Consider the following 57,671-nt stretch of genomic DNA (forward strand, 5'->3'; position numbering starts at 1 on the left):
GAGGGGCTAGCCCTTCCCTTCTCCCTTCGGGAGAAGGTGCCCCGCAGGGGCGGATGAGGGTACGGCAGCTAGAGATCCAAACTCCCCAAACCCAAAACCAAACCAAACCCAAGCAAAAGCCTCACCCACGCCGCAGCAACATCTGCGTCATCAGCGCGCGCAGGGCTGGCGCGCGGACCGGTTTGGCCAGGAAGCCCCAGCCGCGGTCCTGTGCCAAGGTGCGCAGCGCCGGATCGGCTTCGGCGGTGACCAGGATCACCCGTGGCTCGGCCTGCCAGCGTGCGCACAGCTGCGCGAACAGGGTCGGGCCGTGGCAGTCGCCCATGCGCACGTCCAGCAATACCAGTTCCGGCGCCTGTGCCGGCTGCGCCGCGGCCAGCGCCTGGTCCGGGCCGGCGGCCAGTTCCACCTGGCAGGCCCAGCGCGTCAGCAGCGTCCGGCTGGCCTCGCAGACGCGCGGGTCGTCGTCGATGCACCAGACCCGGCAGCCATGCAGGATCGGGTCGTCGCCGTTGTCGCTGGCCATCGCCGCCGGCAGCTGGCGTTGCGCCGCAGCGGCATCGCCCAGCGGCACGGTCACGGAGAACACGCTGCCGCGGCCCAACTGCGAGCGCAGGCCGATACGGTGGCCGAGCAGGCGGCCGATGCGCTCCACGATCGCCAGGCCGAGGCCGGCGCCGCGGTCGTTGGCGACGCCGTCGCCAAGTCGGCGGAATTCTTCGAAGATCTCCTGCTGCAGGGCGTCGGGAATACCCGGTCCCTGGTCGTGCACTTCGATGCGCAGCTGCGCGCCGTCGCGCCGGCAACCCAGCAGCACCCGCCCGCGCGGGGTGTAGCGCACCGCGTTGGAGAGGAAGTTCTGCAGGATGCGCCGCAGCAGGGTCGCGTCGCTGCGCACGGTGGCGCGGGTCGGTACATAGTCCAGGCGCAGCCCACGGCCTTCGGCGACGATGCCGAACTCGCGTGCCAGGGTCTGCAGCAGCGGGTCCAGTGCCAGGTCCTGCACCTGCGTCTTCAACGTGCCCGCTTCCAGTCGCGAGATGTCCAGCAGGCTGTTGAGGATCGCGTCCTGCGCCGCCAGCGCGTTGTCGACATGGTCGGCGATCTGCCGCGCATCGGCCTCGTGCAGCTTGCCGCGCAGCGCCGAGACGAACATGCGCGCGGCGTTGAGCGGCTGCAGCAGGTCGTGCACCGCCGAGGCCACGAAGCGGGTCTTGTAGCGGTTGGCGCTCTCGGCCTCGCGCTTGGCCTCGGCCAGGTCGTGGGTGCGTTCGGCGACGCGATGCTCCAGCGCGTCGGCCAGCGAGCGCAGTTCGCGCGCGGCGTTCTTGTAGCTGGTGATGTCGGCGTAGCTGGTCACGAAGCCGCCGTCGGGCAGCGGATTGCCGCGGATCTCCAGCACCGTGCCGTCGTCCTTCTCGCTCTCGCGCATGTGCGGACGGCCGCTGCGCAGGTGGTCCAGGCGGCGCTGGATCGCCGCTTCCACCGGGCCGGGGCCGAGCAGGCCGCGGCGTGCGTTGTAGCGGAACACATCCTCGATCGGGCGCCCCACCCGGATCAGTTCTGGCGGGAAGCGGAAGATCTCCAGATAGCGTGAATTCCACGCCACCAGGCGCAGTTGCGCATCGATGATCACCACGCCCTGCGGCAGGTGCTCCAGGCTGCGGCTGAGGCCGGTGTCGGCCTGCTGCGCGGCCTGCACGATGCCGTCCTGGGCGGTGCGCAGCTCCTGCGCATGCTGCTGCAGCAACGCCTCCAGTTCGCGCCGGCTGCGCTGGCGCAGCCGTGCCAGGCGCTGGCGCTGCTGGAACAGCAGGCCCAGGAACGACAGCGCCAGCCAGATCCCGGCCGCGGCCAGTGCGGCGGCGCGGCCGGCCGCACGGCTGCCGCCGACGTCGTGCAGCAGGTGCAGGCGCCAGCCGCCCTCCGGCAGCGCCATGCTCTGCCACAGCAGCGGCGCCGGCTGCGCAGGCATGTCGATGCGCATCACCTGGCCGCCGTCGTCCAGCGTCTCCAGCACCCGCCGTCGCGCCGGCAGCAGCGTCTGCTGCGCGTACTGGCGGGTGGCCAGCAGTTCGTCGCGCTCGCGCGCGCTGAGCGGTTGCAGCTGGCGATAGCGCCAGACGTCGCGGCTGGACAGGAACACCACGCCGTGGCCGTCGCTGACCAGCACCACGTCGGGCACGCGCAGCCATTCGTGCTCCAGCGCAGCCAGTTCGATCTTGATCACGATCACTCCGAGCGGGCGTCCATGCGCGTCGAGGATCGCCTGCGAGAGGAAGTAGCCGGGCACGCCGGTGGTCATGCCGATGCCGTAGAAGCGGCCCTTGCCCTGCGCCAGGGCCTGTTTCACGTAGGGGCGGAAGCTGTAGTCGGCGCCGACGTTGCTGCTGGCCAGGCGCCAGTTGCTGGCGGCCAGGGCCACGCCGTTGGCATCGATCAGGGTCAGGGTCGAGGAGCGGGTGACGTCGTTGGCGCGCTCCAGCTTCAGGTTCAACTGCTGCTGGGTGGCTGCGTCCAGCGGATGGGTGAGGGCGTCGCGCAGTTCCGGATCCAGCGCCAGCACCTGCGGCAGGGTGCGGTAGCGGTCGATGCGCTGCTGCAGGGTCTGCGCATACAGCTCCAGCTGTTGCCGCAGTTGCACGCTCTCGGCGCGCAGCGCGCGCTGTTCGGCGACGTGCTGCGCCGACAGCATCGCCAGCACCATGCCGCCGACGATGACGACCAGCAGCAGGATCAGGCGACGATGGCGCAGGAGCGAGGGCATGCGGAAGAACGCGGCGACCGGGACCGCATCAGCTTAGAGGGTGCGCTGCCGTTTGCGGCATGCGGCGGAGATGGCTGGCGTCGCGGAGCGCCACCGAGCCGAAACCGCCGGCAGGTGCAACGGCGATCGCATCAGGGAACGTCGCCGGTGTCGTCTTGCGGATGTGCCGCGAACACGCTGTGGGCGCCGAGGCCGCATCACCCAAGGGTCCTTGGCGTCGCCGAGGCCCCCCCCCCTGCGGTTCGCTGCGCAGCCTTCGCGGCTGGCGCAGCGGGGTGCACGCCGGCCGATCGCCTCGGATCGGCCGGCGTGCGTTTGCTCAGAACTGGACCTGGGCGCGGACGTCCAGCGAGTTCGGCTTGACGTGCACGCCGGCGCGTTCGGCATCGGCGCGCACGTAGTTGACCTGGAACTTGAAGTGGCTGGTCAGGTACCAGTTGGCGCCGAAGGTCCAGTCGTGCTGGCGGCCGCCGAGCACCGTGCCGTCGTCCAGGTCCAGGCGGCTGTAGCGCGCCAGCAGCTCGACCGCGCCGTACGCGTTGGCCGGCTTGATGTTGCCGACGTTGCCGGCGCTGTACGGCCGCGATTCGCCGGTCAGCACGTAGCTGGCGAACACGTACTGGCCGTCGGCGGTGTAGTCGGGGCGGCCGTTGTCGCGGGTCACGTCGGCGCGCAGCGCCTCGCCCTGCATCGAGAACGGTCCCTTGATCCAGATCGCCTCCAGGCCGGTGCGGCGCACCTGGTCGACGTCGACCAGCGTGCCCGAATCGATCAGGCGCACGTCGGTCAGGCCGGCTTCCGGACGCGCACGGAAGCGCGCGCGCGGGCTGAAGCTCACGTCCAGGCCGTTGTGGTAGCCGCGCGGATTCTCCTGCGAGTACGCCAGGCCCAGGTGCAGCACGTCGCCGTCGGCCTTGAACGGGGTCCACACGCCGCGCACCGCCTGGGTGGTGCCGGGGTTGTCGCCCTGCAGGTCCTTGCCGCCGTAGGCGCCGGCCTGCAGCAGGTATTGCGGACGCTCGAAGGTCCACTCCACGCCGGTGCGACGGCCCTGGTAGATGGCCTGCACCGGCAGCGCCACTTCCATGAAGCTGTCCGCGCGCGAGCTGGTCACGCCTTCCAGGCCCACCGGCACCTTGATGTAGCCCAGGCGCACCTTGCCGTAGTCGGCGCCGAACAGGGCCTTGGTCTCGAAGCGGAAGAACACGTCCAGCCACAGCTTGGACTGGAAGTCGAAGTACACCATCGCGTCGTACACGCCCTTCTTCTTCAACGTGGCGCCGAACTCCTTGCGCCGGAACGCGTTGTCGTCCTCCAGGCGACCGTCGTCGTTGGAGAAGTTGTTCCAGTCGTAGGCGTAGTTGCCGGTCACGGCCAGTTCGGTGCCGTCGTTGAAGGCGACCTTGGTCGGCCAGTCGTCGAAACCGTTGGCGGCGACGGCGGGAGCGGCGGCGGTCAGGCCCAGCGCAGCGAAGAGGAGAGTGTGGCGCATGATGGAGTCGTCTCGGTAAGGAATGAAGGCGCGGCAGTCCCCGGCCGGGCTGGTGGTGCCATGGATGGCGCGGGCAGTGCGGCGGTGGACCGCACGCGAACGGTGAGGCCGCTGCGACGCGGACACGGTGCCGGACGTGATGCCCCCTGCATGCAATAGCGGACGCGCCCGGCCGTTCTTTACGGCGATGTTGCAGTCCTGCGGCGCCGTCTCCCCCTGAAGACGTGCGCTGCGATGGCGGCCACGCCGCCATCGGCCGCGAGGGGCGGCGTCTGCGTGCGGCGTTGCGTCAGCCCTTCCGTGAGCCTGCCGCGCCACTGTAACCGCGTCGACACGGCGCGGCGCCGGGCCTAGTACCAATAGGTTATCTGCTTAGACGCTGGCGACGCGTACAAAGGCAGCATTCCGCGACCCGCGTCGGGTGGGCGGACCGTCCCGGAGCGCCTTCGATGCATATCTCAACTTCCCCGGCCAGCCCTGCGCCGCGGCCGGTGCCGTTCTACCGGCATACCTACGTCCAGGTGCTGGTGGCCATCGTCATCGGTGCCGTGCTCGGCCATCTGGAGCCGCAGTTCGCCACGCAGCTCAAGCCGCTGGCCGATGCCTTCATCAAGCTGGTGAAGATGATCATCGCGCCGGTGATCTTCCTGACCATCGTCACCGGCATCGCCGGCATGACGCACCTGAAGACGGTGGGCCGGGTGTTCGGCAAGGCGATGGTGTACTTCCTGTTCTTCTCCACCCTGGCGCTGGTGGTGGGGATGATCGTCGCGCACGTGGTGCAGCCCGGCGCGGGCATGGACGTCAACCTGGCCAAGCTGGACCAGAGCAAGGTCGCCAGCTACGTGCAGAAGTCGCACGACCTGACCCTGGTCGGCTTCCTGATGGACATCATCCCCAACTCGCTGCTCGGCGCGTTCACCGGCGACCAGGTGGTCAACGGCAAGCTGGTCGGGACCAACGTGCTGCAGGTGCTGTTCGTCGCCGTGCTGTTCGGCGTGTCGCTGGCCATGGTCGGCGAGCGCGGCAAGCCGGTCCTGAACTTCCTGGAGGCCTTGATCGCGCCGGTGTTCAAGCTGGTGCACATCCTGATGAAGGCCGCGCCGATCGGCGCGCTGGGCGCGATCGCCTACACCATCGGCGAGCACGGCCTGCACTCGCTGGTGCAGTTGGCCTGGCTGGTCGGTTCGTTCTACGTCACCTCGCTGCTGTTCGTGGTGGTGATCCTCGGCGCCGTCGCCTATCTGTGCGGCTTCTCGATCTTCAAGCTGATCCGCTACCTCAAGACGGAACTGTTGCTGGTGCTGGGCACGTCCTCGTCCGAATCGGCGCTGCCGTCGCTGATGGAGAAGATGGAGCGCGCCGGGTGCGAGAAGTCGGTGGTCGGCCTGGTGGTGCCCACCGGTTACTCGTTCAACCTCGACGGCACCAACATCTACATGACGCTCGCGGCGCTGTTCATCGCGCAGGCCACCAACACCGAACTCACTCTGGGCCATCAGATCACGCTGCTGCTGGTGGCGATGCTCAGCTCCAAGGGCGCGGCCGGCGTGACCGGCGCCGGCTTCATCACCCTGGCGGCGACGCTGGCGGTGGTGCCGGAAGTGCCGGTCGCCGGCATGGCGTTGATCCTGGGCGTGGACCGCTTCATGAGCGAGTGCCGCTCGCTGACCAACTTCATGGGCAATGCGGTGGCCACCGTGGTGGTCTCGCGCTGGGAGAATGCGCTGGATCGCGACCGCCTGCGCCTGGCGCTGGATGGCGAGGCCGTGCCGCTGCCGGCGGTGGCGGCCGAACCGCTCGCCACGCGCTGATCCCTTGCATCACACGACGCGCCGGCCTTGCCGGCGCGTTGCTTTTTTCCTGCCCCCAAGGCCGTGGCGACAGCCGCCAGACAGGACCGCTCCTGCGGCTGGGGGTAGAATTCCGGGCCTCCGCGCCTTTCGACAAAAGAAGCCCTCGATGTCAAACGACGATTTCAAACAGGCCGCCCTCGACTATCACCGCCAACAGCCGCCGGGCAAGATCAAGGTCTCCGCGACCAAGCCCATGCTGACCCAGCGCGATCTCTCGCTGGCCTATTCGCCGGGCGTCGCCTTCGCCTGCGAGGCCATCGTCGCCGATCCGAAACAGGCCAGCGAACTGACCGCGCGCGGCAACCTGGTGGCGGTGATCAGCAACGGCACCGCGGTGCTGGGCCTGGGCAACATCGGCCCGCTGGCATCCAAGCCGGTGATGGAAGGCAAGGGCGTGCTGTTCCAGAAGTTCGCCGGCATCGACGTATTCGATATCGAGATCAACGAGAACGATCCGGACAAGCTGGTCGACATCATCGCCAGCCTCGAGCCGACCTTCGGCGGCATCAACCTGGAAGACATCAAGGCACCGGAGTGCTTCATCGTCGAGCGCAAGCTGCGCGAGCGCATGAACATCCCGGTGTTCCACGACGACCAGCACGGCACCGCGATCATCGTCGGCGCGGCCGTGCTCAATGCGCTGGTGGTCACCGGCAAGAAGATCGAAGAGGTCAAGCTGGCCACCACCGGCATGGGCGCGGCCGGCATCTCCTGCGTCAACATGCTGGTCTCGCTGGGCCTGAAGCCGGAGAACATCCTGGCACTGGACCGCGACGGGGTGATCCACACCGGCCGCACCGACCTGGACCCGGACAAGGCGCGCTACGCCCGCGATACCGACAAGCGCACCCTGGCCGAGATCGTCGAGGGCGCGGACATCTTCCTCGGCCTGTCGGCCGCCGGCATCCTCAAGCCGGAGATGGTGGCGACGATGGCGCCGCAGCCGGTGATCTTCGCCCTGGCCAATCCGAATCCGGAGATCACGCCGGAGGCCGCCAAGGCGGTGCGTCCGGACGCGATCATCGGCACCGGCCGTTCGGACTATCCGAACCAGATCAACAACGTGCTGTGCTTCCCCTACCTGTTCCGTGGCGCCATCGACGTCGGCGCCACCGGCATCAACGAGGAAATGAAGATCGCCTGCGTCAAGGCGATCGCGGCGATGGCACGGCGCGAGGCCTCCGACCTCGGCGCGGCCTACGGCGGCGAGACGCCGAGCTTCGGCCCCGACTACCTGATTCCGCGGCCGCTGGATCCACGCCTGCTGGTCGAGCTGTCCTCGGCGGTGGCGCAGGCGGCGATGGATTCGGGCGTGGCCACGCGGCCGATCGCCGACATGGCCGCCTACCGCGACAAGCTCAGCCAGTTCGTCTACCGCACCAGCCTGATGATGAAGCCGGTGTACGACCGCGCCCGCGCCGACAAGCAGCGCGTGGTCTATGCCGAGGGCGAAGAGGAAGTGGTGCTGCGCGCGGTGCAGAGCGTGATCGACGAGGGCCTGGCGTTCCCGATCCTGATCGGCCGTCCCGACGTGATCGAGGCGCGCATCCAGCGCCTGGGCCTGCGCATCACCGCCGGCGTGGATTTCGAGATCACCAACATCCACGACGATCCGCGCTTCAACGACTACTGGCAGTACTACCACGCGCTCACCGAGCGCCGCGGCGTCACCGTCACCGCGGCCAAGGAACTGATGCGCTCGCGGCCGACGCTGATCGCTGCGGTGATGGTCGCGCGCGGCGAAGCCGATGCGCTGCTCACCGGCGTGGTCGGCCGCTTCCACAAGAAACTCGGCTACGCGCGCAGCGTGATTCCGCTGGAGCCGCGGGTCAGCTCGACCTCGGCGATGACCGGCGTGATCAACCAGCAGGGCGCGTTCTTCTTCGTCGACACCCACGTGCAGGAAGACCCGAGCGTGGAACAGATCGTCGAGGCCACGCTGCAGGCCGCCTATCGCCTGAAGCTGTTCGGCATCGAGCCGAACATCGCGCTGCTGTCGCATTCCAATTTCGGCAGCCACGATTCGCGCGACGCGCTGAAGATGCGGCAGGTGCGCGAGGCGCTGCTCAAGCGCAAGCCCGAGCTCAACATCGACGGCGAGATGCAGGGCGATACCGCGTGGGACGAGGCGCTGCGCAAGCAGATCATGCCCAACAGCACGCTGAAGGGCCGCGCCAACCTGTTCGTGCTGCCGAACCTGGAAGCGGCCAACATCGCCTACAACCTGGTGCGCGTGTTCACCGACGGCGTGGCGATCGGCCCGATCCTGATGGGCATTTCCAAGGCGGTGCACATCCTCACCACCAGCGCCACTTCGCGCCGGGTGATGAACATGACCGCGATCGCCGCGGTCGACGCGCAGATCCGCAAGCAGCTCGACGCGGAAAAATAAGCCGCCACGCGGCTTCCAGCCCGCACCGGCCCGCATGACTGCGGTGCCGGTGCGGCTGCATGTGCTCAAACGGCGCTTCGGGCGTGCGCACACGGCACGGCTGGCAGCACGGCTGCCACCCTCATGTCTTCAGGAGATCCGCTCGCGCGCTGCGCGCGCCTCACGTGCGAGTCGTGCGCGAGGCCGTGCCTGAGCGCGCGATGTCGCCGCAGACGGAATGAGTGGCAGGGGAGGCGGCCGCGGTTGCGCCAGGGGCAGTGAGGGAGTGGCGCTGAAGCGGCAAGAGTGCCGCAACCGCTGCGCCGGGTTGCGGCGAGATCAGCGAAAGGACTGGGCTGGAAGCGGTTTCATATCGGGGCGACAGCGAGTGTCGCAGTGCGAGTCGCGTCTTCACGCGCAGCCGGCACCTGGGCTGCGCGGGGTCGAGCCGGGCACGGGGACGGCGCCAGTGGCGCCGCGCCGCGCTCAGGCCATGCGCTTGCCCACCGGCAACGGCAGGCTGTCGCTGTCGGTCTGGTTCAGCTTGGACGGCTTGCCGGTCAGCAGCACATACGCATCGACGCCGGTAAGTTCGGCGATCTTCAGCAAATGCCGGGCATTGGGGACCGAACGGTTGTTCTCCCAATGACCCAGGGTGCTATGCGCCACGCCCAGCAAGGCGGCAAGCTCGCGCAGTGTGAAACCGGCATTTCGCCGCGCCTGCATCAAACGCACACCTATATCCACGAGACACCTCATAGCGGCATGTCGGCGCCGCGTGATGCCAGCATAGTGGCGCGTTGGTTCCGTATCAAGCGAACCGGAAAGGCGCGTGAAAGGACCGCCTGGGGCCGCCGCCGCGCACCGCGCCCGTGGCGGGACGGGCTGCTAGAATCGCCTGTCCCTTTTTGCCGTGTCCCCACCGCCATGAGCCATACCGCCACCGCGCCCGCCAATGCCCAGACGCGCTACGAGGTGCGCCGCGCCGACCTGCCGCTGAGCTGCCCGACCCCGGAGATGGCGCTGTGGAACTCGCATCCGCGGGTCTACCTGCCGATCGAGGACGAGCCGGGCCTGGAAGCCAAGTGCCCGTACTGCGGCGCGGTCTTCGTGCTGGTCGACTGATCCGGATTCGATGCACCGCCTGACCGTGGTGCAGTTGCTGCCGGCGCTGGAGTCCGGCGGCGTCGAGCGGTCCACCCTGGAAATCGCCCAGGCCCTGGTCGAGGCCGGGCATCGCGCCGTGGTCGTGTCGGCCGGCGGCCGGCTGCTGCCGGCGCTGGCCGCCACTGGCGCCGAACACATCGCCCTGGACATCGGCCGCAAGTCCTTGCTGACCCTGCGCCACGTGCCGGCGCTGCGGCGCCTGTTCGCGCGCGAGCGCGCGGACATCGTGCACGCGCGCTCGCGGCTGCCGGCCTGGCTGGGCTGGCGCGCGCTGCAGGGCATGCCGGCGGCACAGCGTCCGCGCCTGGTCACCACCGTGCACGGGCTCAACTCGCCGAGCCGCTACAGCGCGGTGATGACCCGCGGCGAGCGGGTCATCTGCGTGTCCGAGACCGTGCGCGACTACGTGCTGCAGCACTATCCGCAGACCGATCCGGCGCGCCTGCGGGTGGTGCCGCGCGGTATCGATCCGACGCAGTTCCCGCGCCGTCCCTGGCCCGATGCGCAGGCGCGGGCCTGGGCCGTCAGCCAGGCGCCGGCGTTGGCCGGGGATGGGCCGCTGCTGTTGCTACCGGGGCGCGGCACCCGCCTGAAGGGCCACGCCGACGCGCTGCGCCTGCTGGCGGCGCTGCGCGGCGAGGGACGCGACGCGCGGCTGTGGCTGCCGGGCGCGCGCGAGGCCGGGCGCGAGGCCTACATCCGCGAACTGGAAGCCGAGGCGGCGACCCTCGGCGTGGCCGACGCGGTGGCGTTCACGCCGCCGACCGCGCGCATCGCCGACGCCTACGCCGCCAGCGACCTGGTGCTGCAGCTGTCGCGCAAGCCCGAGGCGTTCGGTCGCACGGTGGTCGAGGCGCTGGCGGTCGGGCGGCCGGTGCTGGGCTGGGCGCATGGCGGGGTCGGCGAATTGCTGGCGCAGCTGCAGCCAGCCGGCGCAGTGGCGACCTTCGACGCCGTGGCCCTGCTGGCGGCCGCGCGCGCGCTGCTGGCACAACCGCCGGCGCCGCCGGCCACGCTTCCCTATACGCTGCAGGCGATGCAGCGCAGCACTCTGGCGATCTATGACGAACTCCGGCCCTGACGGTTCCCTGTCCGCTTCTGCCTTGCCCGAAGTCCGCGAACGCTGGGCGCCGGTCTGGGTGCTGGTGTTCGTCGCGCTGTGGCCGGCGCCCGGCCTGGCCGCCGGGGTGCTGGCGCTGGGCGCCCTGGTCACCCTGGCGCGTCTGCTGCACAGCCGCTTCCGCGGCGGCGCGCGCCGGCTCAGCGGCCCGGCCTGGGCGCTGACCACGCTGCTGTTCCTCACCTACTGGCTGCCGCAGCCGCTGTCGGCGCTGGGCGCGGTGGACGTGCCGCTGGCGCTGCGCGAATCGGCGGTGGACCTGCGCTTCCTGCCGTTCCTGTGGCTGGTGGCGATGGCGGTGGCGACGCCGCGCGGTCGCCGCACCACCTTCAACGGCCTGGCGGTGATCGCCGCGATCTGGACCCTGGATGCGCTGGCGCAGGCGCTGTGCGGCACCAGCCCGCTGTTCTGGTCGCTTGACCAGCTGAAGTGGGCGATCAGCCACCACGGCCTGTGCACGCCGCAGGAGATCGCCCTGGCCGATCGCCTCAGCGGCGTGTTCGGCCCGTGCAACCTGAAGTTCGGCCAGGTGCTGGCCAGTGTGTCGCCGTTCCTGCTGTGGCTGGCCGCGCGCCGCGGCGGTGCCTGGGGCTGGCTGATCGCGGCAGGGGCGGTCGGCGTGGTGCTGGTGCTGGCGGGATCGCGCGCGTCGTGGATCACCTTCGCGGTGCTGCTGGTGCTGTCGGGCTGGCGCCTGCTCGGTGCGCGCAAGCTGCTGGCACTGGGCGTGGCCGCACTGCTGGTGGCGGGGGTGCTGGGTGTGGTGTCGCCGCAGGTGCACGACCGCTTCGAGCGCACCGCGCGCGCGCTCAGCGGGCATCCGGCCGACCTCAACGCGGCGCTGACCGGGCGTGCGCAGATCTGGAGCGCGGCCTGGTGCATGATCCGCCAGCACCCGATCAACGGCGTCGGCGTGCGCGGCTTCCGCGAGGCCTACGTCGGGTGTGACCCGGATCCGACCCATGCCGGGGAATGGGGGCGCGAGCCGGCGTTCCATGCCCACCAGATCGTGCTCGAGGTGCTCGCCGAGACCGGCGTGATCGGCCTGCTGCTGTGGCTGGCCGGTGCCGCGCAGGCGTGGCGCGCCTGGCGCTACGCCTCGGCGCAGGCGCGCGAGCGGGCGCGTCCGGCGATGCAGGCGCTGCTGATCACGGTGTTCCCGTTCAACACCCACCTGGCGTTCTATTCGTCGTTCTGGGGCGGGCTGACCATGCTGCTGATCGGCCTGTACGCCGGCGCCCTGCTGGCGAACGACACTGAACCGGGCGAGCGCGCCGACGCCGCGACGCCGGGGTGAGCGCTCAGCCGCGCTCGTAGAAGTCGCTGCGGCCGCCGGGCTGGCGCTTGAAGCGGCGGTGGATCCACAGATACTGCGCCGGCGCTTCGCGCACCATCGCCTCGATGGCGGCGTTGACCCGCGCGGTGTCGGCGACCATGTCCTCCGACGGGAAGTCCTGCAGCGGCGGCGCGATGCGCAGCACGTAGTCGGCGCCTTCGCGGCGGTGGAAGTACGGCACCACCGCGCAGCCGGTCAGCCGCGCCAGCTGGTGGGTGGCGGTGATGGTGGCCGCAGGCATGCCGAAGAACGGCACGAACACCGTGTCCTTGCCGCGCATGTCCTGGTCCGGCGCGTACCACAGGAAACCGCCGCGCTTGAGATGGCGCACGCTGCCGCGCAGGTCCTCGTTGGCGAACATGGCGGTGGCGTAGCGCAGACGGCCGCGCTTGACCGCCCATTCGAACACCGGGTTGCGGTGGCGCCGGTACATGCCGGCCAGCGGCACGTACTGACACAGCAGTCGGCCGCAGATCTCCAGGGTCATGAAGTGGCCCGACACCAGCAGCACGCCGCGGCCCTGCGCCTGCAAGGCCTGCAGGTGTTCCAGCCCCTCGATGCGGGTGCGCCGGCGGATCGCGCCGATGCCGCCCCACCAGGCGCGGGCGAACTCGAACACGCCCACGCCCAGCGCATCGAAGCTGTCGCGCAGCAGGCGTTCGCGCCAGGCCTCGCTCTGCTCCGGGAAGCACAGCTTCAGGTTCACCTCGGCGGCGTGGCGGCGGGTGCCGGCCAGGCGCAGCGCCAGCCAGCCGATGCCGCGACCCAGGGCGCGCTGCAACAGCCAGGGCAGGCGCGCGGCGATCACCGCCAGGCCGAGCAGCAGCCAGGTGGGCCAGTGGCGGGGCGAGCGTGGCGGCGGTGCGGCCTGGGTGGCGGACGCGGGCGGAGTGGGGGCGGCAGACATGCGCCAAGTTTAGCCGGGCGCGCGCATCACCGCGTCGGCGTGCGCTGCGGCGCGCATGGCGATCGTCTGCCGCCGCCTGCTTGCAACCGGCTATGCTGTCCGGATGCGCAACGATTTCATCGAGCGGCTGCTGCGCGGCCTGTACTCGGCCGTGCTCTATCTGCTGCTGCCGGTCACCGTCTATCACCTGGTCTGGCGCGGTTTCCGCGTGCGCCAGTACTTCCAGCGCTGGGACGAGCGCTACGCCTCGTATTCGCAGGCGCGCGGGCGGCCGCGTGTGTGGCTGCATTCGGTCTCGGTGGGCGAGGTCAACGTCGCCGCGCCGGTGGTCAATGCGCTGCGCGCGCAGCGCCCGGACATCCGCTGGGTGATCACCACCATCACCCCGACCGGTTCGGAGCGGGTGCGCGCGCTGTGGGGCGACGCGCTCGATCATGTGTATCTGCCCTACGACGTGCCCGGCAGCGTCGGCCGTTTCCTGCAGCACTTCCGCCCCAGCCTGGCGCTGATCCTGGAAACCGAGCTGTGGCCGAACATGCTGTTCGGCTGCCGCGACCGCGGCATTCCCGTGTACGTGCTCAATGCGCGGCTGTCGGCGCGTTCGTTGCGCGGCTACCGGCTGCTGCGGCCGTTGATCGGGCGCGCGCTGCGCACCGTCACCTGCGTGGCGGCGCAGTCGCAGGAGGATGCCGAGCGCTTCGTCGCGCTGGGCGCGCGTGCCGAGCAGGTGCGCGCGTTGGGCAACCTGAAGTTCGACATCGCCGCGCCTGCGCACTTGCCGGAGGTCGTCGCCGCGTTCCGCGAGCGCGTGCCGGCGACGCGTCCGGTGTGGATCGCCGCCAGTACCCACGACGGCGAGGAAGCGGCGGTGATCGAGATGCACCGGCAGCTGCGCCGGCAGTGGCCGGACCTGCTGCTGCTGTGGGCGCCGCGGCATCCGGAGCGCTTCGCCAAGGTCGAGGCGCTGGCGCGCGACCAGGGCTGGCGCGTGGCCACGCGCCGCCAGCAGCAGTGGCCGGGCGCCGAGGATGCGGTGTTCGTGATCGATACGCTGGGCGAGCTGATGGGGTTCTATGCGTGTGCCCAAGTGGCTTTCGTCGGCGGCAGCCTGCAACCGATCGGCGGGCACAACCTGCTGGAGCCGGCGGCGGTCGGCACGCCGTCGGTGACCGGCCCGCACCTGCACAACTTCTCCGAAATCTCGCGGCGCATGCGCGAGGCCGGCGCGGTGGCCATCTGCGAGGATGCCGGCGCCGTGTGCGCGGCGCTGCAGACCCTGCTGGGCGACGCGGAGGCGCGCAAGCAGATGGCCGAGGCCGGCTGCGCGCTGGTCGCCAACGGCCGCGGCGCGCTGCAGCGGACCCTGCAGTTGATCGCGCCGCACCTGCCGCCGTTGGCGGGCGATGCGGGCGTGGAGGACTGACGCGTCGTAGAGGTGCGCGGGCATATCCGTCGCAGCGGGTATCGCCATGACGGGCTGTTCATGGGAAGGCTCGTCGCGGCTGAAGCCGCTCCTGCGGCTCCTGCGCATGACATGCGTCGTGACTCGAGGTGCCCTGCAAGTCGCGACGCATGGCACTCGCCGTCCCTCTCCTCCCATCGCGCAGCGCGTCGGGGCTGAAGTCCCTCCCACAGGAGGCTGCCGCCATTCGCCCCACGCCTCCATAAACAAAAACGGCGGACCCGAAGGCCTGCCGTTTCGGCGGCAAGCGCGCGTGCGTGCGCTTACTGCGTGCTGTTGGCGGAGTTGAGCTTGGATTCGGCGCTCTGGGTCAGCAGCGCGTTGATCGACTGCACCTCGGCCACGTCCAGCGAGCCGAGCGCCTGGCTCAGCAGCAGACGGTTCTGCAGGAAGTTGTAGCGCGCCTGCGCGTAGGCCAGCTGCGCCTGGTACAGGGTGCGCTGGTTCTGCACCACGTCCAGCACGGTGCGGGTGCCCACTTCCAGGCCGACCTGCGAGGCATCGAACGCGGCCTGCGCCGAGACCACCGCCAGGCGCCGCGCCTCGATCTCGCTGATCCCGGCCACCACCGTCTGGTAGGCGTTGCGGGTGTTGCGGTCGAGCGCGCGCTTCTGCAGTTCGTAGGTGTCCTGGGCGATGTCGCGCTGCGCCAGCGCCTGGCGCACGCCGGACTGGGTGGCGCCGCCGGCGAAGATCGGGATGTTCAAGGTCAGGCCGATGGTGTTGCTGTCGGCGCGCGGGGTGCTGCCGCTGCCGGAGACGCTGTTGCCCCAGTTCGCGTCGCGGCCGGCGCTGGCCGACAGGCTCAGCGTCGGCAGGTGCCCGGCGCGTGCCGCCGAGACGCTGGCCTCGGCCGCCTGCACCTGGTACTGGTAGGACCGCAGCGACGGGTTCTTGTCCAGCGCCGAGGCGATCAGGCTGTCGATGTCGCCGCCGGTGGCCGGCAGCTGCGGACGGAAATCCTCCGGCAGGCCGCGCAGGTCGCGCACCGGCTGGCCGGTGATCTGGGTCAGCGCCTGGTACAGGTCCTGCAGCGAGTTGCGCGCATTGATCGTGTCGGCGCGGGCCTGGTCGTACTCGGCGCGGGCTTCGTGCACGTCGGTGATCGGCGCCAGGCCCACTTCCAGGCGCTTGTCGGCGTAGTCGAACTGCTTCTTGGCGGCGGCTTCGTTGGTTTCGGCGGCGACCAGCGATTCGATCGCCACCAGCACGTTGAAGTAGGCCGCCGAGGTGCGCACGATCAGGTCGTCGTTGGCCGAATCCAGGGTGTAGTCGGCGGCCAGGCTGCGCGCCTTCTGCGCGCGCAGGTTGGAGAACTGGGCGAAGTTGACCAGGGTCTGCTGGCCCTGCACGGCGTAGCTGCGGCTCTTGCCGGTGCCGGCCAGTTCGCCGCCGCCGCGCTCGACTTCGCTATGGTTGCGCTGCAGCGACGCGCTGCCGTTGATCTGCGGCAGCAGGGCGGCGCGCGCCTGCACTTCGCCTTCCTTGTCGTACAGCCGGGTCGATTCCGCGGAGGCCAACTGCGGGTCGCTGTTGCGGGCCATTTCGTAGACTTGCAGCAGGTCCGTGGCGTTGGCGGCCAGCGGAAACAGCGCGGCGGCCAGCGCCAGGACGAGGGATCGGCGGATCATTGCGGCTTCCTTGATGGATCAGAATGTGAACTGGGGGACTGGCGCTGCGCCTCGCAGGTAGTACGCCAGGTCGGTTTCGAACAGCGATTCCGTGCGCGGCGCGCCCGCTTCGGCATGCACCAGCACCGCTTCCATGACCGGCGCGCGGCCGCGGATCGCGAACAGGCGGCCGCCGGGGCGCAGCCAGGCCAGGAACTGGGCCGGGATCTCGGTGACCGCGGCGGTGACGCAGACCACGTCGAAGCGGCGCTCGCTGTTCCAGGCGAAGGCGTCGGCGGTCTCGATGCGGACGTTGCTGCCAAGGCCGGCGGCGTCCAGGTTGGCGCGCGCGGCGGCGGCCAGGGCCGGCTCGATCTCCAGGCTGACCACTTCGCGGCCGAGCTCGCCCAGGCAGGCGCTGACGAAGCCGCTGCCGGTGCCGATCTCCAGCACGTCCTCGCCCGGCTGCAGGTCCAGGGCCTGCAGCATGCGGCCTTCGATCACCGGCTTCATCATGAACTGGCCGTGGCCCAGCGGAATCTCCAGGTCGGCGTAGGCCACGGCGCGGTGGGCCGGCGGCACGAAGGTCTCGCGCGGCAGCCGCGACAGCACGTCGAGCACGCGCAGGTCCAGCACGTCCCAGGGACGGACCTGCTGTTCCACCATCTTTTCGCGGGCTTGGGAGTAGTCGATCGTCATTTCGGGCATCCAACGCGGAGGGCCGGGCATTTTAGCCGGCACGGAGGCCGGGCGTATGCCGCAGCATCGCCGCCGGACGGTCCGGCGCGCAGTGCCGGAAGTCATCGGCCGTCGCGGACAGCCCCACGGCCGGGCTAGCGCGCCGCATAGGCACGCAGGAAGAAGTCGATGCTGGCCTCGACATGGGCGCGGATCCGCTCCTGGCTGGCGTCGCGGCACAGCCCGCACATCATCAGCGAGTACAGCTCGCCCTTGACCAGGCAGAAGAACTGCGAGGCGGCCAGGTCGAGGTCGGCGATGTCCAGCGCGCCGGCGGCGACGTGGGCCTGCAGCAGCTGCGCCAGGTGCTGCTGGGTGCGCTTGGGACCGGCATTCCAGAACATCTCGCGGACGTGGTCGTCGCCGGTGCCCGGGGTCAGCATCATGCGGTGGGTGGCCATCGCCGCCTCGCTGCTGATCATGGCGAAGAAGGCCTGGCCGATGTCCAGCAACTGGGTGCGCAGCGGTCCTTTCAGGGCGTGCCCGAACAGGTCGTCGGGCAGCAGCGCCTGGCATTGCGCGCGCACCGCCTCGGCGAACAGGGTTTCCTTGTCGCCGTAGTGGCTGTAGACGGTGAGCTTGGAGACGCCGGCGCGGGCGGCGATGCCGTCCATGCTGACCCCGCCGAAGCCCAGTTCGGTGAACATTTCCCGTGCCGCTTCCAGGATCGCGGCGCGTTTGCCCATGTCCTTGGGGCGACCGGGCCCGGCGGGACGCGAGGAGGATTTGGCTGAGGCGGCGGACGATTTGCTGACCATGGGTGGCAATACTAGACCAGTCGGTTCGATATTTATACTAGACCCGCTGGTTCATTATTGTGACGCTGCGTTCGGCGGGCGTGGGGGCCGGGCTGCGCAGTGCGCCGGCGGGCACGGGCCGCAGGGCTACGGCATCCAATGCTTTGCTTATGCGCGGCTTACATTTGCCTAACATCGGGCTCATGGTCGCCTAATCGACTGCTCCGACGATGCCGCCATGGCCATCGTCCCCCTCTCCGCTGCTTCCGGTTTCCGCTTCGCCGATCCTGTGCTGGTCGATGCCCTGCATCCCGATCGCGCGCAGGTGGAAGCCTTCATCGCCCGGGTCTACCGCGAGCGCTACGGCGCGGTCCTGCGCGGCTTTCTTCCGCACCTGCTCGCCTACCATGGCGCCGACGGTCGCCTGCAGGCCGCGCTGGGGCTGCGCTGCGCCAGCGAGGGTCCGCTGTTCGTCGAGCAGTACCTGGCGCAGCCGGCCGAGCTGGCGATCGCCGAGCGGATGCCGCGGCGGGTGGTGCGCACGGAGTTGGTGGAGGTGGGCAATTTCGCCGCCGAGCACGCCGGGGACGCGCGGGCGATGATCCGCGCACTGACCTGCACCCTGCATGGCGCAGGCCTGCGCTGGGTGCTGTTCGTGGCGACCCGGCAACTGCGCAACGCCTTCGACCGCCTGCACCTGGCCACTGTGGAGCTGGGCGAGGCGCGCGGCCAGGACCTGCGCGACGATCCCAGCGACTGGGGCGACTACTACGCGGCGCAGCCGCGGCTGATGTTCGGCGACATCGCCGCCGGGCACGCCTTCCTGCAGCGCGAGGCGGAACCCCGCCACGGCGTGCTGCCCACGTTCCGCGCCTGCCTGGCGGGGGCGCCGTGAGCACGCCAGGCGTCGCTGACCTGCTGGCCGGCTTGCGCGGCGACGACGCGCGCGTGCTTTACGCCGATGGGGCGCTGCGCGAGCGCGATCTGCTCGAGCGCGCACAGCGCCTGGCCGATGCGCTGCAGGAGCATGGGGTGCATTGCGTCGCCAGCCGCCTGGACAACGGCCCCGAGTGGCTGCTGCTGGACCTGGCGATCCGCCTGAACGGCGGCGTGCACGTGCCGCTGCCGACCTTCTTCAGCCCGGCGCAGGTGCAGTACGCCCTGGCCAGCAGCGGTGCGCAGGGGCTGATCGCGGCGCCGGGTCCGGCCCTGGCCGACCTCGACGGCGAGGCGTTGCGCCTGCCGGAGCCGGGACTGGCCGGCCGGCGCCTGACGCAGGCGCCGGTGGCCCTGCCCGCGGGCACCGGCTGCATCACCTACACCTCCGGCACCACCGGCCAGCCGAAGGGCGTGTGCCTGAGCGCCGACGCGTTGCTGCAGGTCGCCGGCTCGCTGGCCGACGCCGCCTCGGCGCTGGCGCCGCGCCGGCACCTGTGCCTGATGCCGCTGTCGACGCTGCTGGAGAACGTCGGCGGCCTGTACGCGCCGCTGCTGTCCGGCGCGCAGATCGCGCTGCCGTCGCTGGCCGAGATCGGCTACAGCGGCGCTGCCGGCCTGGACATTCCGACCCTGATCGCCTGCCTGCACCGCTACCAGCCGCACAGCGTGATCCTGGTGCCGCAGTTGCTGCTGGGGCTGGTCATGGCCGCCGAGCGCGGCGTGCCGCTGCCCGCCTCGTTGCGCTACCTGGCGGTCGGCGGTGGCCGCGTCGGCCTGGGGCTGCTGCGCCGTGCGGCGGCGCTGCAGTTGCCGGTGTTCGAAGGCTACGGCCTGACCGAATGCGCCTCGGTGGTGGCCTTGAACCGGCCCGAGGCGCAGCGCCTGGGCAGCGTCGGACGGCCGCTGCCGCATGCGCGGGTGCAGGTGGTCGATGGCGAACTGCAGGTCGAGGGCGTGCGCTGCCTGGGCTACCTGGGCGCGCCCGGCCCGGCACCGGGGCCGATCGCCACCGGCGACCTGGGCCATGTCGATGCCGACGGCTTCGTGCACATCACCGGCCGCCGCAAGCATGTGTTCATCACCGCGTTCGGCCGCAACGTCTCGCCGGAGTGGGTGGAAAGCGAACTGCTGCAGCATCCGCTGATCGCCCAGGCGGTGGTGTGCGGCGAGGCGCGTGCGCACAACCTGGCGGTGCTGTGGCCGCGCCGCGCTGGCGAAGACGACGCCGCGCTGCACGGCGCGCTGGCCGAGGTCAATGCCGGCCTGCCCGATTACGCCCGCGTCGCCGGCTTCGTGCGCGCCGCCGCGCCATTCAGCGCCGCCGACGGCCTGCTCACCGGCAACGGCCGCCCGCGCCGCGACGCCATCCTGCAGCGCTACGCCGACGCCGTGGCGCAGCGCTATGCCGAACTCGAACCCGATCCCACCCCAGGAGCCTTCCAATGAGTTTCCATGCCCGGCTGCTCGCCGAGACCCAGGCCGAACGCGCCGACCTGATCGCCATCCCGATCATCCAGACTGCCCTGGCCGGGCAGATCGCCGGCGCCGACTACGTCGCCTTCCTCGGCCAGGCCTATCACCACGTGCGCCATACCGTGCCCCTGCTGATGGCCTGCGGCGCGCGCCTGCCGGCACGGCTGGAGTGGCTGCGCAGCGCGGTGGCCGAGTATATCGAGGAAGAACTGGGCCACCAGGAGTGGATCCTCGACGACCTGGCCGCCTGCGGCGCCGACCGCGCCGCCGCCGCCGCCTCGATGCCATCGGCGGCGACCGAACTGATGGTGGCCTACGCCTACGACACCATCGCCCGCGGCAATCCGGTGGGCTTCTTCGGCATGGTGCTGGTGCTGGAAGGCACCAGCGTGGCGCTGGCCACGCGCGCGGCCGAGAGCATCGAGACCTCGCTGGGCCTGCCGCGCAACGCCTTCAGCTACCTGCGCTCGCACGGCGACCTGGACATCGAGCATGCCGGCTTCTTCGAAGGCCTGATGGACCGGCTCGACGATGCCGACGACCAGCGCGCCGTGGTGCATGCGGCCAAGCGCTTCTACGGCCTGTACGGCGACATTTTCCGCAGCCTGCGCGCACAGCCGGCGCTGCCCATGGCGGAGGCCGCATGATGGATCTCAACGGACGCAGTGTGATTCTCACCGGCGCCAGCGGCGGCATCGGCGCCGCCCTGTGCGACGAGCTGGTGGCCGCCGGTGCCTGCGTGCTGGCGGTCGGCCGCGACCCGGTGCGCCTGGCGCAGGTCGCCGGCCGGCATCCGCAAGGGCGGGTGCTGCCGCTGCCGCTGGACCTGTCCACGCCGGCCGGGCGCGCGCAGTTGCTCGCCGCCGCCGGGGCCTTGCCGATCCGTCCCTCGTTGCTGCTGATCGCGCATGCGCAGAGCGGCTTCGGCCTGTTCGCCGAGCAGTCCGAGCAGGATCTGCGGCAATTGCTCGACACCAACCTGATGGCGCCGATGTTGCTGGTGCGCGCGCTGCTGCCGTTGCTGCAGGCGCAGCCGCAGGCCACGGTGGTGGCGGTGGGCTCGACCTTCGGCAGCCTGGGCTTCCCCGGCTTTGCCGGCTACAGCGCCAGCAAGTTCGGCCTGCGCGGGCTGTTCGAGGCGCTGGCGCGCGAGTACGCCGACAGCCATGTGCGTTTCCAGTACCTGGCGCCGCGCGCCACCCGCACCGCGTTCAACACCGCGCAGGTGGATGCGATGAACCAGGAGCTGAAGGTCGGCGCGGATACGCCCGAGCGGGTGGCGCGCGCGCTGCGCCAGGCGATCGAACGCGGCGATCGGCGCCTGCAGATCGGCTGGCCGGAAAAACTCTTCGCCCGCCTCAACGGCGCCCTGCCGGGGCTGGTGGACCGCAGTTTGAAAGCGCAGTTGCCCGTGGTGCGCCGGCATGCCGCGCGCGCTCCTTCCCGATTTGGAGATGCCCGATGAACGTCCGTCTGCGTGCGCTGTCGTTGTTGCTTGCGCTGTCGCCGCTGGGGGCGGCCGTCGCCGCCGCGCCGCTGACGCCGGCAGTGGTCGCGGTGCGCGACCAGTGGGCCCAGGTCGCCTACCAGACGCCGAAGCCGCAGCGCCTGCAGGCCTATGCCAGCCTGGCCGCGCAGGCGGCCGCCGCTCGCCAGGCGGCGCCGCGCGATCCGGCGGCGCTGATCTGGGAGGGCATCGTGCTGTCCAGCGAAGCCGGCGAGCGCGGCGGCCTCGGCGCGCTGGGCCTGGTCAAGCGCGCCCGCAGCGATTTCGAGCAGGCGCTGGCGCTGGACCCGGCCGCCCTGAACGGCGCCGGCTGCACCAGCCTGGGCGCGCTGTACTACCAGGTGCCGGGCTGGCCGGTGGGCTTCGGCGACGACGCCAAGGCGCGCGCGCTGCTGCAGCAGGGCCTGCAGTACGACCCGGACGGCATCGACGCCAACTACTTCTACGGCGATTTCCTGCGCGCGCAGAAGGACTGGAGCGGCGCCGCGGCGGCGCTGCGCAAGGCCCTGGCGGCGCCGCCGCGGCCCGGCCGCGAGGTGGCCGACCACGGCCGCCGCCAGCAGATCCAGGCGGCGCTGCACGAGGTCGAAACGCATCTTGCCAGCCGCTGAGCGGCCGCCCACACTGCGGTCATGCGCATCCTGCTGGTGGAAGACGATCTGTCGCTGGGAGAGGGCATCCGCACCGCCCTGCGCCGCGCCGCCTATTCGGTGGACTGGGTGCAGGACGGTGCCGCCGCGCTGGCCGCGATCGGCGATGGCGAGATCGACCTGGTGCTGCTGGACCTGGGGCTGCCGCGGATGGACGGGCTGGAGGTGATCCGGCGCACCCGCCAGCTCGGTGCCGACGTGCCGATCCTGGTGCTCAGCGCGCGCGAGCGGCCGGCCGACCGTGCGCTGGGCCTGGACGTGGGCGCCGACGATTACCTGGGCAAGCCCTTCGACACCACCGAACTGCTGGCGCGCACGCGTGCGCTGCTGCGGCGCAGCGCCGGCCGCGCCACGCCGCAGCTGGAGATCGGCGCGCTGCACCTGGACCCGGAGCGCCTGGCGGTGCGCTGGCGCGGCCGTGCCCTGGACCTGACCCGGCGCGAGTTCGCCCTGCTGTGGCTGCTGGCCGAGCGCCACGGCCGCGCCATCGCCCGCGATTCGATCCAGCAGCGGCTGTACGGCTGGGACGAGGATGTGGCCAGCAACGCAGTGGATGTGCACGTGCACCAGTTGCGGCGCAAGCTCGATCCGGCGCTGATCCGCACCGTGCGCGGGGTCGGCTACGCGCTCGACACCCAGGCCGCGACGGCGGCGCCATGAGTTCGATGCGGCGACGCTTGCTGGGCGGCCTGCTCGGCGTGGTGGTGCCGGTGTTCGCGCTGACCGCGCTGCTGAGTTACCGCGCCGGGCTGCAGGAGGCCGGCGAGATGTTCGATGCCAAGCTGGTGCAGTCCTCGCGCGTGTTGCTGAGCCTGGTCGACGAGCCGCTGGACGATCTGTCGCGGCTGGGTCCGGCCGGCGATGCCATCGTGATCCGCGGCTGGCATGGCCAGGCGCAGGGCGTGGGCGAGGCGCTGGCGTTCCGCACCGGGCACGCCTACGAAAGCAAACTCGCGTTCCAGGTGCGCGACCGCAATGGCCATCTGCTGCTGCGCTCGGACAGCGGGCCGACCCGGCAGCTGGCGCCGCTGCGCGCCGGCTTCGCCGACGTCACCCTGGATGGCGACCGCTGGCGCACCTTCAGCCTGCGCTCGCCGGGCGGGCGCTGGTTCCAGACCGGCGAACAGGCCGATATCCGCGAGGAACTGGCCGAGGACATCGCGCTGGGCACGGCCCTGCCGTTGCTGCTGGCCCTGCCGGTGCTGGTGGTGCTGGTATGGCTGGTGGTGAGCTGGGCCAGCGGCGCCCTGAGCCGGGTCTCGCAGGCGATCGGCGAGCGCGACCCGCAGCGGCTGGAACCGCTGCCGCTGCAGGGCGTGCCGCGCGAGATCCTCGGCCTGGTCGCCGCGGTCAACGGGCTGATGCGGCGCCTGCAGACCGCGCTGGAGCGCGAACGCCGCTTCATCGCCGATGCCGCGCACGAACTGCGCACTCCCATCGCCGCGCTGAAGGTGCACGCCGACAATCTGCGCCAGGCCCGCGACGCCGACGAGCGCAGCGAATCGCAGCGGCACCTGGACGCCAGCGTGCGCCGGGTGGAGCGGCTGGTCGCGCAGTTGCTGACCCTGAGCCGGGTCGAGCCGGGGGCTGCCGCCACGGCGCTGTCGCCGCTGGCGCTGGACGCACTGGTGGCGTTGCAGGTGGAGGAGGCGCGCGACCAGGCCGCGCGCCGCGGCCAGCACCTGCACCTGCGCCGCAACGACCCGGCACGGCTGCCGGCCAACGAGGCGGGGCTGTCGGCGCTGGTGCGCAACCTGATCGACAACGCGCTGCGCTATGCGCCGCCGCAGGGCCAGGTCGAGGTGGCGCTGTGCGCCGGCCGTGACGGCGTCTGCTTCAGCGTCGAGGATTCCGGCCCCGGCATCCCGGCCGAAGCGCGCGAGCGGGTGTTCGCGCGCTTCCACCGCGAGCTGGGCAGTGGCGTGGAAGGCAGCGGCCTGGGCCTGGCGATCGTGCGCGAGGTGGTGACCGCGCACGGCGGCGAGGTGACCCTGGACGCCTCGCCGACCCTGGGCGGCCTGCGCGTCTGCGTGACCCTGCCGCTGCCCCCGTGAGCCAGGCCTGGGCGTCAGGAACACCCTGACATCGGCGCCGAACAGGCGGTGATAGATTAGCCATCTGCCCACAGGGGGTACCCGCGCGCCGTTGCAGGTGTGATTCGGAAAGGGATGGAACAGGGGGATCGGCGTCACGATAGTCGCGACGGCGCGCTAGCGCTGTGTCGCCGCCTGGGCGTGGTGATATGCCTGCTGCTGGCGCTGTGCTGCGCCAGTGCCGCCGCGCGCGCCGAACCGGCCGCGCCGCTGACCGAGCGCGCGGTGCTCGACCGCCCGGTGATCGCGCGCTGGACCATGGAAGAGGGGCTGCCGCACAACCTGGTGCACGCGCTGGCCCAGGACCGCGACGGCATGATCTGGGTGGGAACCTGGGAAGGCGTGGCCCGCTTCGACGGCCGCGCCTTCACCGTCTTCGATCGCCAGAACACCCCGGGCATGGAGTTGTCGGGCGTGTTCGCACTGCTCGCCGAAACCGATGGCGGCATGCTGGTCGGCACCGCCTACGACGGCGTGTTCCGCTACGCCGCCGGGCGCTGGGAGCATCTGGGCGATGCGCGCGCGCAGCGCCTGCGGGTTACCGCGATGCTGCGCGATGCCGGCGGCGCGCTGTGGGTGGGCAGCGAGGACGGCCTGTTCCGGATCGAGGCCGACGGCCGCCTGGTCGATGTCGGCACCGCCGCGGGGCTGCGCCGGACCCGCATCGCCGCGCTGCTGCGCTACCGCGATGCGGTGCTGGTGGGCACCTCGCAGGGGCTGTTCCGCCTGACCGCGCACGGCACGCAGGCGCAACGCTGGGGCACGGCGGCGATGCGCACCGCCTCGATCCGGCGGCTGACCCCCGACCGTCACGGCGGCCTGCTGGTGGCCAGCGACGAGGGCGTGTTCTGGCTCGGCGGCAACGGCGAGCTGCAATGGCTGCGGCGCGGCCAGCGCGTCGATGCCGCGCTGCAGGACCAGGACGGCCAGCTATGGATGAGCCTGTCCAGCGGGCAGCTGTTGCGGCGCACCGCCAACGGCGCCAGCGACGAAGTCCTGTCGATCTCCGGCGTCGTCAGCCCCGCGTTGATCGAGGACCACGAGGGCCTGGTATGGGCCGGCAGCACCGACGGGCTGTTCCGTGTCGCCAAGGGCGACGCCGGCGGCCTGACCCGCCAGGACGGGCTCGGCAGCGACTACGTGCGCGTGGTCGAGCAGAACGCCGATGGCACGATCTGGATCGGCCACGCCGCTGGCGTGGACCGCTGGGAGGGCGGCCGCATCCGCGCGGTACGGCTGAGCGAGCGGCCGGGCCGCGATCCATCGGTGCTGGCGCTGGCCGCTGCCCGCGACGGCGGCATGTGGGTGGGCACTTACGACCAGGGCGTGCTGCTGCTGTCGGCCGACGGCACGATCCGGCAACGCCTGGGCGTGGCCGCGGGCGTGCCGCGGACCATGGTGCGCGCGCTGCTGGCCGATGCCGACGGCGGCCTGTGGATCGGCGGCAACGAGGGGCTGCTGTACCGCAAGGGCGATCGCACGCGGGCCTACGGCAGCGCCGACGGCCTGCCCGGGCGACAGGTGCAGGCGCTGTACCGCGACCGCGCCGGCGTGCTGTGGATCGGCACCAATCAGGGCGTCGCCACGCTCGCGGGCAACGGCACGCTACAGGCGCGGCCAAGCGGGCAGGGCTTCCCGGCGCAGAACGCCTTCGACTTCCTGGAAGATGCCGACGGCACCCTGTGGGTCGCCAGCGACCGCGGCCTGCTGCGGCTGCGCGGCGGGCAGTGGCGCATCTACGACCATAGCGTCGGTCTGCCGCGCGACAAGCTGTTCCGGCTGCTCGACGACGGCAACGGCAACCTGTGGGCGAACAGCAACCGCGGCGTGCTGCGCATCGCGCGTGCGCGGCTGGCGGAGCTGGACGCGGGCCAGCGCAGCACCCTGGCGGTGGACGTGGTCGACCGCAGCGACGGCATGCCCGGCGGGCAGGGCAACGGCAGCAGCGCACCGGCCGGCTGGCGCAGCCGCGACGGGGCGCTGCTGATCCCGACCTCGGCCGGGCTGGCGCTGATCGATCCGGCCCTGCCGAGCCGGCGCAACGTGCGTGCGCCGCCGCTGGTGATCTCGCATGTGCAGGTGGACGGCGTGGCGCAGCCGCTTCGTGGCGAGTACCGCCTGCACGGCGGTGTCGCCCGGCTCGCGGTCGGCTATGCCGGGCTGAGCTTCCGCTCGCCGGACAAGGTGCGCTACCGCTACCGCCTGCAGGGATTCGACCGGCAGTGGGTCGATGCCGGCAGCAACGAGGAAGCCGTCTACACCAACCTGCCGTCGGGCAGCTATCGCCTGGACGTGCAGGCGATGACCAGTCCGCTGGACTGGTCGCGCAGCGAACGCATCGGCAGCGCCTCGCTGCAACTGCAGCTTGTGCCGCCGTTCTGGGAGCGCTGGCCGTTCGTGGTGCTGGCGGCGCTGTGCGCGACCGGTCTGATCCTGTGGTGGTACCGCGGCCGCAGCTATCGCTACCGGCGCCGCCAGCGCCGGCTCAACACCATCATCGCCGAGCGCACCCACGAGCTGAAGGCCAAGAACCTGGCGTTGAAGCTGGCCAACCTCGAACGCGAGGACCTGGTGCGCAAGCTCGCCTACCAGGCCGGGCACGATGCGCTGACCGGCCTGCCCAACCGGCGCACCGGCGATCCCTATCTCAACACGGCGCTGGAGCGGGCGCTGAGCGCGCGCACGCCGTTGTGCGTGGCGCTGCTGGACATCGACCACTTCAAGAAGATCAACGACGCCTACGGCCACGAGATCGGCGACGAGGTGCTGCGCCGGGTCGGCGAGGCGCTGCGCGACAGCCTCGGCGAGCAGGCGTTCGCTGCGCGCCATGGCGGCGAGGAATTCCTGCTGGTGCTGCCCGGCCTGGACCAGGAGGCGGCGCGCGCGCGCCTGGACGCGCTGCGCCTGCGCGTGGCCGACCTGGTGCTGTACGCCGACGACGGTCGCGCGGTGCGCTTCACCGCCAGCATCGGTTTCGCCTGCCTGTCGCCGGCCCTGCGCACCCGCCGCGACCTGCTGGTGAAGGCCGACAAGCACCTGTACCAGGCCAAGCGCGAAGGCCGCGATCGGGTGGTCGGCTAGGCCGCTGCCGCAACCCGGACGCAGCGCGTCGGTGGCGCAGCGACGAACGTTGTGCGGGAAGCGCGCGCAGGCGCCAGGCAGGCGCCAGGCAGGCGCCGCGAAGCGCGTGGGGCGTTGCAGTGGGGCGTTGCGCACCGCCGCATCGCTGCGGCGGGCGGGAGACGGCCGGCGCGGGTGCGCCGCCGCGGATCAGGCCTGCAGGCGCTGCAGCACCGCCTGCGTGGCGGCGTCGGTGGAGATGCCCTGGCCGGGCGCGGCGAGATCGGCGGTGAACGCCTGCGCGTCGAGCGCGGCATCCACCGCCTGCTCGATCGCCGCCGCCTCGGCTTCCAGGCCCAGCGAGTGGCGCAGCAGCAGCGCCGCGCTGAGGATGGTCGCGTAGGGGTTGGCGATGCCCTTGCCGGCGATGTCCGGCGCCGACCCGTGGATCGGCTCGTACAGGCCGATGCGGCCGTCGCCCAGCGAGGCCGACGGCAGCAGGCCCAGCGAGCCGGCCAGCATCGAGGCTTCGTCGGTGAGGATGTCGCCGAACATGTTCTCGGTGACGATCACGTCGTACTCGCGCGGCTTGGCCAGCAGGTGCATGGCCATCGAATCGACCAGTTGGTGTTCCAGGCGCACGTCCGGGAATTCCTCGCGGCCGATGCGCGCGGCGACGTCGCGCCACAGCCGCGAGGTTTCCAGCACGTTGGCCTTGTCCACCGAGACCACGTGGTTGCGGCGCTGCCGGGCCAGGCGGAACGCGCTGCGCAACACCCGTTCGATTTCCGCGACGGTGTAGCGGCACAGGTCGCTGGCGTCGCTGGCGCTGCGGGTCTTGTCGCCGAAGTAGATGCCGCCGGTCAGTTCGCGCACCACCACGATGTCCACGCCCTGCAGCAGGTGCGGCTTGATCGGGGAGGCGTCCAGCGCCGCCTTGTGCGGCTTGACCGGGCGCAGGTTGGCGAACAGGCCCAGGCCGCGGCGGATCGCCAGCAGGCCCTGTTCGGGGCGCACCTTGGCGTTGGGGTCGGACCACTTCGGTCCGCCGACCGCGCCCAGCAGCACCGCGTCGGCGCCCTGGCAGGCGGTCAGCGTCGCCGCCGGCAGCGGCTCGCCGTGGCGGTCGATGGCGATGCCGCCGATGTCGTGTTCGTGGAACTGGAAGTCGTGGCCGTGGCGTGCGGCGACGGCGCGCAGCACCGCGACCGCGGCGGCGGCGACTTCCGGACCGATGCCGTCGCCGGGCAGGACGACGATGTCAGCGTGCATGGGTGGCCTCGTAGCGTTCGATGTCGGGTTGGCGCAGCAACAGGTAACCCATCTCGTCCACGCCCTCGAGCAGGCAGGTCTGCGAGAACGCATCGAGCGGGAAGCTGTAGACGCGGCCGTCGGGCGTGCGCAGCTCGCGCGCGGCCACGTCCACGGTCAGTTCGTCGTCCGGGCGCTGCATCAGCGTCTGCACGTCGTCCTCGGCCAGCACGATCGGCAGCAGGCCGTTCTTGAGGCTGTTGTTGCGGAAGATGTCGGCGATCTCGCTGCTGACGATGGCGCGCAGGCCCAGGTCGGTCAGCGCCCACGGCGCATGCTCGCGCGAGGAGCCGCAGCCGAAGTTGCGCCCGGCCAGCAGGATCTGGCGGCCGGCGTTGTGCGCTTGGTTGAAGGCGAACTCCGGGTTCGGCGTGCCGTCGGCCTGCCAGCGCCAGTCGTTGAAGGCGTGGCGGCCGAGGCCGGCGCGTTCGGTGGTGGACAGGAACCGCGCCGGGATGATCTGGTCGGTGTCGATGTTGGTCTGGCGCAGCACCACGCTGCGCGAGGTGAGGGTGGCGAAGCCGGCCATCACGGGGTCTCCTGGGAAGCGACGGAGTCGGGGGCGGGCGCCGCGGTGTCGGCCACCGGCGGCAGCGCCGCGGGCGGCACGTGCGGCGGCAGCAGCGGCTGGTGGCGGTGCGCGAAGGCGCGGGTGGTGGTGGCGACGAAGGTCAGCGTGGCCGCGAATGCGGCGATGTGCGGCGCCATCACGCGACCTCCGCGAACAGCGCGCGCGGATCGCTGACCTGGCCGTTCACCGCGGCCCAGGCCGCGGTCAGCGGCGAGGCCAGCAGGGTGCGCGACCCCGGGCCCTGGCGGCCTTCGAAATTGCGGTTGCTGGTGCTCACCGCCAGTTGCCCCGGCGCCACCAGGTCGCCGTTCATGGCGATGCACATCGAGCAGCCGGATTCGCGCCATTCCGCACCGGCCGCGCGCACCACCTCGTGGATGCCCTCGGCCTCGGCCTGGCGCTTGACGATCTCCGAGCCCGGCACCACCAGCATGCGCACGTGCGGCGCCACCTTGCGGCCGCGCAGCACCTGCGCCACTTCGCGCATGTCGCTGAGCCGGCCGTTGGTGCAGGAGCCGACGAACACCACGTCCACCGGCGTGCCGATCAGCGCGTGCCCGGCTTCCAGGTGCATGTAGTGCAGGCCCTTCTGCGCTGCCGGATCCTGCGCGGCCGGGATCGGCACGTCCACCGCGATCGCGGTGCCGGGGTGGGTGCCCCAGGTCAGGGTCGGGCGGATGTCGCGCGCGTCGATGCGCACCTCGGCGTCGAAGCGCGCGCCGGGATCGCTGCGCAGCTGCGACCAGCGCTGCACGGCGGCGTCGAAGTCGGCGCCCTTGGGGCCGCGCGGGGTGTTGGCGACCCAGTCGAAGGTGACCTGGTCCGGCGCGACCATGCCGGCGCGCGCGCCGGCCTCGATCGACATGTTGCACAGGGTCATGCGCTGCTCCATGTCCATCGCTTCGATGGTGGAGCCGCGGTATTCCAGCACGTGGCCGGTGCCGCCGTTGACCCCGATCACGCCGATGATGTGCAGGATCACGTCCTTGGCGCCCACGCCCGGCGCCAGCGGCCCGTCGACGGTGATCGCCATGGTCCTGGCCTTGCGCTGCAGCAGGCACTGGGTGGCCAGCACGTGGCCGACTTCGCTGGTGCCGATGCCGAACGCCAGCGCGCCGAACGCGCCATGCGTGGAGGTGTGGCTGTCGCCGCAGACGATGGTCATGCCGGGCTGGGTAAAGCCCTGTTCCGGCGCGATCACGTGGACGATGCCGCGGTTGTCCGAGCCCATGTCGAACAGTTCGATGCCGTAGTCGGCGCAGTTGCGCGCGAGCATGTCCACCTGCGCCTCGGAGGCCGGGGTGTAGTACGGCAGCTTGCCGTCGGCGCCGCGCGGCAGGGTCGGCGTGGAGTGGTCCATCGTCGCCTTGGTGCGGTCGGGCCGGCGCGGCGCCAGGCCGCGCGTCTTGAGTTCGGTGAACGCCTGTGGCGAGGTCACTTCGTGGATCAGGTGCAGGTCGATGTACAGCACCGCCGGGGCGGCGGCGCTTTCGGGGACGACGACGTGCGCGTCCCACAGCTTGTCGTACAGGGTGCGGGGAGTGGCGGACATTGCGGAACTACCTGGCAGGAAAGCTGGGCGGGGAAGGGGAGCGAAGGCGAGCGTGCACGAGGACGATGACCGCGCTGTGGCCGCTCAGGCCAGCGCGTCGGCCGCGGCCGGCGCGCCCTGGCGCTGGCGCAGCACGCGGTTGGCCACGTCCAGCCAGGCCAGCGCGCTGGCCTCGATGATGTCGCGGCTGGTGCCGGTGCCGTCGTACTCGACCTCGCCGTGGCGCACGCTGAGATTGGCCTCGCCGCGCGCGTCGGCACCGATGCCGACGCTGTGTACCTGGTAGCTGTCCAGCACCAGCTGCACGCCGGTAGCGGCCGACAGTGCGGCGAACAGGGCGTCCACCGGGCCGTCGCCCTCGGCGCGCTCGCTGACCCGCTGGCCGTCCGGATCGGACAGCTCGACCTGCGCGCTGGCGCGCTGGCCACGGTCGCTGACGGTCATCGACGACAGGCGGTAGCCCTGGCTCTCCGGCGCGTCCTGCATCATCGCCTGCAGGTCGGCGTCGTTGACCACGCGCTGCTGTTCGCACAGCGCCTTGAACGCGTCGAAGGCGATGTTCAGTTCGGCCTCGTCCAGCACGTAGCCGAGCGCGCGCAGGCGCTGCTCGACCGCGGCGCGGCCGCTGTGGCGGCCCAGCACCATCTGCGAGGACTCCCAGCCCACGTCTTCCGGGCGCATGATCTCGTAGGTGCCGCGGTGGCGCAGCATGCCGTGCTGGTGGATGCCCGACTCGTGGGCGAAGGCGTTGCCGCCGACGATCGCCTTGTTGCGCTGCACCGGCATGCCGACCAGGCGCTGCAGCAACTGCGAGGTGGCGACGATGCGCGGGGTGTGGATCGCGGTGTCCAGTTCGTAGAACGCGTTGCGCACCTTCAGCGCCATCGCGATCTCTTCCAGCGCGCAGTTGCCGGCGCGCTCGCCGATGCCGTTGATGGCGCATTCCACCTGCCGCGCGCCGCCTTCCACCGCGGCCAGCGAGTTGGCCACGGCCAGGCCCAGGTCGTTGTGGCAGTGCGCGCTGAATACCACGCGGTCGGCGCCGGGGACGCTGGCGATGATCCGCGCGAACATGCCGCGGATCTCTTCCGGGGTGGTGAAGCCGACCGTGTCGGGCAGGTTGATGGTGGTGGCGCCGGCGGCGATCGCCACGCTGGCGACCTCGGCCAGGAAATCCTCCTCGGTGCGGGTGGCGTCCTCGGCCGAGAACTCCACGTCGTCCACGTACTGGCGCGCCAGCGCGACGTGCTTGCGCACCGACTCCAGCACCTGCTCGCGGGTCATGCGCAGCTTGTGCTCGCGGTGCAGCGGGCTGGTCGACAGAAACACGTGCAGGCGCGGATTGGCCGCCGCTTCCAGCGCCCGTGCCGAGGTCTCGATATCGGCGGCCAGGCAGCGCGACAGCACCGCCAGGGTCGGGCCGCGCACTTCGCGGCCGATCAGCGCCATCGCCTCGCGGTCGGACTGCGAGCTGGCCGGGAAGCCGGTCTCGATGATGTCCACGCCCAGCTCGGCCAGGGCGCGCGCCATCACCAGCTTCTGCGGCGGGGTCATGCTGCAGCCGGGGGATTGCTCGCCGTCGCGCAGGGTGGTGTCGAAAATGCGGATGCGGGGGGTCTGGGAAGAAACGGAAGTGTTCACCAGATGGGTTCCTCTACGGCGGCGGTGGCTTGCGGATGGGGATGCGGGGACGCGGCGATGCGGGCAGGAGCGGGCGGGGCGGGACGTTGGCTACGAAGTCGCTCGGCGCTGCGGCGGCGCGGCTTGCGCGGCGGGCGCGGGCGCACCTCCGACAGCAGCGTCGCCAGCACGCCGGCGTCGATGTTGCCGCCGGACACCACCGCGCATTTGCGCTTGCCGGCGACGCGGCGCCCGGCCGCCAGGGCCAGCGCGCCGGCGCCCTCGGCGATGACGTGCTCCTCCAGCGCCAGGCGGACCAGCGTTTCGCGCAGTTCCGCCTCGCGCACGATCACCACGTCGTCGAGCAGGCTGGCGCACAGCCGGCGGGTGATGAACCCGGGGATTTTAACCTTGACGCCGTCGGCCAGGGTGGGCACCGGATCCACGGCGCGGACGTCGCCGCGGATCGCCCGCGCCATCGAGTCCACGCCCTCGACCTGCGCGCCGACCACGCGCACGCCCTGCGAGCGCAGCGCCAGCGCCACACCGGAGGCCAGGCCGCCGCCGCCGATCGGCACGATCACCACGTCCGGGGCGTGCGCGGCCAGCTCGATGCCGACCGTGCCCTGGCCGGCGATCACGTCCGGGTCGTCGAAGGCGGACAGGAAGCGGTAGCCGTTCTGCTCGGCCAGTTCGCGGGCGAAGGCGAAGGCCTCGTCGTAGCTGTTGCCGTGCTGGCGCACGGTGGCGCCCCAGTGCGCGACGCCGGCGATCTTGGTCTGCGGCGCGCCGTGCGGCATCACCGTGATCGCCTGCACGCCCAGCCGGTGCGCGGCCCAGGCCACGCCCTGCGCGTGGTTGCCGGCGGAGGCACAGATCACCGCGCGCTCGTCGCCGCGTTCCAGCCCGGCCAGTAGCGCATTGAGCGCGCCGCGGACCTTGTAGGAACCGGTGCGCTGCAGGTTTTCCAGTTTCAGCCAGACGCCGAAGCGCTCGGCGTAATGCACCGGCGTCGGCGGCAGATAGCGGCGCAGCCGCGCCTGCGCGGCCAATACGTCGGCCACGCTGACGGCGACGTGGCCTACGTCCGGCTCCTGCGGGGCGGGGATGTTAGACATGCGCTCGGGACCCGCGGCCCGGGACCCGGGACCCGGGAAAAGCGGGTTCCCGGAGAAGCGACCTCCATGGAAGAAGACACCTCCGCGCAGTCCTGGCTTTCGCGCGTCTCGCGCTGCGCCCGACGCCCGCGGCGACCGCCACGGGTCCCGGGTTCCGGGCCCCGGGTCCCGACCGCCTCATACCACCCCATCCAGCGCGGTCACGCGCACCGATTCGCAGTCGTAGACCTTCTCCATCTGCAGGCGCAAGGTCTCGCCGGGGCGGTTGCCGTCCACCACCAGTTGCAGGTGCCAGCGGCCGGCGTCCTCGGCCACCGGTGCGCCGCTGATCGAGATCGGCGCGAAGCCGCGGCGTTCGGCCATGCCGATCGCGCGCAGCAGGGCGCCGTCGATCGGTTTCAGCACCAGGTCAAGCTGGTAACGCATGTGTCGTCTCCTGGCGCTGGGCAGCGGGATTGCTTTCCAGCATGGTGCTGTTGGCGGTATTCGGCGGCACCAGCGGCCACACGTTGGCGCGCGCGTCGATGGCCACGTGCAGCAGCGCCGGGCCCGGCTGCGCCAGCAGCTCGGCCAGCGCGTCGTCGACCTGGCCACGCGCGGTGATGCGCTTGGCCGGGATGCCGAACACCTGCGCCAGCGCGGCGAAATCCGGGTTGTCCGAGAGGTCGATCTCGCTGTAGCGCTCGGCGAAGAACAGTTCCTGCCATTGCCGCACCATGCCCAGCGAGCTGTTGTCCAGCAGCACGATCTTCACCGGCAGCTTGCAGCGGGCGATGGTGACCAGCTCCTGCACGTTCATCATGAAACTGCCGTCGCCGCTGACCAGCACCACGGTGCGGTCCGGGCAGGCGAACTGCGCGCCCATCGCCGCCGGCAGGCCGAAGCCCATGGTGCCCAGCGCGCCGCTGGTCAGGTGGTTGCGCGGGTGGTTGAAGCGGCAGTGCTGGGCGACCCACATCTGGTGCTGGCCGACGTCGCAGGCGATCACGGTGTCGGCCGGGGCCAGTTCGCTCAGCCGCTTCAGCAGGCCGGGCGCATAGATGTCCTGCCCGGGCGCGTCGTAGCGCGCGCCGAACTTCTCGCGATGGCCGACGCAGCGCGCGTGCCAGGCCTCGCAGGTGCTGGTCGCCGCGGCCAGCGCACGCAGCGCCTGCGCCACGTCGCCGGGCACGGCGATGTCGGCCTGGCGCAGCTTGGAGATCTCGCAGGCGTCGGCGTCCAGGTGGATGACCCGCGCGAACGGCGCGAACTCGGCCAGCTTGCCGGTGGCGCGGTCGTCGAAGCGCGCGCCGACCACGATCAGCAGATCCGACTCCTGCACCGCCATGTTGGCGGCGCGGGTGCCGTGCATGCCGAGCATGCCCAGGTAATGCGGGTGCGCGTGCGGCAATGCGCCCAGGCCGCGCAGGGTCAGCACGGTGGGGATGCGGGTGGCCTCGACGAACGCGCGGAACGCGTCCACCGCATCGCCCAGGGCGATGCCGCCGCCGCCGTAGATCACCGGCTTCTCGGCGCCGGCGATCGCCGCCAGCGCCTCGGCCAGCACCGCATCCTGCGGCGCCGGCGGGGTCGGCACCGCCGCCGGCACGTGCGCCGGCAGATGCGCGGCATCGGCCAGCTGCACGTCCTTGGGCAGGTCGATCAGCACCGGCCCCGGCCGCCCTTCGCGGGCGATGCGGAACGCGTCGCGCAGCACCTGCGGCAGGTCGTCCACGTGCCGCACCAGGAAGCTGTGCTTGACGATCGGCAGGGTCAGGCCGAACACGTCCAGCTCCTGGAACGCGTCGGTGCCCAGCAGCGGCGTGGCGACCTGCCCGGTCAGGCAGATCATCGGCACCGAGTCGAGCATCGCATCGGCGATGCCGGTGACCAGGTTGGACGCGCCCGGGCCGGACGTGGCGACGCACACGCCGACCCGTCCGCTGGCGCGGGCGTAGCCGTTGGCGGCCAGCGCCGCGCCCTGTTCGTGGCGGACCAGGATGTGCTTGAGCTGGCTGTCTACCAGCGCGTCGTAGAACGGCATGATGGTGCCGCCCGGATAGCCGAACAGCGTGTCCACGCCTTCGGCTTCCAGGGCCTGCGTCAGCCAGCGCGCGCCGTTGCGGGGCGTGCCGTGAGCGGAGGAGTTCATACGGTGGCGACCTTTCGGTGGAAGCGGGTGGGGGAGCCGCGGATTACGCGGCCTTGGTGCCGCCGGCGGCCGGTGCGGCAGCGGCGTCGCCGTTGAGCCACACCATCTTGGCGCGCAGCTGCTTGCCGACCGTTTCGATGGGGTGGTCCAGATCGGCCTGCTTGAACTTCTTGTAGTTCGGCAGGCCGGCGTCGTATTCGGCCACCCAGTTCTTGGTGAAGGTGCCGTTCTGGATGTCGGTCAGCACGTCGCGCATGCGCTCCTTGGTCGCCGCGTCGATCACCCGCGGGCCGCTGACGTAGTCGCCGTACTGCGCGGTTTCGGAGACGAACTCGAGCATGCGGGTGATGCCGCCTTCGTAGAACAGGTCGACGATCAGCTTCAGTTCGTGCAGCACTTCGTAGTAGGCGATTTCCGGCTGGTAGCCGGCTTCCACCAGCACTTCGAAGCCGGCCTGCACCAGCGACGAGGCGCCGCCGCACAGCACCGCCTGCTCGCCGAACAGATCGGTCTCGGTCTCTTCCTTGAAGGTGGTCTTGATCAGGTTGGCGCGCGCGCCGCCCAGGCCGGCGGCGTATTCCAGCGCGAACTGCTCGGCCTTGCCGCTCTTGTCCTGGTACACCGCCCAGATGCACGGCACGCCGCGGCCGATCTCGTACTCGCGACGCACCAGCGCGCCCGGGCCCTTCGGCGCGACCAGCACCACGTCCAGGTCGGCGCGAGGCTTGATCATGTCGAAGTGCACGTTCAGGCCGTGCGCGAACAGCAGGCACGCGCCCTGCTTCATGTTCGGCGCCAGCACTTCTTCGTACAGCTTCTTCTGCACCATGTCCGGGGTCAGCACCGCGACCAGGTCGGCGTCCTTGACCGCCTCGGCGGGGCTCTTCACCACGAAGCCGTCGGCCTGCGCCTTGGCTTCGGTCGGGCCGCCGGCACGCAGGCCGATGGTGACGTCGAAGCCGGACTCGCGCAGGTTCAGCGCGTGCGCGCGGCCCTGGCTGCCGTAACCGACGATGGCGATCTTGGTGGTGGGCTGGGCGGAACTGGTCATTGTGCGGATGTCCTTGAACGGTGTTGGAGTGGAGAGGGGTCTTGCATTCGTGGTCACTGAAACGAAAAACCCCGCGCCGTTGCCGGTGCGGGGTCTGATCGAATCCTGGCTGCTTGTCGCTTACACGCCGGTTCGTCCCGCACTTGTGGGCGAGGTAATAAGCACGAGTACGAGGAGCGACGCAGCAGCGTCCGCGCGCAACGCGGCGGGCTGGCGGGTCGACTTCGGGCGGGTGTGGCGCTGCAACATGCAGCGAGATAACCATGGGCTTTGCGCGACTGTCAACTGTGTTGCGGGCCTCCGCGGGCGAATGTGCCGAAAGCCGCGCCAGCACTGCATGGTTACGCATGAAACGGAGGCGGCGCAGGCGACGAATGGCGCCAATTGCGCGGAAATCCGGCCTTTGCGATGGCGCGATGTGAGCGCCTGCGCGGCGGCACCCGCCGCACTCGGGTACGGTGGGCGTCCCCTGTTCTCCGGAGAGCCGCGCATGTCCGTTTCGCTTCCTTCCCTGGCGCGCCTGGCGCTCGCGCTGGCACTGGCGACGTCGGTGCCGGCGCAGGCCGCCGACCGCATCACCGGCCAGCCGTTCGCCACGCGTTCGGAAGTGATCGCCCCGCACGCCATGGCCGCCACCTCGCAGCCGCTGGCCACGCAGATCGCACTGGAGACCATGCGTGAGGGCGGCTCGGCGGTGGACGCGGCGATCGCCGCCAACGCCGCGCTGGGGCTGATGGAGCCGACCGGCAACGGCGTCGGTGGCGACCTGTTCGCCATCGTCTGGGATCCGAAGACGCAGAAGCTGTACGGCTACAACGGCTCCGGCCGTTCGCCGAAGGCGCTGACCCTGGCCGAGTTCCAGCGCCGCGGGTTGAAGGAGATCCCGGCCACCGGTCCGCTGCCGGTCTCGGTGCCCGGTGCGGTCGACGGCTGGTTCGCGCTGCACGAACGTTTCGGGCGCAGGACGATGGCGCAGAACCTGGCGCCGGCGATCCGCTACGCCCGCGACGGCCATCCGGTGGCCGAGACCATCGCCTACTACTGGGATCGCTCGGTGCCGCGGCTGTCGCAGTACCCCGGCTTCAAGGAGCAGTTCACCATCGACGGCCACGCCCCGCGCAAGGGCGAGCTGTGGAAGAACCCGAACCTGGCCAACACCCTGCAGCAGATCGCCGACGGCGGCCGCGACGCGTTCTACAAGGGCCCGATCGCGCGCACCATCGATGCCTACTTCAAGGCCAACGGCGGCTTCCTGCGCTACGAGGATCTGGCCAGCCACCACGGCGAATGGGTCGAGCCGGTGTCCACCAACTACCGCGGCTACGACGTGTGGGAACTGCCGCCCAACAGCCAGGGCATCGCCGCGCTGCAGATGCTCAACATCCTGGAGGGCTACGACTTCTCCAAGATCCCGTTCGGCTCGGCCGAGCACGTGCACCTGTTCACCGAAGCGAAGAAGCTGGCCTTCGCCGATCGTGCGCGCTTCTACGCCGACCCGGCGTTCCAGCCGGCGCCGCTGGCGCGGCTGATCTCCAAGGACTACGCCGCGCAGCGGCGCGCGCTGATCTCGATGGACCGCGCGCTGAAGGAAGTGCAGCCGGGCACGCCGAAGCAGTTGGAAGAGGGCGACACCATCTACCTGACCGTCGCCGATGCCGACGGCATGATGGTGTCGCTGATCCAGTCCAACTACCGCGGCATGGGCAGCGGCATGGCGCCGCCGGGGCTGGGCTTCATCCTGCAGGACCGCGGCGAGATGTTCGTGCTGCAGAAGGACCATCCCAACGGCTACGCGCCGGGCAAGCGTCCGTTCCAGACCATCATCCCCGCGTTCGTGACCAAGGACGGCAAGCCGTGGCTGAGCTTCGGGGTGATGGGCGGGGCGATGCAGCCGCAGGGCCACGTGCAGATCCTGATGAACCTGATCGATTTCCACATGAACCTGCAGGAGGCCGGCGACGCGCCGCGGATCCAGCACGATGGCTCCACCGAGCCGACCGGGCAGGCCACGGCGATGCGCGACGGCGGCGAGCTGAACCTGGAAACCGGCTTCGCCTACGACACCATCCGCGAACTGATGCGCAAGGGCCATCGGGTGATCTTCGCCGACGGGCCGTACGGCGGTTACCAGGCCATCGCGCGCGACCCGGGCAGCGGCGTGTACTACGGCGCGTCGGAAAGCCGCAAGGACGGGCAGGCCGCCGGCTACTGAGGCCGGCCGCGCGCGGGGGCGTTCATTCCTGTGCGCGGGGCGCCGCCGCGTCTGCGTCGTCCCGCGCCGCCTGTTCGCGCGCGATCCAGGCCTCGATCATGTGCCTGGCGCGTTGCGCCTGGCGGCGTTGGCGGTTGGACTCGGCATCGAGCACGCGGTACAGCGACACGATCACCAGCACCATCAGCAAGGCGAACGGCAGCGCCGCGATGGTGATCACGCCCTGCAGCGCATCCAGGCCGCCGGCCAGCAACAGCACCGCGGCGATCAGCGCCACCGCCACGCCCCACACCAGCTTGCGCGCCAGCGGCGGGTCGCCGGCCTCGTCGGTGGACATGCTGGCCAGCACCAGCACCGCCGAATCGGCGGAACTGACGAAGAAGATCATCAGCAGCAACAACGCCACGCTCGACAGCTGCAGCGACCCCGGCAGGCTGTCGAACAGGGTGAACAGCACCGTCTCGTAGCCGTTGTGCAGCGCCTGCAGCATGTCCACGTGGCCGAACAGCTGCGACCACAGCGCGGTGCCGCCGAACACCGAGAACCACAGGAAGCCGAGCAGGGTCGGCGCCAGCACCACGCCGACGACGAATTCGCGCACGCTGCGGCCGCGCGAGACGCGGGCGATGAACGCGCCGACGAACGGCGCCCAGGCGATCCACCAGGCCCAGTAGAAGATGGTCCAGTCGGCCACCCAGCGGTCGCCGGAGAACGGCGACATGCGCAGGCTCATCGTCACCAGTTGATTGAGGTAGGCGCCCAGCGTGGTGGTGAAGGTGTCGAAGATGAAGCCGGTGGGGCCGAGCACCAGCACCGCGGCCAGCAGCAGTGCCGCCAGCGCCAGGTTGATGTTGGACAGCCACTTGATGCCGCGTTCCACACCGGTGCTGGTGGACAGCATGTACAGCACGAAGGCCACGCCGATCACCGTCAACTGCAACGGCACCCCGGCGTGCACGCCGAACACGCGCTGCACGCCGGCGGCGATCTGGATGGTGCCGAAGCCCAGGGTGGTCGCCACGCCGACCGCGGTGGCGACCACCGCGGCGATGTTCACGCACTGCCCGATCCAGCCGCGGTGATGGCGGCCGATGACCGGCTGCAGGATGTCGCTGATCAGCCCGCGGCCGTTGCGGTTGTACTGGAACCAGGCCATCGCCAGGCCGATCAGCGCATACACCGCCCAGGGATGCAGGCCCCAGTGGAAGAAGGCGTAGCGCATCGACGCGCGTGCCGCCTGCATGCTCTCCGGCGCCAGCCCCTCCGGCGGTTTGAGGAAATGCGAGATCGGCTCGGCCGCACCCCAGAACACCAGGCCGATGCCCATGCCGGCGGCGAACAACATCGACAGCCAGCTCCCGCGCGAGAAATCCGGCTCGGCGTCTTCGCCGCCGATGCGCAGGTTGCCGAAGCGACCGAACGCCAGGTACAGCAGGAAGCTCAGGGTCAGGAACACGATCAGCAGGTACAGCCAGCCGGCACTGCGGATCACGTCGGTCAGCGCGGTCTGCACCACGTCATTGAAGGGGCCGGGGGCAACGCCGGCGATCAGGACCAGCAGCGCCACCAAGGCGATGGAAATGCGGAACACCATGGTGGAGCGTCTCCAGTCGGGGAACGGATGGGGCGTCGCCGCTGGCGACACGCACGCAGGGCAGACGGCGGCGAGACAGCGTGCGGCGCCGGCAGCGGGCACCGGGTGCCGGCGCTGTCGCCTGCCGCATCGCGCTGTCACTGCGAGGCGAGGTCGCGCAACAGCGTGCGCTTGGTGCCCAGGACGGGTCGGTCGGGCTGCAAGGCAGGGATCTTCGCGAAGACGACGTCATCGCCGTGTCGTGGCCGTGTCTGTCGATGCACGCCGCGGGCATGATGGTGATCCCGGTTGCGGCGTCCGTCGCTGCGAGGGCGCGGCAGGAGCCGATACCATGGCCGCAGCACTGAGGGAGACGCCGATGGCCTTGTTCTCACGCAGTCCCGATGCCGACGCCGCGCCCGTTGCCGGTTTGCCGGATGCGCCGATCGCCTTGTTGCGGCTGGAATCCGATGGTCGCGTGAGCGCCGCCAACCGTGCCGCCCTGGACCTGCTGGGGATGCCGGCCGAGACCTTGCTCGGCGCCACCAGCGAGGCGATCTGGGGCCTGCCGCTGACCGCCCTGGTGGACGCCGAAGGCAGTTGGCAGGCGCCGGGAGCCGATCCCACGCGCCGCGTGCGCTACCAGCGCGACCGCGACCGCAGTGGCCAGGGCTGGCTGCTGTCGCTGCCGCATCCGGAAACCGCGGCGCTGTTGCGCGACGTCGCCCTGCTCGGTGCCGGCCAGGCCCAGGGCGCGATCAGCCCGGCGCTGCAGGCGGTGGCGCAGCGGATCCAGGAAGGCGTGGCGGCGCAGGCGCTGCTGGATCGGGTCGGCGAGCGGCTGACCGGCTGCGATCTGGATCTGGGGCTGCACACGCCGCTGTCGGCGCAGGAGGCCGAGGCGATGCCGGGGCGGCGCCTGTCGGCCGGTTTCGGCAACCTGGCCGAGGCGATCCGCCAGGCGGTGGCGCTGTCGCTGCAGATCGCCGCCGACGTGCCGCACGTGGTCGCCGAGAACGACGAACTGGCGCGGCAATCGCAGACCCAGCTCGATGCGCTGCAGACGGTGCTCACTACCACCCGGCAATTGCTGCAGAGCCTGCACGAGATGGATCGCGACCTGCGCGCGGTGATCGCGGTGGCGGCCAGCGCAGACGACAGCGCCCGCCAGGGTGTGGAGGCGGCGCGCATCCTCGGCCAGGCGATGCAGGAGGTGGCGCGGCGTTCGGCACGCGCCAACCAGGTCATCGAGGTGATCGATGCGGTCGCATTCCAGACCAACATCCTCTCGATCAACGCCAGCATCGAAGCGGTACACGCCGGCCCGGCCGGGCGCGGCTTCGCGGTGGTCGCCACCGAAATCCGGCAACTCGCCGAACGCGCCGCCACCGCGGCACGCGACGTGCGCAGCATCATCGGCGAGACCGGCGCCGCCCTGCATGACAGCGCGGCCTCGGCGCAGCGCACCGAGCAGGTGCTGGGCGGCATCGGCGAATTGCTCGGCCGCGCCAGTGCGGCGATGGAGGCGGTGGCCGGCCGCATCGCCACGCAGAGCGGAGAGATCGGCGGCATCGACCGTGCCATCGAGCACGTGGTCGGGCTCAGCCGCAGCAATCTGCAGCACGCCGCGCAGGTGGTGCAGCGCAGCGCCGACCTGGCCGCGGGCAGCGGCACCCTGCACGACTGCGTGAATCTGTTCCGGCTGCCCGCCGATCCGATGCGCCAGCCACGGCATGCGCGCGTGCGCGATCTGGCCCAGGCCGCTGCGGTCAGCGTCGGCCTGGCCTTCGAGGCAGCGCTGATGCGCGGGCGCATCGGCGAGGAGGCGCTGTTCTCCACCGAGTACGTGCCGATCCCCGGCATCGACCCGCCCAAGTACCGCACCGCGTTCGATGCGTTGTGCGACGAGCTGCTGCCGCCGCTGCAGGAGCCGCTGCTGGCCGCGCATCCGTGGATCGTGTTCGCGATCTGCGCGAACGTCGACGGTTACGTGCCGACCCACAATCTGCGCTTCAGCCAGCCGCTCAGTGGCGACCGCGCGCGCGACCTGGTCGGCAACCGCAGCAAGCGCATCTTCGTCGACCGGGTCGGCCGCAATGTCGGCCGCCACACCGAGCCCTATCTGCTGCAGGTGTATCGGCGCGATACCGGGCAGATCCTGTTCGACCTGTCGGTGCCGGTGCATGTCCGCGGGCGCCACTGGGGCGGCTTGCGCATGGCCTACATGCTGGAATGAGCCGGCGCGCGCGTTGGCAAAAAAAAGCCGCCGGCAGTGCCGGCGGCGATGAGAGAGAGCTCTGATTCTTGTGCGCGCATGCTAGGCCGGCCACGTGGCCGCGGTTTGTCGCCGGCGCCGTCGCGTGTGGCGGCGCTGACACATGCGCGCGGCGGCTGTGCCGGCGTTCAGCCGCATCGGTTGGCGGCGAGCGGCGGAAACGGGTCTAATAGCCGCAGAAGCGGGGGTACCGTCGGCGCAGGCCGCGGTTGAGACAGTCCCTTCGAACCTGATCCGGTTGATACCGGCGTAGGGAAGCTTCGCAAGTCCGCTGCGGGCGCGTGCGCGTCCGGGACGGGCCCGCGCCGCCGCTTCGTCCGAGATGCGAGTCCGCTCGCACCCGTCCCGCTTCCCCTGCGGGTCACTTGAACCAGGACGAACGCCGATGAACGCCGTACCCAATCCGCTGCAGCAGCAGACCGACACCTTGTCCGCGGCGGTGACCCGCCCGATCCCTGGTTCGCGCAAGATCTTCGTGCCGGGCTCGCGCGCCGATCTGCAGGTGCCGATGCGCGAGATCGCGCTGACCCGCACGCCCACCGTGTTCGGCGGCGAGGAAAATGCCCCGGTCACCGTCTACGACACGTCCGGGCCGTACACCGACCCGCAGGTGCGGATCGATCTCGGCGCCGGCTTGGCGCCGCTGCGCGCCGCCTGGATCGCCGAGCGCGGCGACAGCGTGGCGCTGGCCGGGCTCAGTTCGCAGTTCGGGCGCGCGCGCGAGGACGATGCGCGCCTGCAGGCGGTGCGCTTCCCGGCACGGCGTCTGCCGCGACGCGCCCGCGACGGCGCCAACGTCACCCAGATGCATTACGCACGGCGCGGGATCGTCACCCCGGAAATGGAGTTCGTGGCGATCCGAGAGAACCAGCGCCTGCAGGACCTGCGCGATGCGCAATTGCGCGTGCAGCATCCCGGCGAAGCGTTCGGCGCCGCCATCCCGCGGCAGATCACGCCCGAGTTCGTGCGCGACGAGATCGCCCGCGGCCGCGCCATCCTGCCGTGCAACATCAACCATCCGGAAAGCGAGCCGATGATCATCGGCCGCAACTTCCTGACCAAGATCAACGCCAACATCGGCAACAGCGCGGTCAGCTCCGGCATCGCCGAGGAAGTGGAGAAACTGGTGTGGGCGATCCGCTGGGGCGGGGACACGGTGATGGACCTGTCCACCGGCAAGCACATCCACGAGACCCGCGAATGGATCGTGCGCAACTCGCCGGTGCCGATCGGCACCGTGCCGATCTACCAGGCGCTGGAGAAGGTGGATGGCCGCGCCGAGGAACTGACCTGGGAGATCTTCCGCGACACCCTGATCGAGCAGGCCGAACAGGGCGTGGACTACTTCACCATCCATGCCGGCGTGCTGCTGCGCTACGTCCCGCTGACCGCCAAGCGCGTCACCGGCATCGTCTCGCGCGGCGGCTCGATCCTGGCCAAGTGGTGCCTGGCGCATCATCGCGAGAACTTCCTCTACACCCACTTCGAGGATATCTGCGAGATCATGAAGGCCTACGACGTGGCCTTTTCGCTGGGCGACGGCTTGCGCCCGGGTTGCATCGCCGACGCCAACGACGCCGCCCAGTTCGGCGAACTGGAAACGCTGGGCGAACTGACAAGGCTCGCCTGGAAGCACGACGTGCAGACCATGATCGAGGGCCCCGGCCACGTGCCGATGCAATTGATCAAGGAGAACATGGACAAGCAGCTGCGCGAGTGCGGCGAGGCGCCGTTCTACACGCTGGGGCCGCTGACCACCGACATCGCGCCCGGCTACGACCACATCACCTCAGCGATCGGTGCGGCGATGATCGGCTGGTTCGGCACCGCGATGCTGTGCTACGTCACGCCGAAGGAGCATCTGGGCCTGCCCAACCGCGCCGACGTGCGCGACGGCATCATGGCCTACAAGATCGCCGCGCACGCCGCGGACCTGGCCAAGGGCCACCCCGGCGCGCAGGTGCGCGACAACGCCTTGTCCAAGGCGCGCTTCGAGTTCCGCTGGGACGACCAGTTCCATCTCGGCCTGGATCCGGAGAAGGCGCGCGAGTTCCACGACGAGACCCTGCCCAAGGACGCGCACAAGCTGGCGCATTTCTGTTCGATGTGCGGACCGCACTTCTGTTCGATGAAGATCACCCAGGACGTGCGCGACTACGCCGCCGAGCACGGGGTCGACGCGGAAGCGGCGCTGCAGGCCGGCATGGCCGAGAAGTCGGCGCAGTTCCTGGCGGCTGGCGCGCAGGTGTACCGCGCCGAGTGAGCGCACGGCGGTCGGCGCCGCAGGGCGCCGCCGCCACTGCCGACATGGACCTGGCCGTGCGTGGGTGTGCGAAGTGCGCCGCGATCATGACGACGGCGTCATCCACGCGCGCGTCTATGATGCGCGCTGGTCGCCACAGGGAATGTCTCATGCTGCGCTATGCGTTCGCGCTGCGTCGCCATCCGTCCGCGCTGTTGCTCGCGGTGCAACTGCTGGGCGTGCTGCTGTATCCCTGGATGGAGGACACCGCGGCCGGGCGCGCGCTGTTCGGCGCCTTCGGCATCGTGGTGCTGGCGCTGGCGTTGTGGGTGGTCAACCGCGGACCCTCGGCGCTATGGATCGCCTGTTGCCTGGCGCTGCCGTCGGTGGCGCTGTCGATCGCCGCGGCGCTGCTCGGCAATCCGGCAATGACTGCCTGGGCGCAACTGCTGGAAAGCCTGCTGTACTTCTATACCGCCGGCAGCCTGATCGCCTACATGCTGCAGGACCACGTGGTCACCCGCGACGAACTGTATGCCGCCGGCGCCACCTTCACCTTGCTGGCCTGGGCCTTCGCGTTCGTCTTCGCGGTGTGCCAGCAATGGCTGCCGGGCAGCTTCACCGCGGCCGTGGACGCGGCCTCGCCGCGGACCTGGATGGAATTGCTGTATCTGAGCTTCAGCGTGCTCTCGGGCGTGGGCCTGAGCGATGTCGTGCCGGTGCAGCCGTTCGCCCGCGCGCTGGTGATGATCGAACAGTTCGCCGGCGTGATGTACATCGCCTTGGTGGTGTCGCGATTGATTGGGCTCAGCGTCACACGCCACATGAAGACGTGAACGTGGCGTAAAAAAAAGCGCGCCCAGGGGCGCGCAGTCATGGAGCGATTATGTGAATTTCGTCGGCGGAGAGAGAGCCTGAATGCGTCGTCGCGGCTAGCGGCGGCGATGACTAGAGTAGAATTGAGTGACAAGCCGCGCTTGGCGGCATCCGCTGCCTCGTTTTGCCGAGTTTGCTCGTTGGCCTCTGTCACGGGGCCACGCGTGGTCGCGCAGCCGCCGCATTCGCGGCACCTCCCTCACGGCGTTCTTCGTTGTCCAACATGGTTTCCTCATCGTTCGCCACACCGACGCTTCCGCAACGGATGCAGGTGGGCGATTGCCTGGTGCTGCTGTCCTTGCGCGAGGTGCACGCCCCGCGCGCGCGCCGGCCGCAACGGCTCACGCCCAAGGCGATGGGGGTGCTGCGGGTGTTGCTGGCGCAACCGGGTCAAGTGGTGGAGCGCGAGGCGCTGTTGGCGCAGGTCTGGCCGGACACGCAGCCGACCAACGATGTGGTGACGCAGGCCATCACCCAGTTGCGCAAGGCGTTCGCGGCCGGCGTGCGCGGCGAGGCGCCGGTGTACATCGAGACCCTGGCCAAGTCCGGCTACCGCCTGGTGGCACCGGTACAGGCCTTGCCGGATGTCGAGGCCGAGGCGGGCGCGGCGGCGGCTCCATCGCTGGACACGGACGCCGCCACGGAGACGGCTGCGGCGCGTGTTCCGGCCATCGACCCTGCGGCGCGGCGGCGCGCGCCGTCATGGCTCGCCGCCGCCGCCGGTGCGGCGGCGATGCTGGTGCTGGTGCTGGCGCTGGCCTGCTGGTGGTGGTTCGCGCGCCCCGAGGCCGTGCCCGCCGACAGCGCCGAGCAGGAACGCGTGCTGGGCAGCCCCAAGCGGCCGTACCGGCTGATCACCGCCATGTCCGGGTTCAAGCTGGAGCCGGCGCTGTCTCCGGATGGCGCGCAGGTGGCCTATGCCGCACGCGCCAGCGGCAGCGATGGCACCCAGCTGCTCATCCAGCCGACCAGCGGCGCTGCCGGCAGTACCCCCCCGCGCTCGCTGGGCGTTCCGGCCCGCGGCGCCTCCGACCGCCTGCCCGCCTGGTCGCCCGACGGCACGCACATCGCCTTCGCCCGACTCGGTGCCGACCGCCAGTGCCGGGTGATGCTGGTGCAGGCCGACGGGCGCACGCCCGCGCGCGAGGTCGCGCGCTGCGACGACAGCGAATTGCTCAGCTTCGACTGGACGCCGGATGGCCGCGGCCTGGTGTTCGGCAGCATGAACGGGCGTCAGCCGGCGCGCGGCATCCGCGTGCTGGATCTGGGCAGCGGGCGCTGGACGGCGCTGGATTATCCGGTCGCCGCCGGCGATTTCGATTACGCGCCGCGTTACTCGCCGGACGGCAAATGGATCGCCTTCGTGCGCAATCCGCAGATGGGCGGGCTGTGGCGGATGCCAGCGGCCGGCGGCACCGCCGAGCCGTTGACCCACGAATTCGCCGAGATCCGCGGCTGGGACTGGGCGCGCGACGGGCAGGGCATCGTGTTCGGGCGCCGCGTCGATGGCGAGACCCGGCTGTACCGGCTGGACACCCAGACCCGGCGCCTGCGCGACCTGGGCCTGAGCGATGCGCAGGCGCCGCGGCTGGCGCGCGACGGCGGCAGCCTGGCGTTCGTGCACCGGCGTCCGCAGTTCGCCGTGTACCGCATCCGGGCGGGAGCGGCGGATGTGCCGCGCGAGCGCCAGCGGCTGTTCGCGTCCACCGGCCGCGACGGCCAGCCGAGCATCGCGCCCGACGGGCGCCAACTCGCCTTCACCTCCGATCGCGACGGCAGCTATGCACTGTGGTGGGGCGATGTGCGCCAGCCGACCTCGTTGCGGCTGATCGAGGGCGTGCGGCCGGAGACCCGGCAGCCCCTGGCGTGGTCGGCCGACAGCCAGGTGCTGCTGGTCAGCGGCCGCGATGCGCAGGGGCATTCGGCGATCTATGAGGTCCGGCCGCAATCCGGCAGTGTGGCGGCCTTGCCGGTGCCGGCCGGCGAGCCGCTGCAGGCGTTGTACACCGCCGAACCCGGGCAACTGCTGGTCCTGCTGGGCGAGAACGGCCGCACCCGCCTGCAGTTGTACGACCGGCGTGCAGTGCCCTGGCGGCCCTTGGCGAGCTTGCCGGATGTTTCCCAGGTCCGCGCCGATCCTGCCACTGGGGAAATCCTGTTCACCCGGCTCGCGCGCAGCGGCCTGTGGCGCGTCGATGCCAGCCTGGACCTAGCCAGCGTGCGTGTCGTGGACGACAGTCTGCCATCGCTGTGGCGCTACCGCAGCTGGGCGCTGGGCCCCGAGGGTGCGGTGCATTACCTGTTCCAGACCGGCGAATGCGCCAGCCGCATGGCGCGGATCGACGGTGGCCTCGCTGCAAGCGTGTGCCTGGACCGCGACCACTTCAGTGCGGTCAACGGCTTCAGCATCGATCCGCGCAGTGGCGACGCCTATGTGGCACTGGCGGTCGAGGACGGCAGCGAGATCGGCTTCATGCGTATGCATGAGCAGCCGGAATGGTTCTCGACCATCTCGCACAACTGGCTGATCCGGAAGGAAAAATAGGCTTCGTAAGTTGTTCGTAAGGGCGTCGTGGCGATTTCGGACAACTATCGCCAAGACGTCCTGACCTGTCGCCACATTCGGCAAAGACTGCGCACCGGTTTACGTCAAGCAGGTGCTCGGATGCGGCAATCTTTCCTGGTCGATCATGGACAACAACTGGTGCTGGACGCCGACGACGCGCCGGCGGGTCCGGCCTGCCTGGGCGCAGCGCGCCTGGCCAGCGTGCAGGCCTCGGCGAATGCCTTCACGGTCTGGCTGCAGTTGCGTGGCAGCGCCTGGATCGAGGCCAAGGAGGGACGTTTCGCCCTGCGCCGCGGCCAGTGGCTGGCCTTCGAACGCGACTCGCGGCCGATGCTGCAGACCGACCGCGACGGCCTGTGCATCGGTCTGAGCCTGGATGGCGAGGCGCTGAAGGCCTTGGGCCGGATGGCCGACGAGACCTTGTATGCGGGGCGCGGCGAGTTGTCGCTGCGCGAGACGCGGACCGCCTTGCGCCTGTGGCGGCAGGCGGCGGCGCGGCCCGGCGATGCGTTGGCGATGCGGCCGGTGCTGCTGCATCTGGCCTCCATGCAGGGCGAGTTGTCGCGCCGCGTGCAGCGCTGTCCCGGGCGCTCACGGATGCGCAAGCGCCAGGTGTTCGGGCGCATGCAGCGTGCGCGGCTGTATCTGGACGGCAATCGCGACCGCGTGGTGCGGATCAGCGAACTGGCCGAGCTGACCAACTTCTCCGGCTGGTACCTGTCCAAGACGTTCCAGAGCCTGTACGAGGAAAGCCCGCAGGCGTTGTCGGCGCGCCTGCGCCTGGAGCGCGCGGCGGACCTGTTGCGCGACACCACGATGATGATCGGCGAGGTGGCCGCCGCCAGCGGATTCGACAACTGCTGCAGCTTCGCGCGGGCGTTCCGCGCACGCTTCGGCGTCTCCGCCTCGCAATATCGCGATGGCAGCACCGTGCCGCCAGAATCGGCAAAGTCTGCAGGCGACAGCGGCAAAGCAGCCGCGCTCACCGGAACGTAACGTGCCGAGGGCGTCTTAACACGCCCCTAACGTTACCCTGGAGAGATTGATGAACCTTCGCACTCCCGCAGTGCGGCTGGGCTTGCTGCCCGCCAGCATCGCGATCGCGTTGACGCCGGCGATTGCCGGCGCGCAAGAAGCCGCCGCCTCGTCCACCACCACGCTGGACCGGATCGAAATCACCGGTTCGCGCATCCGCAGCGCCGACGTCGAAACCCAGCAGCCGATCCTGACCCTGGACCGCCAGGCGCTGGAGCGCCAGGGCTACACCTCGGTCGCCGACGTGCTGCAGAACCTGACCTCGGCCGGCTCGCCGGCGATCTCGCGCGCCGACGCGCTTGCGTCCGGCGAAAACGTCGGCGGCTACTACGTCGACCTGCGCAACCTCGGTGCCGAGCGTACCCTGGTGCTATTGAACGGCAAGCGCCTGGGCGCGACCACCTCCGGCCTGCAGGACCTGAGCCAGGTGCCGATGGCGGCGATCGAGCGCATCGAAGTGCTGAAGGACGGCGCCTCGTCGATCTACGGCTCCGACGCCATTGCCGGCGTGGTCAACGTCATCACCCGCAAGCGCTTCGACGGCGCCGAAGTCTCGGCCGAGTTCGGCCAGTTCGGCGAAGGCGACGGCAAGACCTCGCAGTACTCCTTCACCATCGGCACCCAGGGCGAGCGCGGTGGCGTGGCGCTGACCGCCGAGTATTCCAAGCAGGATCCGGTGTTCGCCAAGAACCGTTGGTTCAGCCGCGACGGCAGCCGTGGCCCGAACTCGACGCCGAGCGGCTGGAGTCCGATCAGCCAGAACGGCAGCTGGTGCAACCCGCTGACCGTGGATTGCTCGGATCCGGAAGTCGCTGTGTGGCAGACGCTGAACCAGGGCGGCAACCCGAACAATCCGGCCGACTACCATCCGCTGACCCCGGCCGAGTACGCCAACTCCAACCAGCAGATGATGGTGCAGACCGGCATCGAGCGTAAGTCGGTGTTCGCCAACGCCAACTACGACCTGACCGACTCCATCGTCTTCAACGCCGACGTGCTCTACAACGAGCGCACCACCGATCAGCAGATCGCCGGCTATCCGTACCAGTCCGCCGCGTTCGGCACCCCGCTGGCCGGCGACAGCGCGTTCAACCCGATCGGCCAGGACATCGACTTCCGCCGCCGCCTCTGGGAAGTGCCGCGTACCACCGAGAGCAAGCTGAAGACCACGCGCTTCGCGCCGACCATCAGCGGCTCCTTCGAGTTCGCCGACAAGAGCTGGGACTGGGACGTCGGTGCGCTGTGGAACCGCAACGAGAGCACCAAGACCGGTCACGGCGACATGAGCCTGATCGCGGCGCGCCAGGCACTGGGTTCGTCCTTCATCAACGCCAACGGCGTCGCCCAGTGCGGCACCGCCGCCGCGCCGGTGTCGCTGAGCACCTGCCGTCCGTGGAACCCGCTGCTGCCGTTCGGCGTGGCCGGCCCGGGTTCGCTGGCCGATGCGGACACCCAGGCCTTCCTGTTCCCGTACTTCACCGATACCGGCCTGACCAAGACCACCAGCTACACCGCCAACCTGAGCGGCACGCTGGCGACGCTGCCGGCGGGCGACCTCGGCATCGCGGTCGGCTACGAGCACCGCAAGGAAGAAGGCCGCTTCTCGCCGGACGCCTTCGCGCAGTCGGGTGAGAGCACCGGCCTGGGCGCCAAGACCACCGCCGGCAACTACGATCTGGACGAGTTCTACCTCGAGTTGAACGTGCCGATCCTGGCCGACATGGCGTTCGCCAAGCAGCTGACCCTGAACCTGGCCAGCCGCTACTCGGACTACAGCAACTTCGGCGACACGGTGAACTCCAAGTTCGGCTTCACCTGGAAGCCGATCGACGAACTGCTGGTCCGCGGCACCTACGCCGAGGGCTTCCGCGCCCCGACGATCAGCGATCTGTATGGCGGCCTGAACAGCAGCTTCGAGTCGTACATCGATCCGTGCGGCGTGGGTGCGCCGAACAGCGTCAACGGCAATGCGGCGTGTTCCGCGGCCGGCGTGCCGGTCGGCTACACCCAGCTGGGCCAGGGCTACGTGCCGTGTTCGACCCTTCCTTGCCAGACCCCGGACGAGTTCATCAGCGGCTCCAACCCGAACCTGCGTCCGGAAACCTCCACCAGCAAGACCGCCGGTCTGGTGTGGAGCCCGCGCTGGGTACAGGGCCTGGACATCTCGCTGGATTGGTACCGCTACGAGATCAAGGACATGATCATCGCCGATAGCGTCGATCGCATCCTGCGCGACTGCTACGTGCTGGGCAATGCCGAGCGCTGCGCCGGCGTGACCCGCGCCGCCGACGGCCACATCTCTGCGATGACCTACGGTGTGGCCAACCTCGGCCAGATGGAGACCGAAGGCTACGATCTGGGCATCCGCTACCGTCTGCCGGAAATGGCGTTCGGCAAGATCATGATCGACTGGCAGACCAGCTACGTCAGCAAGTACGACGAAGCCGGCCAGAACGCTGCGGGCGACAACATCACCATCGGCAGTGTCGGTACTCCGGGCATCTTCCGCGTGCGTTCCAACCTGGGCGTGAACTGGACGCTGGGCGACTTCGGTGTGAATTACACCCTGCGCTACTACTCCGGCATGAAGGAAAAGTGCATCTCGCGCGCTGCTGACTACTGCGATGCGCCGGACCACTTCGCCAATGGCGAAGCCGATCCGCTGCGTCACACCGGTTCCAACACCTTCCACGACCTGCAGGTCAACTGGAAGGCGCCGTGGGACGCGACGATCGCCATCGGTGCGAACAATGTGTTCGACCACCGCGGTCCGCTGATGTACTCGGCCCCGGACAGCAGCTTCGCCTACTACGGCGGCTTCGACATCGGTCGCTACGTGTACATGAAGTACACCCAGCGCTTCTGATTTGATTGAACTAGCGCATGGCGGGCCAAGGCCCGCCATGCTTTTTTCTTAAAAAAGGATTTTATCGTGATTAGACATTTTCTGATTGGCGTGGTTGCTGTTGGTGCTGGAACGTTCTACGGTCCTTCGGCCGAAGCTGCTGCGATTCGATGTGAAAGCTGTCAGGATGATGGGGATTTTCGCGCAGAAGCCGTAAATCGCGGCACGGGTACGCACATTGTGTACAGCGTGAGTGGAAACAAGATCCAGCAGTGGTACGTGGGATCTGGTGGCGGCGGTGGTGGAGTTCCGCTCCGCACGACAACTGCGGCGAATCCGGTCGTTCGTAAGCAGACGCCGCCGCCGGGTGCTTCCGAGGAAGTGAGACGTGCTCACGAACTTTATGTTAGCGGTGGTGGAACAATACGCCCTACTTACAATGTTCCGGTCAGCATGCTTGGACTTAACCCCGATGCTGCTAGCAAGACCGCATACGAATTCGTTCGGGACGCTAATTTGAGGGCGATGATCGAATCGGCGACCGGTAATGTAAATGTTATATCTTCAGTCGTTGGCGCCAATGTCCTTACGGCAATGACTGACTTGTTGCAGTTGGCATCCAACTACACCGGGCTGCGTGATCAGGCACGGATAATGTACAAGGTGGTTTTCAAGGATGGGTCTTATGTGACAATCATTGTCAATCTTGAAAATCAGAATGGAAATACGGAGCCCGGTAGTGCGCGTACCGGCGCTGGGCAGCTTATTCCCAGTGATATCCAGGAGGTTCAGGGGGATTGGACGGATTATGGTGGTGAAAATTTGAACCGCATGGCCGAGCACATGCAAAGTTTAGGCGCCACAATCAAAGTCGTCGGCTCCCAAGGTGGCTCGGTTCGCGCCATCAGTTGCAGCGGATCCGGCGTGCAGCAAGTTTGCCTCGTTCAGTATAGAACGCAGTAAGTCTTGTCCCCTGTTAAAAAAGACGGGCCTTGTGGCCCGTTTTTTTTGCGTTTATTTTCCGCGGAGGTCAAATTTTTCGTGCATAGGATGATGATTCCTACGCCGAGGTCAGTCCCATCAGGTTCTCGGCATGCTCGCGCCAGCTCGGCAGCTTGTTGAGCATGCCGGTCTTGGAGAGGTACTCCTCGTCGACCTCCGAGCCGCTGGCCAGCGCCATCGCCACGTGCACCGCGCCGGTGACCCAGAAGCTGCGGGTGCTGGAACGCTGCGGCTGGCGATGGAAGGCCACCGCCTCGATGATCGGCATCGGCAGGCCCCACAGGCCCAGCAGGTAGGCACCGGCTTCGGCGTGGCCCGGCCGGGTGTCGTTGGCATCGGTGGGCGGCTCGCGCTCGTCGCGCACGCCCGGCAGCAGCAGGCCGATGTCGGCCAGCAGCGCCGCGGTCGAACCGAGTTCGACGCTGGAAGCCGGCAGCATCTTCGCGGCCAGCTTGGACGCCAGTAGCGAGCGCTGCTGCAGCGCGTTGCGCTCGGTGTTGGACAGCGCCTGCACCGAGAACACTTCGCTGGCCAGGACCAGGTCGCGCAGGGTGGCGGTGCCCAGCCGGGTCACGGCGGTGCGCAGGTCGGAAATGGTGCGGCCGTTGGAGAAGAACGCCGAATTGCACAGCTGCAGCACCTTGGCCGCGATCGCCGGGTCGGCCGAGACCAGCTTGGCCAGGTCGGCGGCGTTGCTGCCTTCGTCCTGCTCCAGCGCGTGCATCAGGCTCAGGTACAGATGCGGCGGCGAGGGCAGCTTCTCGATGCGGCCGATGCTGGAACGCAGGCGCGGGTTGCCCAGCAGTTCCTGCAGTTCCTCCAGGCTGGTGACCGCCTCCAGCAGCATTTCGGGGGACAGCGGCAGCGGCAGGAACCGGTGGGCCACGCCGATGATCCGCGCCGGCGGCGCGCGATTGCTCTGTTCGGCCTCGATCAGCGCGATGCGGATGGTTTCCGGGCTCAGCGTGCGGATCTGGCCGAGCAGGGTGGCGGTGGTCAGGTCCGGCAGCGTCGGCGCGGCGATCACCGCATCCAGGCGCACCGTGGCCGCCGCGGCGATCGCGGCATTGCCGTCGGCAACGCTCTGGACCTGCCAGTCGTCGCCAAGATCGCGAATGTATTCAGTGACTTCGGACGGAAGGCTGGCTTCGTCGCCGACGAACAGGATGCGCAAGAGACTGTCCCCCAAGAAGAGCCGGATCGCGGACGGACCGGGCTCGGTGATGCCATGGCGCAATGTACCGCAAACCCCGAAGGGCGGCGCCCCGGCAACGGCAAAACGTGAAACGGATCAGCCACGGCGGGGCGGCAGCGCCCCGCCGTGGCGGCGGCTCAGGCGCCGGCTTCGAAGCGGGTCACGGACTCGCGCAGGATGCGCTTGGCTTCCTCGGCGTTGCCCCAGCCGTCGAGCTTGACCCACTTGCCCTTCTCCAGGTCCTTGTAGTGCTCGAAGAAGTGGCCGATGCGCTCCATCCAGTGGCCGGACACCTGGGTGATGTCCTCGATGTGCGCATAGCCCTGGAACACCTTGGCCACCGGCACCGCCAGGATCTTCTCGTCGCTACCGGCCTCGTCGCTCATCTTCAGCACGCCGACCGGGCGGCAGCGCACCACGCAGCCGGGCACCAGCGGCAGCGGCAGCACCACCAGCACGTCGGCCGGGTCGCCGTCGCCGCACAGGGTATTGGGCACGTAGCCGTAGTTGCACGGGTAGCGCATCGGGGTGGAGAGGATGCGGTCGACGAAGATGGCGCCGCTGGCCTTGTCCACTTCGTACTTGACCGGCTCGGAATCCTTCGGGATTTCGATGACGACGTTGATTTCTTCCGGCAGGTTCTTGCCGGAGGTGACCAGTTCCAGACCCATGCGCTAGCTCCAGTGGAGTGGCTTCTAAAGAGGCAGGCATTCTAGTCGGTTGGCTGTTGCAATGCAGCGCACGGCGGTTCGGAGGATTCCTACAGCGGTTTCAGACTCCATACCGGCCCGCATGGGGCGCATTCCGATGGTGCCGGAATCGGGCGGCGGCGACCCTGTGGCCACTGTCCCCACCCAAGGAGCAAGACGATGAACGGAATCCGGCAATCGATGCTGCCGCTGCTGGCGGTGCTGGTCCTGGCCTGCGGCGGTGCGCAGGCGCAGCAGGCGCAACCGGCCTACGTGGATGCGATGGACTATCCCGCCCCGGGCGAGGGCTGGGAGGCGTTCGCCGACCTGGAGCAACGGTTGGCGCACGACTTCGACCAGCTCTGCGGCGACACCTTCTGCGAAGGCGACTACAGCGACTACCGGCCGCTGCGCTATCGCTGCTCGGTGCGCCAGCGCGACGGGGTGATCGGGGAGTGCATCTGGAGCTTCGGCGCCAGCGAGGCCAGTATCGATGCGGACACCGGCCGGGTCGTGGTCGATGCGCGGCTGTGGCACTGCCGGACCCCGCTGCAGCCGCAGACCCGGCTGCACGCGCTGTATGCGACGCTGTCGGGCGAGCGGCCGCTGTTCGCGCCGCTGCCGCACAGCGAGCACAGCATCAACGACGGTCTGATCGACTGCCTGTAGCGGCAAAGAACGCGCAGCAGGCACCGGCATGTCGCCGATGCCCGCTGCGCGTGTGGCTACAGCAGCGGCACCAGCAGCAACGCCACGATGTTGATGATCTTGATCAGCGGATTGATCGCCGGGCCGGCGGTGTCCTTGTACGGGTCGCCGACGGTGTCGCCGGTGACCGCGGCCTTGTGCGCCTCGCTGCCCTTGCCGCCGAAATGGCCGTCCTCGATGTACTTCTTGGCGTTGTCCCAGGCGCCGCCGCCGGTGGTCATGGAGATGGCCACGAACAGCCCGGTGACGATGGTGCCGATCAGCAGGCCGCCGAGCGCGCGCGGGCCCAGCAACAGGCCGACCACGATCGGCACCGCCACCGGCAGCAACGAGGGCACGATCATTTCGCGGATCGCCGAGCGGGTCAGCATGTCCACCGCGCGGTCGTATTGCGGCTTGCCGGTGCCCTGCATGATGCCGGCGATCTCGCGGAACTGCCGCCGCACTTCCTCCACCACCGCACCGGCGGCGCGGCCCACCGCTTCCATCGCCATCGCGCCGAACAGGTAGGGGATCAGGCCGCCGATCAGCAGGCCGATGATCACCGTGTGGTCCGATAGGTCGAAGGCGAAGGTTTCGGTGGGGTGCGCGGCGCGCAGGTTGTGGGTGTAGTCGGCGAACAGCACCAGCGCCGCCAGCGCCGCCGAGCCGATCGCATAACCCTTGGTCACGGCCTTGGTGGTGTTGCCGACCGCGTCCAGCGGGTCGGTGACCGCACGCACCTCCGGCGGCAGTTCCGCCATTTCGGCGATGCCGCCGGCGTTGTCGGTGATCGGGCCGTACGCGTCCAGCGCCACGATCATGCCGGCCATCGACAGCATCGCGGTGGCGGCGATGGCGATGCCGTACAGGCCCGACAGCGCGAACGCGCCCCAGATCGCGGCGCACACCGCGATCACCGGCAGCGCAGTGGACTTCATCGAGATGCCGAGCCCGGCGATGATGTTGGTGCCATGGCCGGTGGTCGAGGCCTGCGCCACGTGCTGCACCGGCTTGTACTGGGTGCCGGTGTAGTACTCGGTGATCCACACGATCAGCCCGGTCAGCGCCAGGCCGATCAGCGCGCAGCCGTAGAGCTTGCCGGCACCGGCGGCGGTGTCGCCCATCAGTTGCTGGGTCACCGGCCAGAACGCCAGCGCCGCCAGCACCGCCGAGACCACCACGCCCTTGTACAGCGCGCCCATGATCGAGCCGCCCGGACGCACGCGCACGAAGAAGGTGCCGACGATCGAGGCGACGATCGACACCCCGCCCAGCACCAGCGGATACAGCACCGCGTTGCGCCCGGCCTCGGCGGCCATCAGCCCGCCCAGCAGCATCGTCGCGATCACCGTGACCGCGTAGGTCTCGAACAGGTCGGCGGCCATGCCGGCGCAGTCGCCGACGTTGTCGCCGACGTTGTCGGCGATCACCGCCGGGTTGCGCGGATCGTCCTCGGGGATGCCGGCCTCGACCTTGCCGACCAGGTCCGCGCCGACGTCGGCGCCCTTGGTGAAGATGCCGCCGCCCAGGCGCGCGAAGATCGAGATCAGCGAACTGCCGAAGGCCAGGCCGACCAGCGCATGCAGGCTGTCGCCCACGCTGTGTCCCAGCCACTGCAGCAGGCCGTAGTAGCCGGCCACGCCGATCAGGCCCAGCCCGACCACCAGCATCCCGGTGATCGCGCCGCCGCGGAACGCGACCGCCATCGCCGGCGCCAGGCCGCGCCGCGCCGCTTCGGCGGTACGCACGTTGGCGCGCACCGACAGGTTCATGCCGATGTAGCCGGCGCCCCCGGACAGCACCGCGCCGATCGCGAAGCCGCCGGCGGTGTA

The 57,671-nt window shown here is 70.0% G+C and carries 43 protein-coding genes and 1 riboswitch (1 of these 44 running past the window's edge); of the genes, 23 read left to right on the forward strand and 20 right to left on the reverse strand.

The window, feature by feature from the left end; genetic code table 11:
* Nucleotides 1–121: 121 nt before the first annotated feature.
* Nucleotides 122–2,767, reverse strand: a complete 2,646-nt coding sequence (locus CEK69_RS13200) for a PAS-domain containing protein (RefSeq protein WP_152246066.1) — start codon at nt 2,765–2,767, stop codon at nt 122–124.
* 319 nt (nt 2,768–3,086) lie between these two features.
* Nucleotides 3,087–4,259, reverse strand: coding sequence for a porin (locus CEK69_RS13205; protein WP_017917402.1), 1,173 nt, complete (start codon nt 4,257–4,259; stop codon nt 3,087–3,089).
* Between the two features lie 449 nt (nt 4,260–4,708).
* Here CEK69_RS13205 and CEK69_RS13210 point away from each other — a divergent pair, with 449 nt between their 5' ends.
* Together CEK69_RS13210 and CEK69_RS13215 are read left to right on the forward strand one after the other, a co-directional pair.
* Nucleotides 4,709–6,073 carry a dicarboxylate/amino acid:cation symporter gene (locus CEK69_RS13210; protein WP_026144702.1) on the forward strand — a complete coding sequence of 455 codons (1,365 nt, stop codon included), beginning with the start codon at nt 4,709–4,711 and terminating at the stop codon, nt 6,071–6,073.
* A gap of 148 nt (nt 6,074–6,221) precedes the next feature.
* Nucleotides 6,222–8,507, forward strand: a complete 2,286-nt coding sequence (locus CEK69_RS13215) for an NADP-dependent malic enzyme (RefSeq protein WP_152246068.1) — start codon at nt 6,222–6,224, stop codon at nt 8,505–8,507.
* Nucleotides 8,508–8,972: 465 nt separating this feature from the next.
* On the opposite strand, the gene CEK69_RS13220 is transcribed toward CEK69_RS13215, so the two are convergent.
* Entirely contained in the window at nt 8,973–9,245 is a 273-nt protein-coding gene (locus CEK69_RS13220; RefSeq protein WP_226975157.1) for a helix-turn-helix transcriptional regulator, read from the reverse strand.
* 168 nt (nt 9,246–9,413) lie between these two features.
* On the opposite strand from CEK69_RS13220, the gene CEK69_RS13225 reads away from it, so the two are divergent.
* From CEK69_RS13225 to CEK69_RS13235, 3 genes are read left to right on the forward strand one after another with little or no spacing between them, the layout of a single operon-like run.
* Nucleotides 9,414–9,611, forward strand: coding sequence for a zinc-finger domain-containing protein (locus tag CEK69_RS13225; RefSeq protein ID WP_010344507.1), 198 nt, complete (start codon nt 9,414–9,416; stop codon nt 9,609–9,611).
* Between the two features lie 10 nt (nt 9,612–9,621).
* Nucleotides 9,622–10,734 carry a glycosyltransferase gene (locus CEK69_RS13230; RefSeq protein ID WP_152246070.1) on the forward strand — a complete coding sequence of 371 codons (1,113 nt, stop codon included), beginning with the start codon at nt 9,622–9,624 and terminating at the stop codon, nt 10,732–10,734.
* Complete coding sequence (locus tag CEK69_RS13235) at nt 10,715–12,070, forward strand: O-antigen ligase (RefSeq protein ID WP_152246072.1); 1,356 nt, start codon at nt 10,715–10,717, stop codon at nt 12,068–12,070. The genes CEK69_RS13230 and CEK69_RS13235 overlap by 20 nt, the downstream gene beginning before the upstream one ends.
* 4 nt (nt 12,071–12,074) lie before the next feature.
* Here CEK69_RS13235 and CEK69_RS13240 read toward each other — a convergent pair whose 3' ends face one another.
* The gene (locus CEK69_RS13240; protein ID WP_152246074.1) at nt 12,075–13,016 is read right to left on the reverse strand and encodes an LpxL/LpxP family Kdo(2)-lipid IV(A) lauroyl/palmitoleoyl acyltransferase; all 942 of its coding nucleotides are present in this window, start codon (nt 13,014–13,016) and stop codon (nt 12,075–12,077) included.
* A gap of 103 nt (nt 13,017–13,119) precedes the next feature.
* Here CEK69_RS13240 and waaA point away from each other — a divergent pair, with 103 nt between their 5' ends.
* Nucleotides 13,120–14,439 (forward strand): lipid IV(A) 3-deoxy-D-manno-octulosonic acid transferase, encoded by a 1,320-nt coding sequence (gene waaA / locus CEK69_RS13245; RefSeq protein WP_152246076.1) that lies wholly within the window; start codon nt 13,120–13,122, stop codon nt 14,437–14,439.
* Between the two features lie 302 nt (nt 14,440–14,741).
* Here the strand turns inward: waaA and CEK69_RS13250 are convergent, their stop codons facing one another.
* From CEK69_RS13250 to CEK69_RS13260, 3 genes are all read right to left on the reverse strand, one after another.
* Nucleotides 14,742–16,109, reverse strand: coding sequence for a TolC family outer membrane protein (locus CEK69_RS13250; RefSeq protein ID WP_017911135.1), 1,368 nt, complete (start codon nt 16,107–16,109; stop codon nt 14,742–14,744).
* Nucleotides 16,110–16,127: 18 nt separating this feature from the next.
* On the reverse strand, nt 16,128–16,787 hold the full coding sequence (locus CEK69_RS13255) for a protein-L-isoaspartate O-methyltransferase (protein WP_010344493.1): 660 nt from the start codon (nt 16,785–16,787) through the stop codon (nt 16,128–16,130).
* A gap of 134 nt (nt 16,788–16,921) precedes the next feature.
* Nucleotides 16,922–17,512: a TetR/AcrR family transcriptional regulator gene (locus CEK69_RS13260; protein WP_017911136.1), complete on the reverse strand. Its 591-nt coding sequence runs from the start codon at nt 17,510–17,512 to the stop codon at nt 16,922–16,924.
* Nucleotides 17,513–17,801: 289 nt separating this feature from the next.
* On the opposite strand from CEK69_RS13260, the gene CEK69_RS13265 reads away from it, so the two are divergent.
* The 8 genes from CEK69_RS13265 (at nt 17,802) to CEK69_RS13300 (ending at nt 27,306) form a co-directional block, all read left to right on the forward strand.
* Complete coding sequence (locus CEK69_RS13265) at nt 17,802–18,458, forward strand: thermostable hemolysin (protein ID WP_043094822.1); 657 nt, start codon at nt 17,802–17,804, stop codon at nt 18,456–18,458.
* A complete protein-coding gene (locus tag CEK69_RS13270; protein WP_152246078.1) occupies nt 18,455–19,948 on the forward strand; it encodes an AMP-binding protein in 1,494 nt (497 codons plus the stop codon). Before CEK69_RS13265 ends, CEK69_RS13270 begins: the two co-directional genes overlap by 4 nt.
* On the forward strand, nt 19,945–20,622 hold the full coding sequence (locus CEK69_RS13275) for an iron-containing redox enzyme family protein (protein ID WP_043094824.1): 678 nt from the start codon (nt 19,945–19,947) through the stop codon (nt 20,620–20,622). Before CEK69_RS13270 ends, CEK69_RS13275 begins: the two co-directional genes overlap by 4 nt.
* On the forward strand, nt 20,622–21,440 hold the full coding sequence (locus CEK69_RS13280; protein WP_017917188.1) for an SDR family oxidoreductase: 819 nt from the start codon (nt 20,622–20,624) through the stop codon (nt 21,438–21,440). Before CEK69_RS13275 ends, CEK69_RS13280 begins: the two co-directional genes overlap by 1 nt.
* Nucleotides 21,437–22,093 carry a tetratricopeptide repeat protein gene (locus CEK69_RS13285; protein ID WP_150411446.1) on the forward strand — a complete coding sequence of 219 codons (657 nt, stop codon included), beginning with the start codon at nt 21,437–21,439 and terminating at the stop codon, nt 22,091–22,093. The genes CEK69_RS13280 and CEK69_RS13285 overlap by 4 nt, the downstream gene beginning before the upstream one ends.
* Before the next feature lie 21 nt (nt 22,094–22,114).
* Nucleotides 22,115–22,792 (forward strand): response regulator transcription factor, encoded by a 678-nt coding sequence (locus CEK69_RS13290; RefSeq protein WP_010344484.1) that lies wholly within the window; start codon nt 22,115–22,117, stop codon nt 22,790–22,792.
* Entirely contained in the window at nt 22,789–24,186 is a 1,398-nt protein-coding gene (locus CEK69_RS13295) for an ATP-binding protein (protein ID WP_226975158.1), read from the forward strand. The genes CEK69_RS13290 and CEK69_RS13295 overlap by 4 nt, the downstream gene beginning before the upstream one ends.
* Nucleotides 24,187–24,366: 180 nt before the next feature.
* Entirely contained in the window at nt 24,367–27,306 is a 2,940-nt protein-coding gene (locus CEK69_RS13300) for a ligand-binding sensor domain-containing diguanylate cyclase (RefSeq protein WP_226975159.1), read from the forward strand.
* Nucleotides 27,307–27,495: 189 nt separating this feature from the next.
* Here the strand turns inward: CEK69_RS13300 and leuB are convergent, their stop codons facing one another.
* The 9 genes from leuB to ilvC all read right to left on the reverse strand — a co-directional run bounded on the left by leuB (nt 27,496) and on the right by ilvC (nt 36,639).
* On the reverse strand, nt 27,496–28,557 hold the full coding sequence (gene leuB, locus CEK69_RS13305) for a 3-isopropylmalate dehydrogenase (protein WP_152246082.1): 1,062 nt from the start codon (nt 28,555–28,557) through the stop codon (nt 27,496–27,498).
* Nucleotides 28,547–29,125, reverse strand: a complete 579-nt coding sequence (gene leuD / locus CEK69_RS13310) for a 3-isopropylmalate dehydratase small subunit (RefSeq protein WP_152239328.1) — start codon at nt 29,123–29,125, stop codon at nt 28,547–28,549. Before leuD ends, leuB begins: the two co-directional genes overlap by 11 nt.
* Nucleotides 29,125–29,304 carry a hypothetical protein gene (locus CEK69_RS13315; protein WP_043094828.1) on the reverse strand — a complete coding sequence of 60 codons (180 nt, stop codon included), beginning with the start codon at nt 29,302–29,304 and terminating at the stop codon, nt 29,125–29,127. The genes leuD and CEK69_RS13315 overlap by 1 nt, the downstream gene beginning before the upstream one ends.
* Entirely contained in the window at nt 29,304–30,719 is a 1,416-nt protein-coding gene (gene leuC, locus CEK69_RS13320; RefSeq protein ID WP_017910522.1) for a 3-isopropylmalate dehydratase large subunit, read from the reverse strand. The genes CEK69_RS13315 and leuC overlap by 1 nt, the downstream gene beginning before the upstream one ends.
* Nucleotides 30,720–30,803: 84 nt before the next feature.
* The gene (locus CEK69_RS13325) at nt 30,804–32,360 is read right to left on the reverse strand and encodes a 2-isopropylmalate synthase (protein ID WP_026144683.1); all 1,557 of its coding nucleotides are present in this window, start codon (nt 32,358–32,360) and stop codon (nt 30,804–30,806) included.
* On the reverse strand, nt 32,357–33,457 hold the full coding sequence (locus tag CEK69_RS13330) for a threonine dehydratase (RefSeq protein ID WP_017910520.1): 1,101 nt from the start codon (nt 33,455–33,457) through the stop codon (nt 32,357–32,359). Before CEK69_RS13330 ends, CEK69_RS13325 begins: the two co-directional genes overlap by 4 nt.
* 177 nt (nt 33,458–33,634) lie before the next feature.
* A complete protein-coding gene (locus CEK69_RS13335) occupies nt 33,635–33,883 on the reverse strand; it encodes an ACT domain-containing protein (protein WP_017910519.1) in 249 nt (82 codons plus the stop codon).
* On the reverse strand, nt 33,867–35,588 hold the full coding sequence (gene ilvG / locus CEK69_RS13340; protein WP_017911171.1) for an acetolactate synthase 2 catalytic subunit: 1,722 nt from the start codon (nt 35,586–35,588) through the stop codon (nt 33,867–33,869). Before ilvG ends, CEK69_RS13335 begins: the two co-directional genes overlap by 17 nt.
* Before the next feature lie 43 nt (nt 35,589–35,631).
* The gene (ilvC, locus tag CEK69_RS13345) at nt 35,632–36,639 is read right to left on the reverse strand and encodes a ketol-acid reductoisomerase (RefSeq protein WP_010343386.1); all 1,008 of its coding nucleotides are present in this window, start codon (nt 36,637–36,639) and stop codon (nt 35,632–35,634) included.
* Nucleotides 36,640–37,129: 490 nt separating this feature from the next.
* On the opposite strand from ilvC, the gene ggt reads away from it, so the two are divergent.
* A complete protein-coding gene (gene ggt / locus CEK69_RS13350; RefSeq protein WP_226975160.1) occupies nt 37,130–38,851 on the forward strand; it encodes a gamma-glutamyltransferase in 1,722 nt (573 codons plus the stop codon).
* Nucleotides 38,852–38,873: 22 nt separating this feature from the next.
* Here the strand turns inward: ggt and CEK69_RS13355 are convergent, their stop codons facing one another.
* The gene (locus CEK69_RS13355) at nt 38,874–40,445 is read right to left on the reverse strand and encodes a BCCT family transporter (RefSeq protein ID WP_152246084.1); all 1,572 of its coding nucleotides are present in this window, start codon (nt 40,443–40,445) and stop codon (nt 38,874–38,876) included.
* Between the two features lie 358 nt (nt 40,446–40,803).
* Here CEK69_RS13355 and CEK69_RS13360 point away from each other — a divergent pair, with 358 nt between their 5' ends.
* From CEK69_RS13360 to CEK69_RS21295, 7 genes are all read left to right on the forward strand, one after another.
* Entirely contained in the window at nt 40,804–42,660 is a 1,857-nt protein-coding gene (locus CEK69_RS13360; RefSeq protein WP_152246116.1) for a methyl-accepting chemotaxis protein, read from the forward strand.
* 212 nt (nt 42,661–42,872) lie between these two features.
* Nucleotides 42,873–42,973: riboswitch (TPP riboswitch) on the forward strand.
* A 111-nt stretch (nt 42,974–43,084) separates the two neighbouring features.
* A complete protein-coding gene (thiC, locus tag CEK69_RS13365) occupies nt 43,085–44,962 on the forward strand; it encodes a phosphomethylpyrimidine synthase ThiC (RefSeq protein WP_152246086.1) in 1,878 nt (625 codons plus the stop codon).
* A 149-nt stretch (nt 44,963–45,111) separates the two neighbouring features.
* Complete coding sequence (locus CEK69_RS13370) at nt 45,112–45,777, forward strand: ion channel (protein ID WP_017910513.1); 666 nt, start codon at nt 45,112–45,114, stop codon at nt 45,775–45,777.
* 263 nt (nt 45,778–46,040) lie between these two features.
* Nucleotides 46,041–48,362 (forward strand): winged helix-turn-helix domain-containing protein, encoded by a 2,322-nt coding sequence (locus tag CEK69_RS13375; RefSeq protein WP_152246088.1) that lies wholly within the window; start codon nt 46,041–46,043, stop codon nt 48,360–48,362.
* A gap of 120 nt (nt 48,363–48,482) precedes the next feature.
* Entirely contained in the window at nt 48,483–49,379 is an 897-nt protein-coding gene (locus CEK69_RS13380; protein WP_152246090.1) for a helix-turn-helix transcriptional regulator, read from the forward strand.
* Between the two features lie 49 nt (nt 49,380–49,428).
* Nucleotides 49,429–52,284 carry a TonB-dependent receptor gene (locus CEK69_RS13385; protein WP_152246092.1) on the forward strand — a complete coding sequence of 952 codons (2,856 nt, stop codon included), beginning with the start codon at nt 49,429–49,431 and terminating at the stop codon, nt 52,282–52,284.
* A gap of 66 nt (nt 52,285–52,350) precedes the next feature.
* Complete coding sequence (locus tag CEK69_RS21295; protein ID WP_223875541.1) at nt 52,351–53,226, forward strand: hypothetical protein; 876 nt, start codon at nt 52,351–52,353, stop codon at nt 53,224–53,226.
* 97 nt (nt 53,227–53,323) lie between these two features.
* On the opposite strand, the gene CEK69_RS13395 is transcribed toward CEK69_RS21295, so the two are convergent.
* Both CEK69_RS13395 and ppa read right to left on the reverse strand, forming a co-directional pair.
* Nucleotides 53,324–54,439 carry an HDOD domain-containing protein gene (locus CEK69_RS13395; RefSeq protein WP_148829581.1) on the reverse strand — a complete coding sequence of 372 codons (1,116 nt, stop codon included), beginning with the start codon at nt 54,437–54,439 and terminating at the stop codon, nt 53,324–53,326.
* 158 nt (nt 54,440–54,597) lie between these two features.
* Nucleotides 54,598–55,131, reverse strand: coding sequence for an inorganic diphosphatase (gene ppa / locus CEK69_RS13400; RefSeq protein ID WP_017917485.1), 534 nt, complete (start codon nt 55,129–55,131; stop codon nt 54,598–54,600).
* A gap of 198 nt (nt 55,132–55,329) precedes the next feature.
* On the opposite strand from ppa, the gene CEK69_RS13405 reads away from it, so the two are divergent.
* Entirely contained in the window at nt 55,330–55,818 is a 489-nt protein-coding gene (locus CEK69_RS13405; RefSeq protein WP_152246094.1) for a hypothetical protein, read from the forward strand.
* Nucleotides 55,819–55,874: 56 nt separating this feature from the next.
* Here the strand turns inward: CEK69_RS13405 and CEK69_RS13410 are convergent, their stop codons facing one another.
* A protein-coding gene (locus tag CEK69_RS13410; protein ID WP_152246096.1) for a sodium-translocating pyrophosphatase crosses the window boundary here: on the reverse strand, nt 55,875–57,671 show its 3' portion. It continues 231 nt past the right edge of the window; the window shows 1,797 of its 2,028 coding nt (coding positions 232–2,028); its start codon lies off the right edge, out of view; it ends in the stop codon at nt 55,875–55,877.

The organism is Xanthomonas sp. LMG 12462 (genome assembly GCF_009192885.1).
Classification (GTDB): Bacteria; Pseudomonadota; Gammaproteobacteria; order Xanthomonadales; family Xanthomonadaceae; genus Xanthomonas_A; species Xanthomonas_A sontii.

Excerpts from the sequence above, each read along its gene's own strand:
- CEK69_RS13265 (WP_043094822.1), top strand. The coding sequence starts at position 17,802 with ATGGCCATCGTCCCCCTCTCCGCTGCTTCCGGTTTCCGCTTCGCCGAT.
- CEK69_RS13210 (WP_026144702.1), top strand. The coding sequence starts at position 4,709 with ATGCATATCTCAACTTCCCCGGCCAGCCCTGCGCCGCGGCCGGTGCCG.
- CEK69_RS13285 (WP_150411446.1), top strand. The coding sequence starts at position 21,437 with ATGAACGTCCGTCTGCGTGCGCTGTCGTTGTTGCTTGCGCTGTCGCCG.
- leuC (WP_017910522.1), bottom strand. The coding sequence starts at position 30,719 with ATGTCCGCCACTCCCCGCACCCTGTACGACAAGCTGTGGGACGCGCAC.
- CEK69_RS13250 (WP_017911135.1), bottom strand. The coding sequence starts at position 16,109 with ATGATCCGCCGATCCCTCGTCCTGGCGCTGGCCGCCGCGCTGTTTCCG.
- thiC (WP_152246086.1), top strand. The coding sequence starts at position 43,085 with ATGAACGCCGTACCCAATCCGCTGCAGCAGCAGACCGACACCTTGTCC.
- ilvG (WP_017911171.1), bottom strand. The coding sequence starts at position 35,588 with ATGAACTCCTCCGCTCACGGCACGCCCCGCAACGGCGCGCGCTGGCTG.
- CEK69_RS13235 (WP_152246072.1), top strand. The coding sequence starts at position 10,715 with ATGACGAACTCCGGCCCTGACGGTTCCCTGTCCGCTTCTGCCTTGCCC.
- waaA (WP_152246076.1), top strand. The coding sequence starts at position 13,120 with ATGCGCAACGATTTCATCGAGCGGCTGCTGCGCGGCCTGTACTCGGCC.
- ilvC (WP_010343386.1), bottom strand. The coding sequence starts at position 36,639 with ATGACCAGTTCCGCCCAGCCCACCACCAAGATCGCCATCGTCGGTTAC.
- CEK69_RS13290 (WP_010344484.1), top strand. The coding sequence starts at position 22,115 with ATGCGCATCCTGCTGGTGGAAGACGATCTGTCGCTGGGAGAGGGCATC.
- CEK69_RS13215 (WP_152246068.1), top strand. The coding sequence starts at position 6,222 with ATGTCAAACGACGATTTCAAACAGGCCGCCCTCGACTATCACCGCCAA.
- ppa (WP_017917485.1), bottom strand. The coding sequence starts at position 55,131 with ATGGGTCTGGAACTGGTCACCTCCGGCAAGAACCTGCCGGAAGAAATC.
- CEK69_RS13200 (WP_152246066.1), bottom strand. The coding sequence starts at position 2,767 with ATGCCCTCGCTCCTGCGCCATCGTCGCCTGATCCTGCTGCTGGTCGTC.
- CEK69_RS13315 (WP_043094828.1), bottom strand. The coding sequence starts at position 29,304 with ATGGCGCCGCACATCGCCGCATTCGCGGCCACGCTGACCTTCGTCGCC.
- CEK69_RS13330 (WP_017910520.1), bottom strand. The coding sequence starts at position 33,457 with ATGTCTAACATCCCCGCCCCGCAGGAGCCGGACGTAGGCCACGTCGCC.
- CEK69_RS13360 (WP_152246116.1), top strand. The coding sequence starts at position 40,804 with ATGGCCTTGTTCTCACGCAGTCCCGATGCCGACGCCGCGCCCGTTGCC.
- CEK69_RS13220 (WP_226975157.1), bottom strand. The coding sequence starts at position 9,245 with ATGAGGTGTCTCGTGGATATAGGTGTGCGTTTGATGCAGGCGCGGCGA.
- CEK69_RS13335 (WP_017910519.1), bottom strand. The coding sequence starts at position 33,883 with ATGCGTTACCAGCTTGACCTGGTGCTGAAACCGATCGACGGCGCCCTG.
- CEK69_RS13225 (WP_010344507.1), top strand. The coding sequence starts at position 9,414 with ATGAGCCATACCGCCACCGCGCCCGCCAATGCCCAGACGCGCTACGAG.
- CEK69_RS13295 (WP_226975158.1), top strand. The coding sequence starts at position 22,789 with ATGAGTTCGATGCGGCGACGCTTGCTGGGCGGCCTGCTCGGCGTGGTG.
- CEK69_RS13375 (WP_152246088.1), top strand. The coding sequence starts at position 46,041 with ATGGTTTCCTCATCGTTCGCCACACCGACGCTTCCGCAACGGATGCAG.
- CEK69_RS13380 (WP_152246090.1), top strand. The coding sequence starts at position 48,483 with ATGCGGCAATCTTTCCTGGTCGATCATGGACAACAACTGGTGCTGGAC.
- CEK69_RS13385 (WP_152246092.1), top strand. The coding sequence starts at position 49,429 with ATGAACCTTCGCACTCCCGCAGTGCGGCTGGGCTTGCTGCCCGCCAGC.
- CEK69_RS13370 (WP_017910513.1), top strand. The coding sequence starts at position 45,112 with ATGCTGCGCTATGCGTTCGCGCTGCGTCGCCATCCGTCCGCGCTGTTG.
- leuD (WP_152239328.1), bottom strand. The coding sequence starts at position 29,125 with ATGGCCGGCTTCGCCACCCTCACCTCGCGCAGCGTGGTGCTGCGCCAG.
- CEK69_RS13275 (WP_043094824.1), top strand. The coding sequence starts at position 19,945 with ATGAGTTTCCATGCCCGGCTGCTCGCCGAGACCCAGGCCGAACGCGCC.
- CEK69_RS13405 (WP_152246094.1), top strand. The coding sequence starts at position 55,330 with ATGAACGGAATCCGGCAATCGATGCTGCCGCTGCTGGCGGTGCTGGTC.
- CEK69_RS13230 (WP_152246070.1), top strand. The coding sequence starts at position 9,622 with ATGCACCGCCTGACCGTGGTGCAGTTGCTGCCGGCGCTGGAGTCCGGC.
- CEK69_RS13280 (WP_017917188.1), top strand. The coding sequence starts at position 20,622 with ATGGATCTCAACGGACGCAGTGTGATTCTCACCGGCGCCAGCGGCGGC.
- CEK69_RS13205 (WP_017917402.1), bottom strand. The coding sequence starts at position 4,259 with ATGCGCCACACTCTCCTCTTCGCTGCGCTGGGCCTGACCGCCGCCGCT.
- CEK69_RS13240 (WP_152246074.1), bottom strand. The coding sequence starts at position 13,016 with ATGTCTGCCGCCCCCACTCCGCCCGCGTCCGCCACCCAGGCCGCACCG.
- CEK69_RS13255 (WP_010344493.1), bottom strand. The coding sequence starts at position 16,787 with ATGACGATCGACTACTCCCAAGCCCGCGAAAAGATGGTGGAACAGCAG.
- CEK69_RS13260 (WP_017911136.1), bottom strand. The coding sequence starts at position 17,512 with ATGGGCAAACGCGCCGCGATCCTGGAAGCGGCACGGGAAATGTTCACC.
- leuB (WP_152246082.1), bottom strand. The coding sequence starts at position 28,557 with ATGCACGCTGACATCGTCGTCCTGCCCGGCGACGGCATCGGTCCGGAA.
- ggt (WP_226975160.1), top strand. The coding sequence starts at position 37,130 with ATGTCCGTTTCGCTTCCTTCCCTGGCGCGCCTGGCGCTCGCGCTGGCA.
- CEK69_RS13355 (WP_152246084.1), bottom strand. The coding sequence starts at position 40,445 with ATGGTGTTCCGCATTTCCATCGCCTTGGTGGCGCTGCTGGTCCTGATC.